Genomic DNA, 57671 nt, shown 5'->3' with positions numbered 1-57671 from the left:
AAAACGGCAAGCGGTATTGTTCTTCCTGATACTGCAAAAGAAAAGCCACAAGAAGGTAAGGTCGTAGCAGTTGGTACAGGCCGTGTTCTTGAAAATGGCGAACGTGTTGCTTTAGAGGTTGCCCAAGGCGATCTAATTATCTTCTCAAAATATGCTGGTACTGAAGTGAAATACGAAGATACTGAATACTTAATTTTACGTGAAAGCGACATTTTAGCTATTATTGGCTAATTATACATCAAACTTAACTGAACGAAAATTTTCTTAAAATTTTAGGGAGGTACTTATAAATGGCTAAAGAAATTAAATTTAGTGAAGAAGCACGCCGCTCAATGCTTCGTGGTGTGGACGCACTTGCAGATGCAGTTAAAGTAACGCTTGGACCAAAAGGTCGTAACGTGGTTCTTGAGAAAAAATTCGGTTCACCGCTTATCACAAATGACGGTGTAACAATCGCAAAAGAAATCGAATTAGAAGATGCATTCGAAAACATGGGTGCGAAATTGGTTGCTGAAGTAGCGAGCAAAACAAACGACGTAGCTGGTGACGGTACAACTACTGCAACGGTTCTAGCGCAAGCGATGATTCGTGAAGGTCTTAAAAATGTAACAGCTGGTGCTAATCCAATGGGTATCCGTAAAGGAATCGAAAAAGCGGTTAATACTGCAATTGCAGAATTAAAAGCTATTTCTCAACCTGTTGAAAACAAAGAATCGATTGCACAAGTTGCTGCTATCTCTTCAGATGATGAAGAAGTAGGTCAACTGATTGCTGAAGCTATGGAACGTGTTGGTAACGACGGCGTCATCACAATCGAAGAGTCTAAAGGTTTCACAACTGAATTGGACGTTGTAGAAGGTATGCAGTTCGACCGTGGATATGCTTCTCCTTATATGGTTACAGATTCAGATAAAATGGAAGCTGTTTTAGACAATCCATATATCTTAATCACGGATAAAAAAGTAACGAATATCCAAGAAATCCTTCCTGTACTTGAGCAAGTTGTTCAACAAGGGAAACCACTATTATTGATTGCTGAAGATGTAGAAGGCGAAGCGCTTGCAACTCTTGTTGTGAACAAACTTCGTGGAACATTCAATGCAGTTGCGGTTAAAGCTCCTGGATTCGGTGACCGTCGTAAAGCAATGCTTGAAGACATCGCAGCTCTTACAGGCGGCGAAGTAATCACTGAAGAAATCGGACTTGATCTTAAATCTGCAACAATCGAATCTTTAGGACGTGCGTCTAAAGTGGTTGTTACAAAAGAGAACACAACAATCGTTGAAGGTTCTGGAGATACAGCTCAAATTCAAGCTCGTGTAAACCAAATCCGTGTTCAATTAGAAGAAACAACTTCTGAATTCGACCGTGAAAAATTACAAGAGCGCCTTGCTAAATTAGCTGGTGGTGTTGCAGTAATCAAAGTCGGTGCAGCTACTGAAACAGAATTAAAAGAACGTAAACTTCGTATTGAAGATGCATTGAACTCTACTCGTGCTGCTGTTGAAGAAGGTATCGTAGCCGGTGGTGGTACAGCTCTTCTTAACGTATACAATAAAGTAGCAGAAATTCAAGCGGAAGGCGACGTAGCAACAGGCGTGAAAATCGTTCTTCGTGCTATCGAAGAGCCTGTACGCCAAATCGCTCACAATGCTGGACTTGAAGGCTCTGTAATCGTAGAACGCCTTAAAGGTGAAGCAGTTGGAACGGGCTTCAATGCAGCTACTGGCGAATGGGTTAACATGATCGCATCTGGTATCGTGGATCCTACTAAAGTAACTCGTTCAGCTCTACAAAACGCTGGTTCTGTTGCAGCAATGTTCTTAACAACAGAAGCAGTTGTTGCTGACAAACCAGAACCTGCTGGTGCAGGTGGCATGGGCATGCCTGATATGGGTGGCATGGGCGGAATGGGCGGCATGATGTAAGGCTTTTAAGCCTAGCATTTGAGAAATAGTTAAACCTATTTTTCGCTCATTTTGAGAACTGGTCACGTAAATGATTTATTTCTAAAGTATAGACTACTTCCTAAAAACTAGGAGGTAGTCTTTTTATGTTGTTGAAATTTGGGTATCAAGACTTTTTAGATGACAGACGTTTTAAGAACACAACAAAGGTAAACATAAGAAATTATGAAACTTCTCTTGGAGGATTTGTGAATACTGCATCGAGAAAGAGGTTGTAAGTGTCGAGGATATTACTTACAGTCATGTACGTCAATTTCTTATAGAGTGCCAAGAAAGGGGGAATAAGGCTGGCACAATAAATACCAAACTCCTAAGGATACGAGCGTTTTTAAATTATATGGTTGAATGTGAAGTCATTAAAAACAACCCTGCAAAACGAGTTAAAAGGCAAAAAGAAGATGTTAAAATTGCTGTTTTCAGCGATGACCAAATTCGGTAAATGTTGAACTACTACAGACGTATCAAGCTGAGAGAAGAGAGTTATTTTGCTTATCGTGATTACATGATAATCGTTACAATACTTGGTACAGGTATTAGGCGAGGAGAAATCATTAATCTTCAATGGTCTGATATTGATTTCATTAATCAAAATAATTTCTGTTTTCGGCAAGAATAGAAGAAAAGAAACAATTCCACTTACAGAAAAATTATCAAAAGAACTTTCTGGGTATCAAACTTTTTGCAAGCAACATTGGGTATAGGATAGGATAAGAAACATTAAGTAGTCTAGCGTCAATCCTCCATTCTTAGCGGTTTTTAAGAACAGTGCAAGTTCTTCCTTTTCCAAATACTTAGGGGCTTCTTCTTCCTCTAGCTGTTCAATGGTATTTTTAACTTTTTTAAGATAGGCAAACTCGGTAGGGTCCTTCTTGATAAGCTCTAATTCTAATGCTTTTCGAAAAATCATCCTCCCAGTTCGATGTATTCCTTCCCTTGTACTATCTTTAAAAAGTTTAGAGTATCTTGATATTACTTTCTGGAAATTTATTCAAGTTTTAGTTGTGCAAAATAGGGCATCAACTTCGAAATTTCATGAAGTCTGACTCGTATGGTTCCTGGCTTTACGTCTTTGGCTTCACTGTAGATGGTGAGCCATTCTTTTGCAAATGTACTGAATGTAATTGTTAATCGTGCTGTAGCCGATTGTTCAGACTTTAAAGATGTTAGGACAATTGAAGATGTCATTTTTCAAATACAAGGTGGCAATTATTCTTTTGAAGCTGTTCAAAAGGGGAATATGTTTTATCAAAGAGCGAGACCTTCTGAAAAAAATTAGCAGAACAGACTTTGAATTATTGGAGAGAACATCCAGCGAAATATGCCATTCGGTATTTTAATCCATATACTCCTTGTCCTCCAACATGGTATGGCCAACCTTTACAGGTCAATTTAAAAATCATTGTTTTTATGAACCATCAGCTGGAACATATGAAAGCGTTCATATGGGGTAGGTTGTCTAGGAGCTATTATTCATTTTTTAAGGCTATAAATAAATGAGATTGTTCTCATACTATAAGAAATGTAGTAAATTCTAAACTTTTGTTTTATCAAGGGTAAGAGCATATTTCGTCAAACCGTGGTCATTTTATTGGACATAAGCTCCAAAAACCACTCTAAATATCAAGGCCTTTCATCAATCTATGAAATTGATGAAAGGTCTTTTTTCTAATAAGGAATGCTTATTTCCCACTAAAAGCACTATGCGAATAGTTCTTTTTAGTGTTCAGATTACCCTTTAGAAGGAAGTAAAATAGTATTCAAAAATTATGCCTAGACTAATAATCTAGAATGACAACAGACAGTTGCTGGTTAGATATTGTCAGTTGACTGTGATATTAGGTGTTGTTATTGGATGATACCTCTACGCAAAGCTTCGGCTACTCCTTGCACTCGATTGAACACCTCGAGTTTTCGAATGGCGGATTGTACATAATCCTGGACAGTAAATTCGCTAATGCCAAGGGATACAGCCATTATCTTCGTGCTCTCACCCCAAGACATTCTCTGCAATACGTCGATTTCCCGCTTGCTAATACTTTTGGTGCTTCCAGGGTAGTCATCTTCTCCAAATATTTGCCCTAAATGTTGCCCATACATACCTAAAGAGTGAAGAAGGCTATCATCAACGGTAAAGGAATCTGTACTCCCCATGCAGGCATAGCCAACAACGTGTGAGCTATAGCTAATGGGAACTACTATAAGTTCAGTAGTCACGCCATTGGTAAACTTTATTGGAAGTTGGAGAATTGATTGTGAATCGATATGCTTAGGCTTTCTTTCCTTGATGGCTGAATAGATGGGAGGCATGTTCCGAACATCTTCTCTCCACTCCTGCAAGGAAGATACCACTTGTTGATCTATACATAATATACCTTCACCGATTTTACTTAGTGTCGAATAGAAATAGAGGCTTACACGGGAAAAGTTAAAAAGATCCATAAATCCACGAACGGCAAGGATTTGTTTTTCGTAATGAGAAGGAACTGATGAAATAGATTGAATTTGTTTTTTTATAGCTGCATCAAGCATAAATATCCTCCTTTTCAATGAGATTGAATATTCACATTATATCAAAAAAATATGTCATTACAAATTATGCTAATAATTGGATGGAAACCTTAAGATAACAAGTTTATCGATTATTTCGAGAGGAAAAGTGAATTTTTCATAGGAATCCCCTTAATTTTAGGGGATATATAAAACGGGAAATTAAAATTATTATTAAACTTGTAAGCGATTACAATTGAAAGAATAACTGTAAGGATAAAAGTCATTTTTAATTAAATGACTCTTAATATTAGAAAGCAGGTGACGGAAATGAGTAATACTTTTGCTGAATTTCATTTAAGAACATCCATATCTAGTGGGGCTGGGGCTAGAAGTTTGCTACCACAAATGATTCAGGGGTTAGGCGGTAAGCGGGCCATCTTGATTACGGATAAAGGAATCGTACAAGCGGGCGTTGCTGCCCAAATTATCGATTTATTTGGAAATTCTCAGGAAACTGTAGAACTAGTAGGTGTCTTTGATGAAATTGAACAAGATGCCAAGGCAGAGAATATTACCAAAGCCGTTCGGGTTGCTAAAGAACTTCGAGCGGACGCGCTGATTGCCCTAGGGGGTGGAAGTGTGCTGGATGCTGTAAAAGGTATCAAGTGGATGCTGCATAAAGGATATGACAATACGGAGGAAGTACTTCATACGAGCATTAGGGAATTCCCTCCAGAAGCCCAACCGATGGAAATTCCACATGTGGCAATTCCTACGACAGCAGGAACGGGTGCAGAAGTGTCGCCAATGGCTGTTATTTATAATGAAAAACTAGGTGTAAAAGTAGTGGTAAGGACTCCGTATCTCAATGCTGACATGGCGATTCTGGATCCTGAATTGACGGTGGGACTGCCTCCGAAGATTACAGCATTTACGGGAATGGATGCCTTGACGCATGCAATAGAAGGTTATTTTTCGACAACAGCTACTCCATTTACTGATTCTTATGCTTTGTATTCTGCCCAGTTGATTTCAGAGAATTTACCAAATGTAGTTAAGGAAGGATCTAACGTAGAAGCTAGAGGCAATATGTTAATGGCGAGTGCAATGGCAATAACGGCTTTTGGATTTGGAAACAATGGAGTGCCGGTGCATAATATGGCGCATGTATTTGGTGCTAAGTTTAGAATTCCACATGGTTTGGCCAACGCGGTACTTCTACCAAATGTAATGGATGCACTGCCTGCTTTATATTTACCGAAAATTAAACGGTTTGCCGAGGCGTTGGGAATTGAAAATCTGTCGGCCGATCCTCAAGAATGTTTGACGAAGGTTATCGAATTCATCCGTGATTTGCGACAGCAAGTTGGGTTATCTGATACATTTGCTGAATTTAATCTAGATTCTGATATTCTCCAATACATTGTGGAGGAAGTACAAAGTGATTCGGCATCAGGCAAATTCCTGATTCCAGCGGATATTATTATCAAAGTGACTGAAGAAGTTGCCGGATTTATCCCAGCAAAGTGAACCCATAACCTATTCGAAGGAGGTATGAATCCAATCATGTTAGATACTCAAGCAAAGGACTTCCTGCAGATGTTAGGAGAAAGAAAACCAACTTCTGCTATGACACCTGAAGAAAACCGTGCCAATGGGGTGGCGCTACAAAAATTGGCGGGGCCAGCAGAGTCAGTAGCGAAGATAGAAGAGCACTGGATACCTGTGAAAGATGGCGAAATCAAGGTGAGGATTTATACCCCTGAAGGTGAAGGGGTTTTCCCGATATTTATTTATCTTCATGGAGGGGGATGGGTTTTAGGGGATCTTGATACAGTCGATGTACCATGTCGTAGCATTGCGAATCAGGCAGAGTGCATAGTGGTTTCTGTTGATTATCGCAGAGCTCCTGAATATAAGTTCCCTATTCCTCTTGCAGATTGTTATGAAGCAGCATTATGGGTAGCTAATCATGCAGGTGAATGGAAGGGAGATTCGACGAAAATCTCTATAGGTGGGGACAGTGCCGGTGGAAATCTGGCTACATGTGTCGCAATGAAGGCAAGAGATGAGCAAGGACCAACTTTCGTGTCCCAAATTTTGATCTATCCGGTAACAGATCTCTCTTTCAGTACGACATCGTACAAGGAAAATGGAGAAGGATATTTCCTCACTCAGGATAGCATGGAATGGTTTGCTCGACACTATATCAAAACTGAAGAAGACAAATTGAACCCATATGTTGCACCGCTACTATCTGAAGATCTTAGCAATCTTCCACCAGCACTAGTCATTACAGCAGGGTATGATCCACTTCGAGACGAGGGATTAGCCTATGCGAATCGATTGCAGGAAGCGGGTATTCAGGTGGAATCCAATTGCTTCGAAGGGATGATTCACGGATTCTTCTGGATGGCGGGAATTATGGACAAAGGCAAGCAGGCGATTGGTCAAGTAGCCCGCCACTTGCGTTCATCCTTTGACGAATAAATAAGCCTACGAATTTTACCGGATGTATTTAATTATCTGGTGTGACAATCGATACATTCTTAAATACAACGAAATTGTGAATATAGGGAGGAATAAAAATGGCAAATACAAATCAAATCATTAATTTAGATGCAGTCGTTATCGGAGCAGGTTTCTCGGGAATGTATATGCTATATCGCTTACGTGAAGCTGGATTTTCTGTCCGTACTTTCGAAGCGGCGGCAGATGTTGGGGGTGTATGGTACGCGAATCGTTATCCGGGAGCGCGATGCGACTCAGAAAGTATCATTTATAATTATACGTTTTCTGATGAGCTCCTTCAGGAATGGACATGGACTACTAGATTCCCGGCTCAGGAAGAAATATTAAGGTACCTTAATTTCGCGGCAGATAAGCTCGACCTACGCCGTGATATTCAGTTCAATACACGTGTTACATCTGCTCATTACAACGAAATTAATAAAAATTGGGATATAAAACTAGCCGATGGTACTAACTTAACTGCCACATATTTCATCACTGGGGTAGGCTGCCTATCTGCATCAAATATACCTAACTTTAAGGGATTGAATAGTTTTGAAGGAGAGGCATACCACACTGGACGTTGGCCACATGAAAAGGTAGATTTCAGTAATAAACGCGTCGGTTTGATTGGTACAGGTTCAAGTGGAATCCAATCTATCCCTGTCATTGCGGAAGAAGCAGGCCATCTCAATGTTTTCCAGAGAACGCCGGCGTATAGTACTCCTGCAAGAAACTATCCATATGACGCAGAATTTATTCGTCAAACAAAAGAAAATTATGAAGAGATTAGACAACAAATTCGTTGGTCTTCAATGGGATATCTTCATGCGACAGTTAATAATAGATCGGCATTGGATGATACACCAGAAGAACGTGAGCAGCAATACCAAAAGATTTGGGAAAGAGGCGGATTAGGGTTTAGTCAAACGTACAATGACCTAATGGTAAACGAAGAAGCCAATAAAACGGCTAGTGAATTTATTCGTTGTAAGATCGATGACGTTGTTAAAAATCCTGAGGTAGCCAAGAAATTAAAACCAAGCTACTTCTACTCTGCAAAACGACCTGTTATTGACACTAATTATTATGAGACGTTTAACCGTGATAACGTTACTTTGGTAGATGTAAAGACGACGCCAATTGTTGAGATTACGCCTAAAGGGATAAAAACTTCAGAAACAGAATATGAATTGGATGTTATTGTTTTTGCTACAGGTTACGATGCGATGACAGGACCATTGTTTAAGATTGATATTCGTGGAAAAGAAGGTGTGTCACTTAAAGATAAATGGGCTGATGGAACACAAACGAGAACTTACCTTGGTATCGCCAATGCTGGTTTCCCTAACATGTTTATGATTACTGGTCCTGAGAGTCCCTCAGTGCTATCAAATGTGCCTGTGTCAATTGAGCAGCATGTTGAATGGATCGGTGATTGTATCGAATATCTACGTGAGAATAAATTAGAAACAATTGAGGCAAATGTAGAAGCGGAAGAAACATGGAGTAAGAATTGTTTAGAACTAGCTCAATCTACACTTTTTACAAAGGTGGCGTCTTGGTATACGGGTGCAAATATTGAAGATAAGCCACGTGGATTCCCAATTTATACTGGTGGAGTTGGGAACTACCGTAAGATATGTGATGAAGTAACAGCTAAAGGTTACGAAGGATTTACGTTAACACCTTCGCGCTCTAAAGAGACGATTTCTTAAAAGACTGTATTGAGTCCTAATAATTTTTATTATTCCGGAAAATCCAACGATATTTAGTTCGGATTTTCCGGTAGACAAAAATCGCAAAGGGAGCGTTGAATGATGTATATCAATGGAGAATGGTTAGAAACAGATAAGGTATTTGAAGTAAATAATCCAGCTACAGGGGAAACGGTAGATACTGTTTATTTTGTCGGCGAAGAAGAGACGAATGCTGCTATTCAAGCCGCAAAGAATGCATTTCCTCAATGGTCAGCACTGACAGCAGAACAGCGTAGTTCGTATTTATGGCGGATTGTAGAGAAGCTGGGAGAGAACAAGGAAGAAATCGCTCAAATAATCACAAAAGAAATGGGAAAAACCATTCATCACGCTAGGCAAGAAGTAGGTTCAACGATTGCCTTTCTCCAATGGTATGCCGAAGAAGCGCGCAGAGTTTACGGAGATGTCATTCCTCCATCGATTGCTAACAAACGTATCCAAGCGATTCGACAACCTATTGGTGTTGTGGCAGCTATTACTCCTTGGAATTTCCCACTATCTATGGCAGCTAGGAAATTGGGACCGGCTCTAGCGACAGGGTGTACAGTGATTCTAAGACCTTCAAGGGAAGCTCCGTTGTCATCCGTTGCATTGTTTAAAATTATTGATGAAGTAGGTTTGCCGAAAGGCGTGGCTAATCTCCTCATTGGGCAATCAGGCCCTATTGTCAACACGATTATGAACAGCAGTATCGTAAAAAAAGTTTCCTTTACGGGTTCAACGGAAGTTGGGAAAATCCTCATTGAACAATCTGCAAAAACTGTAAAACGCGTGTCAATGGAATTAGGTGGACATGCTCCATTTATTGTATTTGATGATGCTGATATCGATTTGGCAGTTAACGGCTTGGTAATAAGTAAATTTGGCTCTAATGGACAACAATGTATCTGTCCAAACCGAATCTATGTGCAAGAAAATGTATATGAGGAATTTGCAGAGAAATTGAAAGAAAAAGTTCAAACAATCAAAGTGGGTAATGGATTGGATGAACAAAATGGAATGGGCCCATTAATCTATGAAGATGCAATCGACAAAGTTCAAGAGCAAGTGGATGATGCCGTTCTCTTAGGGGCGTGTGTACTTAACGGTGGAAAAAGGTTGACAAGGGAAGACTACTCCAATGGTTATTTTTATCCTCCTACTGTTTTAGCGGATGTTACGGATGAAATGTTAATTACTCGGGAGGAAACTTTTGGTCCTGTCATTCCACTGATTAAGTTCAAGAGCGAAGAAGAAGTGATTGAAAGAGCAAATGCCATTGAATATGGACTTGCATCTTACTTCTATACAAAAGATCTTTCCCGCAAGTACCGTGTTTCTGAACAATTGGAATACGGTATGGTCGGAGTGAATGATGCGATTCCATTTGCAGTTCAAGTGCCATTTGGTGGCGTGAAAGAGAGCGGTATGGGGCGTGAAGGTGGAAAGTATGGAATGGATGACTATTTAGATATAAAAATGATTTCTGTACAGATTTAATAGATGATTGATACAGAGCTAAACAATCCGTTTTGAAATAGTATTAGGTACTATTAAACTTGTTTATTTTCCTTCACCTCATCAAGTAGGTGAGATGAAGGCGAGGTACTTAACTATTCAGCGGGTGTCTTGTCTAGTAAGGAAGGATGCAGTTTAATCCTTCCTTCTTTGTAGCTTCAATATTTTAAAAAAGAAATAAATACCCATAAATGAGGGGGAATGTTTATGCGTTGGATTGTTCTAGTCATTCTATTTTTTGGCTTTTTGATTAACTTTGCAGACAAGAGTGTTGTCGGGCTTGCTGTTGGTCCTTTAATGGAAGAATTGAATTTAAGTTATGCGCAGTGGGGACTTGTTGGTAGTAGTTTTTTCTGGATATTTCCTGTAGCTGCGGTTTTAATGGGATTTATTACTGATAAAGTCTCACCTAAGAAAATTATTGCCTTTATGCTTTTGGCGTGGTCACTACTCCAGTTTGGAGGTTATTTAATCGGCGGTTTTGCAACGCTTCTTTTGTATCGTATTTTTCTTGGATTTGCTGAAGGTGGCTATGCTCCGGCATCCCTTAGACAATTATTTGCTTATTTCCCCCCCTCTATGCGGGCAAGGGTGACTACTATTTTTACACTAGGTTCAACGGTTGGAGCGTATGCGGTTGCTCCTTTGGTTGTACTCCTACTCCAGGTAGTAGGTTGGAGACACTCGTTTGCTATTATGGGATTATTCAGTTTAGTTCTGGTAGTCGTGTGGGTTATGGTAATTCCTAAAAAAACGCCAGAACTTGAAGAACTTGAAGTGATGGACGACTCCACTCCAAAAAGGAAAGTTCCTTGGTCGGAATTATACCCAGTTTTGTTGTCAAGAACTAGCATATTTACGTTGTTTATGACGTTCGGGTTCTTTTGTTTATCGAGTTGGATGCAGATTTGGATGCCCTTATACTTTTTAGAAGTAACTCAAATATCGCAAATGGGAATGGCGTATGCCACATTGACAGTCGGGTTGACATCGATGATTGTGTCGCTGTCGATGGCAACTATCTCTGACCGCGTATTTAAAAAAACGCAAAGCTTGCGTGAGGGACGGGTGAAAGTAACAGGGATTGGTATGCTTATTGCTGGCTTAATTTTTGGATCACTCTATTTTACGAACTCGGTTGTGTGGACAACCTTGGGAATTACATTGGCATATGGATTTAGTTTCCTAATTCTTTCAACATCTCATATCATTATTGGCAATCAACTTCCTGAACGTACATCAACTCTCTCTGGAGTGATTGTCGCTTTTTCGAATATTGCAGCAGCTTTATGCGCAATGGCCGTTGGATTTATAATCCAAAACGTTGGAGTCGATAATTCGATTCAAGGGTTTAAATATTCGTTTCTAATGATTGCTGCCATTATGGTGATCGTTGCAATACTATTTATAGCCTATGTTCATCCGGAAGGAAAAAAGAAAAAAAACAAATTGGTTAATATAGAAAAGGCAGCGTCAAGTTCTTAAGAAGTATGGATTTGGTACATGCACAATTCAGTAAGGGGGAAGAACAATGGATTTTGAAGAAAAAGTTGTATTAATCACAGGGGCAGCAGGAGGAATTGGTAAAGAAACGGCTCGTTTATTTGCCAAACAAGGAGCAAAACTGTCGTTAGTCGATATGGATGCCCAAGCATTAGAGTCGCTTGTAATGGAACTAGAGCTAGAGGATTATTTGCTACAAACTGCTGATGTGACAAGTGAAGAACAGGTGAAGAATTTTGTTCAGCAAACGAAGGAGAAGTACGGAAAAATTGATGTCTTCTTTAATAATGCGGGAATAGAAGGAAAGGTTGCTTCCATTATAGAAACCAATGCTGAGGATTTAGATAAGGTATTGAATGTCAATATCAAAGGTGTCTTTTTTGGTTTAAAGCATGTGATGGCTCCCATGATGGAGCAAAAATTTGGAAGTATCATTAATACGTCATCCATTACGGGGTTAAAAGGCTCCCCTGGTTTAGCTCCTTACTCGGCTTCTAAACATGCCGTTCTTGGTTTGACTAAAACAGCAGCCATAGAATCAGCAGGAATGGGGATTCGCGTAAATGCGATTTGCCCTGGGTATGTCGAAACTAGAATGATGCAGGCCATTGAGCAAGGTAGAGGATCAGAGCATGCGAATCAAATGAGAGAAAGAGCATTATCGAAAGTACCTTTGAATCGATATGCGCAAACGAATGAAATTGCGGAACTTGTTTTGTTTTTAGCCTCAGATAAAGCTACTTATATTACAGGAAGTCATTATCTCATTGACGGAGGGAATCTGGCATAAGATTGTGTGAAAAAATTTGATATAGCGATTTAAGGGGCTCTTTCAAAAGAAAGAGCCCCTTGTTATGGGGATCGTAGAATTACCCGCGTCCTTGCTGTTGAAGCAATTGTTACTCCCTCCACTTCCTTCACTCCATTTCGATTATTTTCTAATAACCTCCCATAGTCAACTTACTAAAATAGGGCTGCGGGCTTAGTAAATAATTAGGCTTAAGTTAGTTCACCTAATAAATACCATTTTGTATGATTACTTTGTACTCTCAATAATCATTCAGGTCAAGTCTACTAAGAAATCAGCATGTATAGTTTTTCAAAGGTTTTTGATTAAGATTTGCAACATCCATGCTTAGTGCTTGTTCTGGAAATGAAAAAGTTATAGAAATTAAAAAAGATTCATTAAGAGCATTATTAATTCAAAAGTTGAAGAAATTATTCCCTTGAAGAAATGTGCAAGGTTGATAGAGACAAGAATAAAATAGAAAAAAATTATCTATGTAGAAGGAGGAAAAATTTTGTTTTTAAAGATGGTAAAGAATGATTTTGTCAGGCAGAAAATTGTAACAATTTCAGTATTTGTATTTATCGCTATGGCAGTTCTTTTGGGAGCTAGTGCGATAAATAACATTGCCAATCTGATTCAGTCGATGTCGGACCTGCAGGAACGTGCAGTACCAGCTGACATTACGCAGATGCATTCCGGAGAATTTGATCAGGCAGAAATCGATAAATTTACAGAAGAACAGCGTGAGAATATAGCGATGCAGGAGACGATGGTTCTTCTGACTTTGGATGGAAGTAATATTCATTTCGGCAATAATCAAACGATGGCTGGAACTGTACAGGATATTTCATATGTTGTACAGAATAAAAAATTCGATTTTATATTGGATCTGGATAATGAAAAGCTGGATGTAACGGAAGGGGAAGTGGCGGTTCCCATCTATTTCATGCAACAATATGACTTAAAAATAGGTGATACGATTACGGTGAAAAGCGGAGAGTATGAGAATGAGTTTGTCATTTCAGATTATGCAAGAGATTATGAGATGAATTCTTCCCTTACTTCTTCGAAACGGTTTGTTATTAATCAGGCAGACTATAATGAAATGCTTTTAAAGCAGGCCGGGGAACTGGAATATCTAATCGAATTCAAACTGCATGAAAACGGGGATTCTCAAGGAATTCAGACTGCATATATCGAAGGAGGTCTTCCAGCAAACGGTCCTACAGTCGGAGGAAAGATATTTCTGATGTTTAATGCCATGTCAGATGCGGCAGTTGCAATGGTCATTATACTTATCAGTATTCTGCTGATTATTATAGCTTCGCTCTGTATCAGACTTACGTTTCTTGCAACCATTGATGAAGATTTAAGAGAAATCGGTGTGATGAAAGCAATAGGAATATCAAAAAAAGATATAAAGAAGGTATATCTTAACAAATACAGAGTCATGTCAGTAGTAGCCGGTATAATAGGCTATCTGCTTTCCTTTGCCGTGGTACATCTGTTTAACGGTAATATGAGACTTTACATATCTTCGGATTTATCAGGAAACTTAAAATATGTACTATCTCTTATGGCTCCATTATTGGTATATTTCATCATTGTGATGTATTGCAAGAAAGTACTGAAAAGAATCGATAAGATTTCTGCGGTAGAAGCCTTACGGAAAGATTCTATGGAGCGTGGAAAGAACCAAAAATACAGTTTTCCACTGCTTAAGAACAAATTCTTCAGCACCAATATTTATATGGGACTTAGGGATGCATGGAAACGATTCAAATTATACAGGCTACTGTTCTTTATTTTTATCGCATGTACGTTTATTGTAATACTCCCTATAAATATTTATAACACCATGAATTCACCAGAATTTTCCACATACATGGGAATAGGAAAGTCCGATATGAGAATCGATCTTCGAAGGAACGATAGTATTACAGAAGATTTTAAAAAGCTGCAGGAAGAGCTGAAAAATGATTCGGATATTGAAAAGTATGCGGCCTACATCACAAGTTCCTACCAGGTCAAAAATGCGGAAGGTTCCTGGGACTATATGAATATTGAAACCGGAGATTTTTCCGTATTTCCTTTAAATTATCTGGAAGGAAGAGCACCGAAGGGTGAAGGAGAAATCTCACTTTCCTTTGCCAATGCGTCAAAAGACGGATTAAACAAGAACGTAGGAGATGAAGTAGCAGTAAAGGTTGGCGGGGAAGAAAAGAATTTGAAAGTAACTGGTATTTATCAAGATATTACAAATGGCGGGAAAACAGCAAAGGCGCATACCAGTCTTGGAGTAAATGATGAGGCCGTTCTTTGGTATATTGTGTACATGGATGTGGCACAAGGCGTTGATATTCGTGAGAAAATGGACTACTACCAGAATGCCTATGATTCTGCGCAGGTCAATGATATCAAAGAATATACACGGCAGACTCTTGGAAATATCATTGATCAGATGAGCACAGTTGTGATAGGCGCATTCGCCATTGCAGTAATCATAGCTGTATTGATAACGGCACTATTCCTTCGGATGCTATTATCAAAGGATATGTCTCAGGTTGCAATCATGCGAAGTATGGGATTAACTTCTAAAAATATTAAACATCAATATATGGCAGGAACTATGATGGTACTGATATTGGGAATCATAGTTGGAGTGCTGGCTTCTAATTATTTAGGGGAGTTACTTGTAAGTATGGCAATGTCCTCTATGGGAGCTGCAAAAATTGAATTTGTTCATGTTGTATGGCAGACTTGGCTGCTATGTCCGTTAACGCTGATTGTAGTAGTCGGCTTTACGATATTTGTGTCCTGTAAGGTAGCCGTAAAAGATGATTTATCTGTCGTTTTAAGAAGTTAGAAGTACTGAAAAAAAGGTTCGGGCAGGAAGTGTATCTGCTAAGGCAGAAGAAGTCTCCTGTGTGAAGGCCCCTATGCAGATAAGAATGCAGATTCCTGAAAAAAAGCATTCCGGGGCGCCCCTGTGGAAATAGACTTTGATTTTAATATTTGGCATTGGAGGAATATAGATGAGCAATATATTAGAAGCAATAAGTATGAACAAAAAAGTAGAATTAGGAAAAGATAATGAGCTTCATATCTTAAAGGATGTAAACCTGGATATAGAAGAAGGTGAATTCGTATCGGTCATGGGTCCATCCGGAAGCGGGAAATCAACACTTCTGTATAATGTAAGCGGTATGGATAGAATTAATTCCGGCAGTGTGAAATTTAAAGACTTTGAAATCGGCACACTAAAAGAAGAAGAACTGGCGAAGATTCGACTGAATCACATGGGATTTATCTTTCAGGATATTAATCTATTAAAAAATCTGTCATTGATTGACAATGTTATGTTTCCTGCTCTTGTATCAAAAGATGCGGATAAAAATGCGGTGTATCAAAAAGCAAAAAAACTGATGGAAATGACAGGAATTGAAAAGCTTGCAGATAATACGATCACTCAAGGCTCTGGCGGCCAGCTGCAGAGAGTCGCCATCTGCAGAGCATTGATAAATGATCCGGATATCATTTTTGGAGACGAACCGACCGGAGCATTAGATTCCAAATCGTCAGCAGACATTATGTCTATTCTGGCAGAGATTAATAATGAAGGGACAACCATCATGCTCGTGACGCATGATGCAAAGGTGGCAGCAAAAACCGAAAGAGTATTGTTTATGGTAGATGGAAACCTTGTTGCACAGAAGAAAATGAGTAAATACGATAACCAGCATGACGATCTTAAGAAAAGAGAAGAAAGCATTATGAAATGGTTAGTAGAAAATGGATTCTAATTTTTCATTGGCATTCGCATAAAGTTCGAAAGGAAAAATGAAGAATGTTTGTAAGGAAAGACACGCTAACAATTTGTTAACACAATCAAGCGGAAAACGATAAAATCTCGTTAAAGATGTTACACCATTGATTAGCAAAAACCTTGATATAACACACTTTTCAGCACATATCGTTAAAGATATCACAGGCTCTCACCTTACGGGCGGCATGATGTAATCATTGCTTAAATCCCTTGAAATATAGGGATTTAACGAGGATTTAGAAATGGATGCTCACCTAACATGTAAATATTTTTATAGTGAAGGACTTCCATCAGTTTATTGAACTGCTGGGAGGCCTTTTCTTATTTGTTGTCAGTAAAGACAAGATTCCATGTTGGGATTGAAATCGTTTCGAACAGCCACCTATATTTTGAGTGGTATCGAAGCTATGCAGATGGTTAAAAAAAATCAACCTCATCAACAGGCAAAGTCTGCCCAAAATGAGGTTGATTTCATTCATAAGTTGTTCGGAGTAGCTGCTTAATCCACGAAAGTTAACAGGATATTACCATTCTATGTTTCTATTTCATTATTTTTGCACTAGAACCTTCTAAACTCCAAACAAACTTTGTCTTATATTAACGAGAATCTAGTTAAATTCAAAAAGCTTGCATTATTCATTATTTTTATTATAATACTTGTATACAAGTGTACTTGAACTCTATTAGAAGGTGAATTTATGGCTGAATCAAAGGAATTTCTTTATCCTGTAAAATGGCTTTCAAAAGCTTCAGCTGGTGATCGTGTAACATCCGAGCTTAGAATGCGCATTATTTCGGGGATGATTGAAAGCGGTGCCATCCTATCTGAAAATAAATTAGCTGCTGATTTCGGTGTAAGCCGCTCACCCATTCGTGAAGCGTTAAAAATACTGGCCTCTGAAAATATCATCCGATTAGAAAGAATGGGTGCGGTTGTCATTGGTTTAACAGAAAAAAAATATGCAGAAATTTATGATGTACGTATACTCATCGAGACGTTTGTATTTGAACGTCTAGTAAGGATGGACACGAATGAATTGGTAATGGAACTTAGTAAAATACTAGAAATGATGAAAATTTCTATAAAATATCGAGATGCTGATGAGTTTTCCTATCAGGATGTCCTATTCCACGAAACAATTATTCGGTCCATCAATCATTCCTACATCCTGATGATCTGGGATAATTTAAAACCTGTGATGGAAAGTTTGATTCTTCTATCCATGCGCAGTCGTTTCAAAGAAAAGTATGAAGACTTTACACGGATCACAAATAATCATCAACTTTATATTGATGCGATCAGAACAAAAGATCGAGACCTCATGATTAAGTCGTTACATGAAAACTTTGATGATGTTCAAGAGAAAGTTGAAGACTTATGGATGGCCCAACAGATGCTTTCAAAAGGAGTCGAACAAGAAAATGACTAGCTATATGTTAGGTGTAGACATCGGTACAACAAGTACAAAAGCTGTATTATTTACGAAAAAAGGCGATGTCATTCAGCAAGAGAATATTGGTTATCCTCTTTACACACCGGATATGACAACAGCGGAACAAGACCCTGAAGAGATTTTTCAGGCCGTTTTGAAAGCCTTTTCAAATATAACGAAACAGCATTCAGATAAAAAGATATCATTTATTTCATTTAGCAGTGCGATGCATAGTGTTATAGCTATGGATGAAAATGACCAGCCGCTAACCCCTTGTATCACTTGGGCAGATAATCGCAGTGAAACTTGGGCCCACAAAATAAAAGATGAATTAGAGGGTCATGAAGTTTACAAGCGAACCGGAACACCGATTCACCCGATGTCACCATTATCCAAAATCACCTGGATTGTGAATGATTGCCCAGAGATCGCAACCAATGTTAAAAAGTATATCGGGATTAAAGAATATATCTTTAAAAAGTTCTTTGATCAATATGTTGTCGATCATTCCCTTGCTTCATCCATGGGCATGATGAACCTCAAAAACTTGGATTGGGATGAGGAAGCCCTAAGAATTGCTGGAATAACGCGTGATCAATTATCTGAACTCGTACCAACAACAAAGATCTTTAACAACTGTGACCCGGATTTAGCCAAACAGATCGGGATTGATCCACAAACCTCTTTTGTCATTGGGGCAAGTGATGGTGTCCTTTCAAATCTAGGTGTAAACGCTATCCGGAAAGGTGAAATCGCTGTCACGATTGGGACAAGCGGTGCGATTCGAACGATTATTGACGAGCCGAAAACAGACGAAAAAGGAAGAATCTTTTGCTATGCCTTAACGGAAAAGCATTGGGTGATTGGAGGGCCGGTAAATAATGGCGGGATGGTCCTTCGCTGGATTCGCGATGAATTTGCTTCTTCCGAGGTAGAAACAGCTAAAAGACTTGGAATCGACGCTTATGAAGTCTTAACCAAGATTGCCGAGCGTGTAAGACCAGGCGCTGATGGATTGTTATTCCATCCATATCTTGCAGGTGAACGTGCACCATTATGGAATCCAGACGTACGGGGTTCATTTTTCGGATTAGCACTCTCGCATAAGAAAGAACATATGATTCGAGCGGCTCTAGAAGGAGTCATTTACAATTTATATACAGTATTTTTAGCCTTAACCGAATGTATGGACGGTTCCGTGACCCGAATTCAAGCTACGGGAGGCTTCGCAAGGTCGTCTGTTTGGCGGCAAATGATGTCCGATATCTTCGAATCGGAAGTCGTGGTTCCAGAAAGCTACGAAAGTTCGTGCCTGGGTGCTTGTATATTAGGATTATATTCCACTAGGGAGATTGATTCCTTCGAAGTAGTTTCTGAAATGATAGGCAATACCCACAAGCACATACCCAAAAATGATTCTGTAAAAGAATATAGGCAACTACTGCCGATTTTTATAAACCTATCAAGGGTATTGGAAAACGAATATACACAGATTGCGAATTATCAAAGAAACTTAATAAATGCTACAAAGTAAAGACATGGAGGAATTACAATGCCATTAGTTATTGTCGCTTTAGGAATTGTCGCTTTATTAATTTTAATAATGGGCTTAAAATTAAACACCTTTATTTCCTTAATCATTGTATCGTTTGGAGTCGCTTTAGCACTTGGGATGCCACTTGAGGGAATTGTCAAAACCATTGAAGCTGGATTAGGCGGAACACTTGGTCACTTAGCGTTAATCTTTGGACTTGGAGCGATGTTGGGTAAGTTAATCGCAGATTCAGGCGGCGCCCAACGCATTGCCATGACCCTCGTTAAAAAATTCGGTGAAAAGAATATTCAATGGGCAGTCGTAGCAGCATCATTTATTATCGGTGTCGCGTTATTTTTTGAAGTGGGATTAGTATTATTAATTCCAATCGTATTTGCAATTTCAAGAGAATTAAAAGTTTCGATATTGTATCTGGGTATTCCAATGGTAGCGGCATTATCCGTAACACACGGTTTCTTACCGCCGCACCCAGGACCAACCGTTATCGCTGGTGAATATGGTGCAGACCTTGGTCAGGTTTTACTTTACGGCTTCATTATTGCGGTTCCAACGGTTATTTTAGCTGGACCAGTATTTACGAAGCTAGCTAAAAAGCTCGTACCTGCATCATTTACGAAAACAGGCAGCATTGCCTCTTTAGGAGAACAAAAATCATTTAAACTTGAAGACACACCTGGATTTGGGATCAGTGTATTTACCGCTTTACTTCCCGTTATTTTAATGTCAATTGCTACGATTATCACTTTGATGCAAAAAACAATAGGCTTTGAAGACAATGGTTTACTAGCAGCTATCCGTTTTATTGGCGAAGCTGGTACTTCCATGTTGCTTTCCTTATTATTTGCGGTCTATTCAATGGGATTAGCAAGAAAGATTCCAATGAAAGATATTATGGAATCTTGTACATCAGCAATCTTACATATCGGAATGATGCTCTTAATCATAGGGGGCGGCGGAGCCTTCAAGCAAGTATTGATCGACGGCGGTGTAGGTGACTATGTAGCTGAATTATTCAAAGGAACATCATTATCACCAATCTTGCTTGCCTGGATCATCGCGGCAATCCTGCGTATTTCCTTAGGATCTGCAACCGTTGCTGCTTTAACGACAGCTGGTTTAGTTATTCCGATGTTAGGTCAGACGGATGTTAACCTTGCTCTAGTTGTACTTGCTACAGGAGCGGGAAGTTTAATCGCTTCACACGTAAACGATGCAGGTTTCTGGATGTTTAAAGAGTATTTTGGTTTAAGCATGAAAGAAACATTTGCAACATGGACCTTGCTTGAGACGATTATTTCAGTAGCTGGATTAGGATTTATTCTATTACTAAGCTTATTTGTATAGGCCTTTCCCGGCAGTAAATCCCCCACTTATGAGAGGGATTTACTGCCTATTATTCTTACATAAAAGGAGCAGAAATAAATGTTTAATACAATTGGTGTCATTGGTTTAGGGGTAATGGGCAGTAATTTAGCTTTAAATATGGCTAGTAAAGGGGAACAAGTAGCTGTCTATAACTACACAAGGGATCTAACGGAGCAGCTTGTTGCTAAATTGGACAGTCAGTCGCTCCATCCGTATTACGAAATCCAGGACTTTGTTCAGTCACTAGAAACTCCAAGAAAGATTTTTCTAATGGTGACGGCGGGTAAGCCGATCGACTCGGTGATCAATTCATTACTTTCTCATCTTGAATCAGGCGATATTATCATGGACGGCGGTAACTCCCATTACGAAGATACTGAACGCAGATATGATGAATTGAAATCTAAAGGAATCAGTTATTTAGGAATTGGTATTTCTGGTGGAGAAGTCGGTGCGTTAAAAGGACCTTCAATCATGCCAGGTGGAGATAAAGAAGCCTATGAAAAAGTAGCTCCGATTCTGACAAAAATCGCAGCCCAAGTAAATGATGACCCTTGCTGTACCTATATCGGTCCAAAAGGAGCAGGTCATTTTGTAAAAATGGTACATAACGGGATTGAGTATGCAGATATGCAACTAATCGCCGAAGCCTATACGTTTTTAAGAGAAAAGTTGCATTTAGAAGTTAATGAAATTGCTGAAATCTTTGAAACATGGAATCAAGGCGAACTGAAAAGTTATTTAATCGAAATCACAGCCGAAATATTAAGGAAAAAAGATGAAGTAACGGGTTTACCCTTGATCGATGTGATTCTTGATAAAGCAGGACAAAAAGGCACAGGTAAATGGACCAGCATGCAAGCTATTGATAACGGAATACCAGCATCAATTATTACAGAGTCTTTGTTTGCACGATACATTTCCGCTCTAAAAGAGGAACGGGTTAATGCAGAAAATATTCTAACAGGCCCTGAGAACGTTCAGCAAAAATTAGATGAAAATGAGTGGATTGACTATATTAGACAAGCATTATATATGGGAAAAGTTTGTGCGTACGCGCAAGGTTTTACTCAATATAAAATGACTTCTGAACTTTACGGTTGGGATTTGCCTTTAAAGGATATTGCGCTGATTTTCCGCGGAGGTTGTATCATTCGTGCAGAATTTTTAAACGTCATTAGCGAAGCCTATCAAGAGCAGCCGAATCTGGCTAATTTATTAATCTCACCATATTTTGCTGAAAAGGTTACAGATTACCAGGTAGGATTACGAAAGGTTGTCTGTGAAGGAATAAATTCTGGTATTTCGTTTCCATGTTTAAGTGCTTCACTTACTTATTACGATAGTTATCGAACAGGCATCTCAAATGCTAACCTTTTGCAAGCACAACGTGATTATTTTGGTGCACATACCTATGAACGACGTGATTTAGCAGGAGTCTTTCACACAAACTGGCAGTGATAGAAAGTGACAAAAGAAACAGTCATTTTTCAATAACCGTTCATGAATTTGAGATGAAGAAATTGAATAAACTCTTAAAAAATCAGTAAAAAAGTATAATGATTTCTAAATTAATTTAAGCAGAAATATACATAGCCAATTCAATGACTTTGTATATTTCAGCTTTTCTTTACAACATTATAACCTAATTTACTTATGATACGGTTCACCGAGCTTAATATTATACTTATCAATAAAACACAATCCAATCTTTTTTCAACAATCTGGCCCTGGCCTTTAACATAATGGGGTTCTGCAACAAAACGCGGATAATATACGTTAAGACAATTTAAAAGCCTGTTTTTTTATCGGCTATAAATGACTTTACTTCCTTCAAATCAAGATCAGTAACTTCTCCATTCCCTATAACATGATCGAACCCACAAGCTGAAACATTCACCCCAAGTAATAAAACAAGACACCCATTAAGAACCCTTTGAAAGTTCATTTATAAATCTCCTCTCAGTTTTATTATAATAATATTGCACCTTTCACAGTTTTGCTGGGAGATTCAAATTCATAGACATAAAAAATTAAATCTTCTGTTCCTTCTAAAATGAAAGCTTCAGTTAAAATGCCATCTTTTTCTTTAAACTCATTTATGTTTTTCTTTAATAATGCAGCTTGAATTCGATTTAAGGACTTTTTCATTTTCATGATAATCTCTCCTTCCGGTATAATAAATTAGGTTTATTTAAAAAATATGTACTCTCTTGTAATAGGGGGGGGCTTTTTTCAAATTTTTCATATAGTAATTTATAAAAAATTAATTTAAAATGCTCACCTGACATTGAAATATCATGACATTAAGTGAAGTTGTTTTAGGTGGCTATGGCCAAAAATGTTGGTATCATTACCTTGTTACTTCCTATTAAATTATTAATTGAATGGGCGGCATAATGTAATCATTGCTTAAATCCCTTGAAATATAGGGATTTAACGAGGATTTAGAAATGGATGCTCACCTAACATGTAAATATTTTTATAGTGAAGGTCTTCCATCAGTTTATTGAACTGCTGGGAGGCCTTTTTTTTCATGTAGTCAGTCGTATGAGCATAGTAGTTCATCGTTGTTTGAATATCTGTATGTCCTAATCGCTGTTGAATTCCTATCAACCCCACCCATGCTTGGCAAGGGCCTGGCGCCAAGACCGACCAGATGTAACACTAACAATGGATAAGGATAGATAGGAGATAGAGGCTATGCAAGAGAAGGAAGGTAAGCGAATAGATGATCTAAACGAATATGGAAGCAGAAGATAGGGAAAGGAAATCTTTTCGGTATCCCTAACAATTTCTGGATAGTCTACACTTATCTAGACAGAAAATTTAAGGTCAGGTAGACTACAGATACAACTATTTATAGAAAAGAGGCCCGATATGCGACGTGATATACAACTGAATGAACGAGCTTTCTCTTCCAAGGAAGTAGCAGAAGAAGTGGGTATTGCAACTCCCACTGTTCGAAAGTATGGTCAAATCTTAGAGCGGAATGGATATGAGTTTTTGAAAGATGGAGATCGACGTATCTTTGTTCAATCTGACATCGGAGCGCTTATAGCGCTACGCGATACGGACAAGCCCCTAGACGATACAGCTAAAGACCTTGTATATCAACAAAAAGAAAGATTAGAAGGATCCTATGAAACAGAGGTAGCGATACCCGATACATATGAAGAAAATTTACCCCAGGACCCCAATCAATTAAAAGAGGTCTTAATGTTTTTAGTCAATGAACTCGCAGCCACACGTGAAATGAATGTCCAACTGACAAACGATATGTCAGAGCTTAAAACAAAGGTTTCCCGGCTCCAGCAAGATCATCATGTTATAAGTTCTAGTATTGGAAATTCAGCGCAAAGAACTAATGCTAAAATTGAACAATTAACTGAACAACAAAATAACCATTACGAAACATTGCTACAACAAGAAAAACAAAAAAGTGAACTCTTACAAAAAGAAATACAAAATATGCGGGTCGAACAGAAAAAAGAATGGACTTCCCAAAATGAGTTTAATAAACGTTTAGAAGAAGCGATACAAAAACGTTCAGAAAAATGGTGGGGGCTTTTCTCCATATTCAGAAAATAAGGTGACCGTTAAGCTTTTTTTTGCCCAACTGTGTAATGATTCTTGGAAGCAAATTATTGATGTAGAAATAAAAGTATTGAGATGCCAATCCACAAAACTTTAATAAAATCATAGAGCTACATGATTCGCGTAGCTGAAACACAGAATTAAGAAAGAGTATTTCAACTTTACAGGATTTGGTACCTGCTATGTAAGAGCTCGGCGATACCAATGTATTGACGTTCTAAAGGCAAACGAAGGCTCAATTGAAATTCATTGGAGATTTGTTTAAGCGATATGCATCTAAAACAAAATACACAAGTAAGCAAAAAAGGCATGCTTGATAAAAAGAGAGTTGAGGAGGTTGAAAACTTGCATTCAAAAACAAGAGTCCTCCTTAATAGAGTTGCTCCAGACAGGGGTTGACCGTCTCCTTTTTGTATGTTTCGTATCGTTGGGCGATATAACATGCAAATAAATTCAAAACCTTTAGGTTTAATAGAAAAGCTGGGTTCGATATACAAGCATGATATACATCCGAATGAACGAGTATTCTCTTCTAAGGCAGTACCAGAAGAAGTGGGGATGCAACACCCACTGTTCAAAAGTATGGTCAAAACTTAGAACGAAACGGATATGAGTTTATAAGATGGTGATTCCTATCTTTATTCACTCCGACATCGAAGCGCTCATAGCGTTACATGATACGGACAAGCCCCTAGACGATACAGCTAAAGACCTTGTGTATCAACAAAAAGATAGATTAGAAGAAACTAATGAAACAGTGATAGCGATACCTGATACATTTGACAATTCAATCCATAATCCCAAACAATTAAATGAGATTTTAATTGTTTTAATCAATGAACTCGTAGCTACGCGTGAAATGAACGTCCACTGACAAACGATATGCCTCAGCTTAAAACAACAGTTTCCCAGCTCCAGCAAGATCCATGTCCTTAATAGTGTTCCTCAAGAAAGGGGCTGACCGGTTCTTTTTTGTGTTTCGTATCGCCGGGCGATATAACATGCAAATAAATCTACAGAACCTTCATCTTTAATAGAAAGAGGGAGCCGATATGCGACAGAATATACATCCGAATGAATGAGCATCCTCTTCCAAGGAAGTGGCAGAAGAAGTGGAGATACAAAATCCACTGTTTGAAAGTATGTTTAAAACTTAGAGCGATATGGATAGGAGCTGTTAAAAGATAGCGATTGGCATATCTTCGTTCAATCCGATATCGAAATGCTTATAGTGTTACGCGATACGGGCAATCCCCTAGACGATAGAGCTAAAGATTCTTGTATCAAGAAAAAGAAAGATTAGAAGGAACCAATGATACAGAGATAGCGATACCCGATACATATGACAATTTATTTAACCCAGGTTCCCATTCAATTAAAAGAGATCTTAATGTTAATAACCAATGAACTCGCGCTACGCGTGAAATGAACATCTAACTGACAAACGATATGTCATAGCTTAAAACTGAGCAACAAAGAACCCATTACGAAACATTACTGCAATAAGAAAAAGGTTTCATTACCTTTTCTTTAGTCTCCTTTACGATATTAAGGTGTTAATTTACGTTATGACTATTTAAACCTAAGGCACCCAAATCAAAAGTAGAAATTCCTTTGTTCCAACTATTCGGAATCACCATTTTCAAATTTCAACAATTTCCCGAGAAATATCTACAAATTCTGAGTAGATATCGACAAAATTAGAAGTTTTTAAAAGAGATAGCGATACCCGATATATATGTCAATTTATTTAACCCATGTTCGCATTTAATTAAAAGAGATCTTAATTTTTAACCAATGAACTCGCAGCTCCGCGTGAAATGAACATCTAACTGACAAACGATATGTCATAGTTTAAAACTGAACAACAAAGAACCCATTACGAAACATTACTGCAATAAGAAAAAGGTTTCATTACCTTTTTTTTAGTCTCCTTTACGATATTCAGGTGTTAATTTGCGTTATAACTATTTAAACCTAAGGCAATCAAATTTAAAGTAGAAATTCCTTTGTTCCAACTATTCGGAATCACCATTATCAAATTTCAACAATTTCCCGAGAAATATCTACAAATTCTGAGTAGATATCGACAAAATTAGAAGCTTCTAAATAGCGATTTGTTTTTGCTGATAAGAAAGTAGACATACTATAGAATTCAAACCCTATCGATTGTTTTTTAATTAAAAGAAATAAACTCTTCTAAGGAAAGAGCTTTTATAAAGATGCTAAAGGTGAAAAAAAACATGTGTAGTCTTCCTTCCCTGTAATAATAAATGAACTTTTATTATTACAGATATGAGGGCAAAGGGTCCTCACATATTTAAAACAGATGCAAAAAAGTTTATAACCGCATTTTCACCACGAAATATATGGAACTATATATTATTGTTTTTTCTTTTTGATACTAAACGTATCGAAAGTTTGCTATCAAAAAATGGTCAAAAACTCAAAAACAAACGTAAACCCCAATCAAAAGATTGTAATAGTGGGGGTCGCAGGGAGCTCCCCGCTGGATAAGGCAGACCGTGAGTAGCAACCCGAATAGTGAGTTTGCCAAAAGTTTGCCGTTATTTTATCAAGATACAGAGCTTTCCTTATGAGGAAGGAAGTCCTGATCCTGACTGACTTCGTAATGTTTTCGTTTTTTTGTAATAGAGTCTATGCCTAGGTTGACCGTATACATGGTATGCAGGGCAAAAAAGACCTGCTCTAAGGTCTAGTTGAATAAGCTATTAAAAATTATACTATAAAAATATTTCAAATTATTCAAAATAGAGTTGACATTAGTAAAATTTGAATATATAGTGAGGAACATAATTAAATAAATACGTTATTTCTTATCAAGAGATGTGGAGGGACTTGGCCCTATGATACCTCGGCAGCGGGTTTTTACTTTTGTAAAAATACTGTGCTAATTCCAACGGACGAAAGTTTGAAAGATAAGAAGGAGCTTTTCTTAGATAATTAAATTAAGAGTTTACTCTTTTTTATTTCTAAAAGAGGCCTCTTCTGTCTGATGACGGAAGAGGCCTCTTTTGTTTATTCAGAATGTATATGGTTATTTGGAGAATTGGTGTAATTATTCGTAAGTTTTGCGCACTAATCGTGAATTATAAACAATTACTCGTGAGTTTCACGCATTTACTCGTGAGTTTCACATATTTACTCGTGAATTGTGAGGAATTCTCGTGAGTTTCGAAAATTTAACCCTATCATTATGAAACTTTGCAAAGCTCTTCTCTGGATAATGAATTCGTACAAATAAACAGCATGGGGGGAGACAGAATGATTGAATTTCAAAATGTTAAAAAGGTATATAAAACAAAGAAACAGACTGTTGAAGCTTTGAAAGGAATTAATTTGACAGTTGAAAAAGGCGATATTTTTGGTGTTGTCGGCTATAGTGGAGCCGGAAAAAGTACGTTGATTCGGTTAGTCAATCTACTCGAACACCCTTCAGATGGACAGGTTATTGTTGGGGGGAAGGATTTAACCAAATTGAACCCGAAGGAATTACGGGCAGAAAAGAAAAAAATCGGCATGATTTTTCAACATTTTAACTTACTTAACTCAAAGACAGTTTTTGATAATATTGCCATGCCGCTAGTTTTATCGGGAACTCCCAGTAAAGAAATCAAAGAGCGGGTAGGCGAGTTGTTAGAGTTCGTTGGCTTATCAAGTAAAGCAAAGAGTTATCCGGAACAATTGTCTGGCGGTCAAAAGCAACGAATAGGGATTGCTAGAGCGTTGGCTACCAACCCATCGATTCTTTTGTGTGATGAAGCGACGTCAGCATTGGATCCACAAACAACGAGTGCTGTACTGCAACTCTTAAAAAAAATTAATAAAGAATACAATATTACCATTTTGCTAATCACTCATGAAATGTCTGTAATTAGGGAAATTTGCAATAAGGTTGCGGTCATGGAAGGCGGACGCGTGGTTGAACAAGGTTCGGTTTTCGAAGTTTTTGCGAAGCCCCAAACAGATATCGCAAAAAACTTTGTACGAACTGTTATTCACGACGAGATCCCACAAAGTTTCCTGAAAAATATCGGATCATATATTCCGATTATTTGGAAAATTAACTTTATTGGTACTACATCAGGCAATCCTTTACTTTCAACCATCTCGAAGAAATTTGATGTTCATTTAAGTGTTTTATCAGCTAATATTTCTGAAATTCAGGAAACACCTTTTGGAAATTTAATTATTGAAGTGACAGGGAACAAACAAGAAGTGGACAAGGCTTATCAATATATTAAAGATGAGGGGATTCTCGTCCAGGAGGTGCAGATAAATGGGTAATACACTTTGGGGAATGGAAATAACGGCAGACCAGCTGTCGACAGCTTTCGGTGACACACTTTATATGGTAGCCATCTCATTGATATTTTCCGGGCTGATTGGACTTCCGCTAGGAATCTTACTTGTCATTACAAGAAAGGGTCACATCCTGGAGAATAAATGGATCTTTAATGTATTGAACCCGGTCATTAATATATTGCGGTCGGTTCCTTTCATCATCTTGCTTGTAGCACTTATTCCGTTTACCAGAATGATTGTCGGCAGTGCGATCGGAACGAATGCGGCCATTGTTCCGCTAATCTTCTACGCGGCTCCTTATATTGCTCGGCTTGTGGAGAACTCCCTGTTGGAAGTGGACAAAGGGATCATCGAGGCAGCTCAGGCGATGGGGGCGACGACATGGCAAATCATTTATCGCTTTTTGATTCCCGAGGGACTTAGTTCGCTGATCCTTACATTTACAACAGCGACAATTGGCCTTGTTGGATCTACTGCTATGGCAGGTGCTGTCGGTGCAGGTGGGGTAGGAGATTTAGCCTTAGCTTACGGTTATCAAAGATTTGATACGATGACGATGGTCGTCACCGTAGCGGCGCTCGTGATCATCGTTCAATTATTGCAATCCACCGGGAATTTTGTTTCAAAAAAAATCAGAAGAAGATAACAATTATTAGGAGGTAGGAAAAATGAAGAAAATCTTATTAACAATCATGGTATTAGCATTTGCCGTCGTTGGTGCAGCATGTGGAAACAAAGCGGAGTCAACAGGTAATTCAGATGATGTGAAAACAGTGAAAGTCGGTGTCAGCAGCGGGGATACGAGAACATGGGAATACATTGTTGACTTAGCGAAAAAGGATGGGCTGAATATCGAACTTGTTACTTTTAATGATTATATCCAACCGAACCTTGCGTTAAGTGAAGGAGAAATTGATGCGAATTCATTCCAAACAGTTGCCTATTTCGATGAATTCGTTCAAGATCAAAATCTGAAATTAGAGGCCATCGGATCGACTGTCATTGCACCTATGGGCCTTTATTCGAAAAAACACAAAGATCTCAAGGATCTTCCAAATGGTGCTACTGTAGCTGTTCCGAATGAAGCAACAAACTTTGGACGTGCATTACTGCTTCTTCAAGAAGCTGGTTTGATTACATTGAAAGAGGAATTTAATGGATCGGGATCATTAGATATTATTAAAGAAAATCCGAAAAATTTGAAAATCAAACCTGTAGCTGCTGGCAATACGCCGCGTCTATTGGATGATGCCGATGCTTCAGCCATTAATAATAACTTTGCCGTTGAAGCAGGCCTTACTTTAAAAGATGCATTATTCCATGAAAGTAAAACAGCGAAACCATATATTAATATCATTGCGGTTAAAAAGGGAAATGCCGATCGTCCTGAACTACAAAAGTTAGTTGAACTTTATCAATCGAAAGAAGTGGAAGCGTTCATTGAAAAAACGTTTAAAGGAAACACCATTCCTGCATATGTTTCTGTAGATGAATTATTGAATTACCAAGATGCTTGGACAAAACCAGCCAATGAAAAATGATGAATAGAACAAAGTGAAGGAATGCCGGATGGATTCAAGATACCTATCCGGCTGCTTTTTTTATACAAATAAATAAAAAGGGGAGATAAGAATATGGGAATTGAATTAGCGAAGTCGCATCAGCAAATCATTGAAAATCACATCGACCTTCATTCCGAATTATATATCGAAACGAGTCAAGCCATTCATGCAAACCCCGAAATTGGGAATCAAGAGTTCTTTGCTTCGGATACGTTGACCAAATTACTTCAAGATGCAGGATTTGAAGTAAACCGTAATATAGCTGGGCATGAAACAGGATTCATCGCCAAAAAAGCCTCTGCAAAGAAAGGCCCCAAAATTGCTTTTTTAGCTGAGTATGATGCATTGCCAGGTTTAGGACATGCTTGCGGCCATAATATCATTGGCACTACGAGTGTCGCAGCAGGAATTTCACTATCTCAAGTACTAGAGGTAACAGGTGGAGAGGTGATTGTTTTCGGAACACCTGCTGAAGAGGGAGGGCCAAATGGAAGTGCAAAAGGCAGCTTTGCGAAGCACGGTTTGTTTGATGAGGTAGATGCAGCCATCATTATCCATCCAGCTGGTCAAACTGGTGTAACAAGTCCATTTTTGGCTGTAGATCCACTTGATTTTCATTTTTACGGAAAATCAGCACATGCAGCTGCTGCTCCTGAACAAGGTGTGAATGCTCTTGACGGGGTTATTCAGCTATTTAATGGCATTAGTGCTTTACGTCAGCAACTCCCATCTGAGGTCAAAATCCACGGAATAATAACCAATGGTGGAGAAGCACCTAACATCATTCCTGAATATGCTTCTGCCCGATTTTACATTAGAGCAACAACATGGAAGCTATGCCAAGATGTATCACGTAAAATACGTGATGTTGCTGAAGGGGCTGCACTTGCCACAGGAAGCACAGTTAAAGTCGAACGTTTCCAAAATGAAGTGCTTGATTTTGTCATAAATCCAGTTCTTGATGAACTGTTAAAGGAAGAACTGACTCAATTAGGAGAAACGGTAGCTCCTAGAAAAGATAGTGGTTTTGGTTCGACTGATGCGGGGAACGTAAGCCATATAGTTCCGACAGCCCATCCATATATAAAAATTGGACCAGATGATTTGATTGCCCATACGAATGAATTCCGCGACTGTGCTAAATCTCAAGAAGGAGACAAAGCCATCCTCACTGGTGCAAAAGCTCTTGCGCTTACAGGCTACCGGTTGATTTCGGATAAAGATCTGTTGGATAAGGTTAAAACAGCTTTTCATGAAGCTAAGCAAAAGGAAATATAAATAAATCGGATTGCAATGGTAGTTGGTCTTCTCCAAATCTATAAAATAAGAAGTGCATTAGCTTAGACAAAGCGATATATATAGGTCAGATAAAGAAAAACAGAAGCCCCTTGGCTTCTGTTTTTCTTATTTCTTTTCTTTTTCTAGCATTCTTTTCAGCTTTTTGAGAAGCTTCCAGTAATCGTAGCTACCAATGCCTCAAATCACCTTCTGACCTTCTTTCACTTTTATTCCTCTCCCTAAAATGTATCAGCGTAGTTTATATGCGAAATGTCGGTGATACCCTAATTCAATGGTATACAAAAAATCCCTATCTATTTAAATGGGATTCTTTTTTTATTTAAATAGAGCATCCCACTAAAAGGGTCAGAACCCTTATAAAGTTATTTAAGGAAAGTAAAAGAAGGTTTTTATCCGAAATGTTTCCATGATTATTAAAGGGGAATTACTGTTTTATTTCAATTTCAATAAAACATCTCTAAACATTCAGATTTATTTTATTATGACTATATAGGATTTACTATCATTAAAGGAGAGGTATATGAAAAAGTTTTTCTTTATCTTCATTTTGGCTTTAATCCCCTTCGCCTCTACGACTGTAAGTGCAGAATCAGACTTACCTCTCATTAGTGAAGCTGGGATCATTATTGATGCGAAAAGTGGGAAAGTGTTATACGAAAAAAACACAAATAAAAAAATGTATCCAGCCAGTCTAACGAAAGTTGCTACTGCTATATATGCTATTGAGCACGGGGATAAGAATGAACTAGTGACTGTTAGCAAAAAAGCGGCTGAGGCAGACGGCTCTTCGGTATTTATTGAACCTGGGGAGAAAATAGAGCTTTCCAAATTAATTGCAGGAATGCTCATCAACTCCGGAAATGATGCAGCTATCGCAATTGCTGAGCATATGTCTGGTAGTGAAAAACTGTTCATGGAGGATTTGAATGAGTTTTTAAGGAAGGAAGTAAACGTCACCGATACTCATTTTACGAACCCACATGGATTGTTTGACAAAGACCATGTAACTACAGCCAGTGACCTTGCGAAAATTACCCAATATGCAATGAAAAATGAAACTTTCCGTGAGTATTTTGGGAAGAAGAATTTACCATGGGAAGTGGAAACATGGGACACAACTCTAATTACCCATCATAAAATTTTAAAAGGCGAGCTCCCCTATAAGGGAATAACCGGCGGGAAAACCGGTTTCGTCAGTCAATCCGGCTACACCCTGATTTCTACTGCTACTAGAGGAGAACAGGACTTGATTGCCGTCACTCTAAAAGCTCCTTCAGACAAAGTTGCCTACTCTGATACCAAGCTTTTATTCAACTATGGCTTTGAAAACTTTAAATCAGGCAAAATTGATAAAAAAAGCAAACTTTATTCAGCGGACTACTCTAATTCCTACACGCTGAACGAAGACTTATACTATACTCATTTAATTAGTGATCAACCTAGTCTAAAAACGAGTAATGATGGAATTCTCTCAATCATGAACCAAGAAGGGGAAGCAATAGAATCCTTTGACCTTAAAACGGTCGCTGATGTCAGGAACACAGTATTGCCTGCCTCGATTAAAAAAGAAACAATCGATGATGAGCTACTAAATTTTATGTTCCATCTCAAGGATGGGGAGGCTGTGTCATTCTTATCATTCTGATAACGGTTTTTCTAAAAAAAAGAAAAAAACGAAGTGATTTTAGAACTCGTTACTAAAGAAACTCACCGACTGGCAATCAGAGGCGTTGTTGCCTTATACATTTCCCTAAAATCAGCCACTAAAGGGTGGCTTTAATTTAATAAATAGAACGAAGGAGCACACATATTATACAACTAATATGTGTACTCCTTTATTTTTAAGGCTTTTTATGATTTAGGTATTGATAATCCTAGGACAGGGATTTTCTTTTAGGGGTATATAGTTATGTTGATACTAGAGGAAGACATCTTTAGGATATCGCCCTCTACATATACCACGATTTATATTATTTCCACCCATTAACGGAAAAAAATACTTCCTTCTTTTATTAATAATCAGTTGTCACTTACTTTAAAGCTAATGAATTTCTGCTCCATCATTTCTTCCATCGCATATTTGACGCCTTCTCTGCCAACACCGCTGTCCTTCCAGCCACCATAAGGCATATTATCAATCCGATAGGTCGGGATATCATTAATGACGACTCCACCCGTTTCCAAGCGTTCCGCCGCATAAAAAGCACGTTCTATGCTCGGTGTCATTACTCCTGAATTCAATCCGTAACGTGAATCATTTGCATCCTTGATGGCATCATCCAGCGTATCGAATGGGAAAATACAGACAATCGGACCGAATATTTCGAAACGAAATACCTTTGAGTCACGATTTACATCTGTTAAGACGGTAGGTAAGAGAACATTGCCTTCCACTGTACCGCCACACTCAATTTTTGCTCCTTCCTGTACTGCCTCGTCGATCCAACTTTGTAACCGCTCCAACGATTTTTTCGAAATGACCGCAGTAATATTAGTGCTTTCCTCGAGAGGGGATCCGATGACAAGCCGTTTTGTCCTACTGACGAATCGCTCCAAAAATTGTTGGTACAGTGAACTGTGGACATAAATTCTTTGAATCGAGATACACACCTGCCCATTATTTGTAAAAGAGCCCATCACACTTCGTTCTATGACTTTATCGATGTCGACTCCTTCATCAATAATGAACGGCGAGTTGGATCCGAGTTCAAGGGTTAGCTTACGAAAGCCTGCTTGCTGCTGGATAAGGTGTCCGACTTCCACACTGCCAGTAAAAGTCACTTTTTTTACATGTGGGTGGGTTGTCAAAGCTTCACTTAAGACATCCCCTTTGCCCGGAATGATGTTCAATACACCTTCTGGAAGGCCTGCTTCTTTAAAAATTTCTGCAAGCACGAGCGAACTAAGAGGCGTTTGTTCGGCAGGTTTTAATACAATTGAATTTCCAGCCGCAATAGCTGGACCAACTTTATGGGCGACAAGATTAAATGGAAAGTTAAATGGGGTAATTGCCGTTACAACGCCAATCGGGGTACGAATCGTGAAGCCAAAACGGTTTACTCCACCCTGTGCCGCATCCATCGGAATTTGTTCTCCATAATTGTTCTTTGCCGCTTCTGCAGAAAAACGGTAGGTCTGAACCGTACGATTGATTTCCTCACGAGCATTTCGAATCGTTTTCGCCGCCTCTAGAGAAACGATTTTCGCAAGTTCTTCAGTGCGTTCTTCCATGATTGCGGCAACTTTTACTAAAATTTCGGCTCGTGCATGCGCCGGGTAGGATCGGTATTTCTGAAAAGCGGCATTTGCCTCTACGATCGCTTCAATGGCATCCGCTGGTTCAGCCTGTCCGATTTGTGCAATTTCTTCATTTGAATGTGGATTAAATAACGGCTCATACAATTTAGCCTCACGCCATTTGCCACCGATCCACAATTGCCACTTTTGCTTCATCTGACATTCCTCCAATAATACATGCTTTTATAATTTGCAAATATAATCACCTAGTGTTTTCGAAAGCTCTACATTTTCCGAGTAATCGACATCCACATCAATCAAGACAATCTCCTTACTCGCAACGGCTTCCTCTAATGTGTGAAGCAATTCATCGGAATGGGTTACTTTGACCCCTTTAACACCAAAACTTTTAGCGAATTCTAAAAAGTCTGGGTCTGTAAATTCAATCGCATTCGTACGATCAAACTTATTCAATTGCTTCCACTCGATTAAGCCAAATTTTGAATCATGGAAAATGACAATCACGAAGGCAAGACCCAGACGTTTAGCGGTTGCCAATTCAACACCATTCATCAGAAATCCACCATCACCTGTGACCGCAATGACAGGTTTATCAGGTTTTGCCAGTTTGGCCGCAATAGCACCGGGAACCGCAACACCCATCGATGCAAAGCCATTAGAAATGATAGTGTGATTAGGCTTTTCGGGCTGATACAACCGGGCAATCCATAATTTATGAGCGCCTACATCCGAAATGACAATGGCATTCCCTTTTTCCGCCTTTTTCAAATCGGCAATAATTCGCTGAGGGATGATAGGGCTTCCTGATACTTCATCCGAAGAATGAAGCTTTTCAACAATCTGAGACCTTAACCTTTTCACTTCTGGCCATAGTTCTTTTTCTTCAACTTCAGTAGTCAAGGCTTCAAGTGTCTCTGTGACGTTACCGACCAATTCAGCTTGAACCGGGTAATAAGCATCAATCTCAGCTGTTCTGGCATCAATATGAATAATCGGATTCATCGCCTCATCGTTCCAATATTTTGGCAAGTACTCGACGAAATCATAGCCGACGGTGATAATGAGATCGGCCAAATCAAACCCGCATAGAACATAATCCCTTGCTTGCATCCCTACTGTATAAAGGGTCAATGGATGGTCGGAAGGTAAAACCCCTTTGGCCATGAACGAATTCACAACTGGAATTTGCTTCGCTTCTGCAAATTTCCGCAAGGCCTCTGTAGCTCCATCACGGATCACGCCATTGCCAGCTAGAATAATCGGCTTTTTAGCGCGATTGATTAATTCTACGGCTTTTTTGATTACGGCTTCGGCAGGGCGGGATCTTGGCATTGGTGTAACTGGTAGTGGTTCACCTTCTGTATCCATCATTGCCACATCTTCAGGGAGCTCGATATGAACAGCTCCTGGCTTTTCAATGACAGCTGTCTTAAATGCTTTTCGGATAATTTCCGGAATCGTATGTGGCACCTTAATTTGTTGATTCCATTTCGTTACTTCCTCAAAAACTCCAATAATGTCGACATATTGATGGGACTCCTTATGAATGCGATCAAGGCCCGCCTGACCTGTGATGGCGACAACAGGTGAATAATCCAGATAAGCATTGCCTATCCCGGTTAATAAATTGGTTGCACCCGGTCCCAATGTGCCCAAACAAACACCTGGCTTTCCAGTTAGCCGACCATAGATGTCTGCCATAAAAGCAGCTGCTTGTTCATGATGAACTAAGATAAATTTAATATCAGAGCCTATTAGAGAATCAACTAAATCCGTATTTTCCTCACCAGGTATTCCAAAAATATACTTAACTCCTTCATTCTCTAAACATCGTACAAACAAATCTGATGCCTTCAAACTATTCCCTCCTCAACCAATTCAATTTCTTTCCTTATATGTTGGCACTGCTTATGAAATATTATGTACCTGAGTGTTTTAAAAACCATTTCGTCTATTTATGAATGTTTTGAGCAAATTCAGAAGCATCACGCCATACTACTGAATTACTCAGTACTAGGAAGATTAGCTTTTTTTAGCAAAAATCGGTCCAGAAATGCGGCACTATTCTTTTAATGGTGATAATGAAGGGAAGTGTTTTAAAGGAATGACTACAAAAATATCGTAAAAAGCTCAAAGTTTATTTGAGAAGTAGTTACGCGTGGTTTTTAAATAGGTCGCCAAAATTTGCCGAAGAAGAAAAATACGATAGATAAACAAAGCTGATAACCAAAAGATATATCTTATTGAAGGATCCGCTTTTTTCGCAGTGAGAGGAAAATGGGGGGGAGGAATCGTCTGCTTCCATATTGCATGTAGAAGTGTGCTAAAAATATCGCTTCTGTTAAGCTGTTCATCCCTGGCAGGTTTGTGATTGCTTTTAGATGGGAGCTTATCTCGTAAATATTGCGCGTGGATTCATGAAATCCGTTAGAAAATAGGTGTAAGTTCGTAAACAGTGAAATTAAATCATAATTTTTTTTCGCTGGAGAAAACTAAACGAGCAAGAATAGAAAGGGGAGAATAAGTATGAGTCGTGGTAAAAATTTTAATCACAAAGAAAAAGGACATCCTGGAAACTTACCTAATAATAGAATAAGCGAAGAGAAGGAACACAGTCGACAGTATGAACAGATTGAAGATATTGTTACACATGAAGCTTTTAAAAATCGGGAAAAAGAGGACGAGATGCCTTAATTTACTCAGCAAATTAATCGGGTGGAATACAATGGTTAGATATTTGTGGAATAATCGCTAATTAGATTGATAAAACAAGGCTTGTGTCCCATCAAAATATTTAGACATTTAAATTTTTCCCGTTCGTAAAAGTACAACTTTTTTGAACGGGTATTTTTGTTTAAAATAGGTAGATTTTACGTTCGTTAAAGTTGAAATACACTTTTGTATGCCTGTAGTTTTGTAAACATAGAGGCATCGCTCAGAACCTGCTTTTCTCCTGAAAAATCTTGATCTATCCTTATTCAAACGTTCCTTTTATTAGCGGAACCTGCTTTTCTACCATCACTTGTCCTCTTGCCATTACTGTATCGATCGTCAATGTTTCCTTTTGCAAAAATACGATATCGGCATCCTTGCCGGTTTGGATGCTGCCCTTGCTCGAAAGCTTTAGCACTTGTGCGGGGTTCGTGGTGATGACCCTCAGAGCTGTTTCCAGCGGGATGCCTTCCTCTAAAACAGAATCACGCACTTCGTGATATAGCGACGATACTTTTCCTACTTGTAGGCCTGCATACTCCCCGTGGCTGTTAAAGAATGGAAGGCTTGCTTGCCCGTCTGAAGAGAAGGTGATGTGTCCAACTGGAACCCCTTCTTCAAGCATCATGCGCAAGCCCATGCTGCACTTCACTTCGCCTTCCTCCAAAAATAAAGGAATGCTACTTGTGGTGAAGTCTACGTATCCTCCTCGCTTCGCGTAATCAATTCCCGCCCTGAATAATTCTTCATTTCGATTGATATGTGTCGGATGGAGCTGCCGAATCGGAATGTTGGTTTTATCTGCAATTTCATGCAGCAAGGAAAGCTTTCCATCTCCGTCCCCTACATGAACTTCTAATATCCCAGCTTTTCCTGACAGGATACCGCCATTGCGTGCCGCAGTAGCGACTTTAGTCAATTCCTCAAATGTGGGTTCTGATGATCTATGGTCGGAGATTGCGATCTCTCCAACACCGATAATTTTATCGATTAAAATAATATCGTCTTCGATTTTTCCCGTCAATGTCTTTACTGGCACTTGATAGGAGCCTGTATGAATGAAACAGGAAATACCCTCTTCTTCAAGCGCCCGCGCCTTGGCAAGAAGGCTTTCCATTCTACGTGTAGTGCCGTCCGTACCAAGTAAGCCAACCAGAGTTGTAATACCTGAAGTTGTAATATCAGTGAGCATCAGCTCGGGGGTGCGGGTTTTGAATCCTCCCTCGCCGCCCCCACCAATAATATGAACATGTGAATCTATAAAACCCGGAACAACCAAAAGGTTAGTCGCATCAATGATTTGAATAGGGGCAAAGTTGTCAGGAATCTCGATTCTGTCATCTATAAATGCGATTTTATCGTTTGTAATCAATATGTCTTTCCGTCCTAAGTAATTGGGTGAGTATATCTCGCCATTTTTAATTAAAGTAAGCAATTTGTTTCTCCTCCTGTAAATACTGTTTCTTTCTTGTAAATACTGCTATCAGAATGGACCATACCCGATGAAGTGGGCTATGATAACAGCTACTAATCCGATGAGATATTGAATGAGCACCAGCGGCAAAATCCACTTCGCCCACTTTGTCCAAGAAATGCCTGCGATTGCTAAGCCCGCCATTAAGGTGGTAGCGGTCGGGAAAATCATATTTCCGATTCCGTCCGCGAAAGAGAAAGACAACACTGCAGTTTGGCGTGTAATATCCAATAAGTCTGCGAGCGGCACCATAATTGGCATTGTCAGCATCGCATGACCGGTGCCGGACGCTAGAATAAAATGGATAAGAGTTTGGAAGCTGTACATGCCGGCAACACTTAAAAAGGCCGGGATATGCTGGATAGATTCAGCTACTTGATGCAGCATAGGGTCGACGATATGGCCCTCATTCAATACGACAAGAATGGCACGTGATACGCCGATTATCAAAGCGCCGCCGAGCAAGGCTGCAGATCCATTAGTAAAGGAGTTGACAATGTGATCTGCAGACAGTTTTCCGATGATTCCAATTACGATTGTCAATACAATGAATAAGGCAGCGATTTCTGTCATGTACCATTGGAACTTGATGACTCCAAACGCCAAGACGATATAGTTAATTAAAAAAGCTACTAAGATGAACTTGTGTCTCGCTGTTAACTTCGCACCTGATTGCAGCAGGTTTTTTGCTTCTTCTTTTGTATATTTTCCGTAGATTCCTATAGAAGGATTTTTCTTTACCTTCATTGCGTAACGATAGATATAAAGAACGGAAACCAGATAGACAATAACAAATAAAATAAGGCGGAACCCTATGCCTGAGAACATCGGCAATTCTGCGATTCCTTGGGCAAGTCCTACTGTGAATGGATTCATGACGGCAGTCGTAAACCCTGACATTACCCCTACTATGACAATGGCGGTTCCTGTAATTGTATCGAATCCCAGAGCCAACGCCAGGGGAATGATAAGAGGAAGATAAGCCAGTGTTTCTTCTGCCATCCCCATTAAGGAGCCACCTACAGCGAAAAACAGCATCACGACAGGAATCAATAGCTTTTCACGCGTCGCCAACTTCCGAGCCATTGTCCCGATAAGCACATCAACCGTACCTGTTGCTCTTAAAACACCGAAAAACCCTCCGATAATCAATAAGAAAAAGATAATATTTCCGGCTTCTACCATTCCTGTGTGAATAGCTTTTATCATATCGAACAATCCGACCGGTGCAGATTCTATCCATTTAAAAGAATTGGCGTCTACAGTTGCCCGTCCATCCGCTTCAATCCTTGCATATTCCCCAGCCGGTAAAATGTAAGTGAATAGAGTTGCTATTGCGAGAATGCAGAGCAGTAATACAAAAACATTGATTTTTCTCTCTTTTTTTCCCGCTGTTCCAAGCGATACAATCTTTTCTTGTGGTTGGCTCATACGTGTCTCTCCTTTGTCTTTAAAATAAATGCATGGAACTAAAACGCTTACAAAATACCCCCTCTAGACTCTCTTTATTTTGCTGTTTTCCTCCTTTATACAGGTATCAAGCAAAATCTGTGCCAATATGAAAAGATTGATTTTTATGAAAACTTCATGGTTGGATTAGAGTTTAAGGTCATTATTGGTTCTTTTTGGTGATATAATAGAACCAATTTAAAGACAAGTAGGTGTTTTTATGTCAAAATCCTCACTTACTCTTATAGCGGGAAGTGCAAAAACAAAGCAAGCCTTGCAGGAACAGCTGGAACAATTGCTTGGAGACTATGCTCATGTTAAAAGCCATGCTACCGATGAGGGAACACCACAGTCACTGGAAGATAGAATTATCTTGTATTCATCAGATACCGCTTATGATAATTCAAATGCTATGTATAGTGTAAATGCAGAGAAAATAATTGTGGGAAAGAGAACAGTTAATCATGAATACATTGACAAACTTTTAAGAATACCTGATGGTTCAGCAGTTTTGGTGGTGAATGATGATGATGATGCCACTATAAGTCTTATTGAATCCTTATATCAGCTTGGTGTTGATCATGTTCAATTTATCCCATTTCGAAAGGGGGTATTGTTTTATGAGGATGTCCAAATTGCCATTTCACCAGGGGAAACACATCTGTGCCCCTCTTACATAAAAGAAGTAATCGATATAGGCGTGCGTCTTTTTGACATGACAACAATTCTGGAAGTTGTAGAATGCTGCGGTTTGAACAAGGATATATCCTCGAGGATTTCAGAAAGGTATATTAGGAATATCATTGAATTACAACATAGGCTGCTATATGCAGAGCGGGATGCCAAGCAGATGAGCGAGCACATCCAAAATGTGTTGGGAACTGTCGATGATGGAATATTGGTCATTAACGAGGAAGGGCGGATTACAGTATTCAATAATCGGCTTGCGGCATTGTTTCATGTTGATGCACAAGATGTAGTTAATAAGTATATGAAGGATGTAATGAATCGCCGGGATATTACTGATTTCATCATGAACGGTAAGGATGAAAGCAAGTTCTTCGATATAGATGGCGTGGATGTCGTTATTTTTCGATTGCAAATGGTGAAAGAAAATACAATTGTCGCAACCTTCAAAAGTGTACATCAAGCCTTTGAAATAGAAAAGACAGCACAAAGAGAAATGCGAAATAAAGGATTTTATACGAAATACTGCTTTGATGATATTATCGGTGAGGATGATGTAATGAAAGATCGTAAGCAGATTGCTAAGAAGCTTGCCTTGTCAGAGCATCCTATTTTGATTCAGGGAGAGACAGGAACAGGAAAAGAACTGTTTGCGCATGCTATTCATGAGTATTCATTGCGAAAAAACGGGCCGTTTCTGGCTGTAAACTGCAGCGCATTAACAGAAACTTTGCTTGAAAGTGAATTATTCGGCTACGAAGAAGGGACATTTACAGGAGCGCAAAGGGGAGGCAAGAAAGGTTTATTTGAATTAGCGGATAACGGGACTATCTTTTTGGATGAAATTGGCGACATAAGTCTCACAGTTCAATCACATCTGCTGCGAGTTCTGCAGGAGGCGGAAATTCGCAGGATTGGAGGCAGAAGAATCATACCTATTAATGTTCGAGTGATTACAGCAACAAATAAAGATCTTCAAGGAAAGATGCGCGACGGTTCGTTCAGAACAGACTTGTTTTACCGGCTGAATGTACTTAATCTCTGCATTCCGCCACTCAATGAGAGAAGAGCGGATATTCCGCTTTTGATTAAGCATCTCATCACAAAGAGTGGGAAGTGGGTAAAGGTAGAGCAAGACGTACTGGAGTATTTCATGCAATATAATTGGCCTGGCAACATACGTGAACTGAAAAGCACAATTGATTACATGCTGACGGTTTGTGAGGGAAATGTAGTGACGAAAAGAGACCTTCCGTCCATGCTAGGACAATCGGGAGATAGTATGACATCTGAATATTCCGAATGTGAAAGTAGTATGCTGGAAATGCAAGAGCGTGTTTTTATCTTGGAAGTAATCAAGCAATGCAACGATAAAGGAAAAGCGGCAAGCAGAGAGCTGATTTCAAGTCAAAGCAAAGAATCGGACTTTGTCTTGTCCCCTCAGCAGATCCGGCGCCGTTTGGATATTTTAGAAGGAGAAGGATTTGTTGTTAAAGGCAGAGGAAGGGCCGGCACGAAGATAACTGCTGCCGGAATAGAGTATTTATACTTTCTTAAGTCAAAGTGTGCAGTGTAATGCTAAAGAAATCATTCTTGCAGGTTGCTTTTGGACAAAATGATATAATCAACCACATTTATTTGACTGAGTTGGTTATGACATAGGCAGTGCAAGATGACATAGACATGAATTAACATTTAATTTTAAAGAGACTTAGGAGCTTTGCTAAGAGAATGCTGGTGTCAGCTGTCCCTATACGATTTATTGTTGTGGCTGATGAGTCTAGGTCATTACAAGTATTAGGGGAATTCTGGTTGCAGGCTGAGGTCAGCCCTTTTGCTGAGAGGGAGTATAAACATGTCAGGATGCTGCTGGGTTTCCTCTCCATAGTCAGGATGGAATTCTAAGACCTTGTAAACTCAATTTTTTATTCCCTAAGTCTTATTTTGATATATTCAATATCTAAACAATGTTGTAGAACATGATTATCTCTTCATACAAAAACGATTCATGTTAGGATTTAAGTCCTTTCGAACTGCTAAACGAATTCATGCTGGAGTTGGAAGCCGTGCATATAAAAAAAGGACAAACTTTTCATGGGGAGAAGTCTGTCCGAAATAAAGTGAACCTCATTCATCAACTTTTCGGTCTTTTAGCATAAAAATGGATTCCATTAGAAAACTTTTCGCTCTTTATACTTTCTCAAAGTGTTTGCACCATAATCTAAGTTTTAATTAGATGTGGATATGTTATTCAACTTTTCTCTTGGATAAAGTAAACTCTGTATCTCTTTTAAATTCTTCTTCCCAGTAATCAGCATTCTTAATACCCAAAGCTTTGGGGTTGAATACTGGATCCAGACCTTGTTTTTTCTGTTTTTCATAATCCTTTAATGATACTAATGCTGGTTTAGCTAGTATTGAAATAGCAATAATATTCAGCCAAACCGTAACTCCTAATCCAATATCTCCTAAGGCCCAGGCCAACGATGCTTCATTCATAGTTCCATAAAATGTGGTAGCCAGAATACCAAGTTTTAATGCTAACATTGGCCAGTTACTGTTTTTACCACGAGTTAAGTATGCGATATTTGTCTCGGCAATGTAGTAATAGGCCATAAGCGTTGTAAAAGCAAAGAAGAATAAAGCAATTGCCACAAAACCAGCACCAAAGCCAGGTAAAACACTATTAATAGCTGCTTGAGTAAATCCAGGGCCTGCTTCGATTCCTTTTAAATTATTTACAATGAAAGAACCGTCTCCGGCTTGCGTATTATACATTCCTGTGAATAGGATCATAAACGCCGTAGCAGAACATACAAATAATGTGTCAATATAAACGGAAAACGCTTGTACTAATCCTTGTTTCGCTGGATGCGATACTTCAGCGGCAGCAGCCGGGTGGGCTCCTGTTCCCTGACCTGCTTCATTTGAATACATTCCGCGTTTTACTCCCCAAGAAATAGCCATCCCAATGATTCCTCCAAATGCTGAATCCAGTCCAAATGCACTTCGGAAAATAAGGGAAATAACCGCTGGCAGCTCTGAAATATGCATTGCTATAATAATTAAAGATATAAGAATATAACCTAGAGCCATAAAGGGGACAATAATTTGAGCAGCATTTGCAATTCTTTTTATGCCACCAAAAATAATAAAACCTAATAAAATTACAATGGTTATTCCTGTAATGACCGGATTAATTCCAAATGCATTATCTACACCGATTGCAATAGAATTTGATTGTACACCAGGCATAAGAATTGCTAGTGCAATAATTGCTGTCAAAGCATAAAGAACAGCAAACCATTTCCAACCTATTCCTTTCTCAATATAGTAGGCAGGGCCCCCTCTATATTGATTGTCTTGTTTTACTTTGTAAATCTGGGCTAGTGTGGATTCTATAAATGCACTTGATGCACCGATGAAAGAGATTGTCCACATCCAAAAAACAGCACCTGGTCCACCAAAGGCAATGGCTGTAGCTACTCCGGCAATATTTCCTGTCCCAACACGCCCAGAAAGTGCAATTGAAAGGGCCTGAAATGATGATACCCCAGCCTCCGAACTCTTTCCCTGAAATAGGAGGGTAACCATTTCCTTAAGATGTCTGACCTGCAGAAAGCGGGTCAAGATTGTAAATAAAAGCCCTATACCCAGCAAAATATAAATAACAATATCACTCCACAAAATTCCGTTTAAAAAAGAAACATACTTCTCCAAATAAACCCCTCCTTGTTGGTAATATAAAAACAAAATCATAAGAAAACGCTTACAATTCGATGTGGTTTTTATTTAAGTTTACTAATATAACATTACATTACGAGGCTACGACTCTTTGAAGTTCATTGAGGGCTTTTGATAATCAATTAAACATGTATACCCCACTTTCTAATTGTGTAATTTAGTTATTTTCATATTATGCTGAAACTCCTCCTGCAAAAATAATGAGCAATAAGTTAAAATTAATATAAAACACTATTTACACAACTTTGATAACTTAATTTCCCACAATAAAAACTTTAAATTATTTTCGTTTTAATGACTTCCAATAAAACCACTTTTTCAAACTTCTTGATTTCCTTTCCCAATTAAAATAGATATTTCACAAAAACAAAAAAACTTCGCAAAAAAGAAATATAAATATTTCTTCATGCCAAGTTCCATACTATACACTAATAACTAAATTGGATTCTTGTTTTATTTAATTAGTATTCTAAAGTAACTTAAATATCTAGTAATTGAAATTTCAAAATTATAATTCAAACATCTTTAGATGAATTATAATTTTACTTTGACACGTATTTGTTCTACTCTTTCGGAAACAATTCTGAACATAAGATGCCGTGTTACTCTTTTTTCTAATTCCAATTTAGGCAGTTATAAATGTAAATCAGTCACTAAAGGCTATGTTGTCTGAAACTTCAGAATCGACTAAAGTATATCTACTGAATAAATAGTTGTCAACATTGTTATGTATGCGTTCCCATGAGTAATGTCATATACAGATTGACAACTAATGTATCCTAAAGTATATACTTATTGAGTCGAAGGGTAAATAAAGGGGGAGGAACATCTATGAATAATCAGGTTAGCCAGATCAATAATTTTTCTATGGGGAAATTAACTTCTTTATTGGTTCTCTTGCATAATACTGAAATGGTAAAAGAAATTGAACAAGAACTTAACTCAAGAGGGTGTCAGTATACAGTTGGAAAAGTTGGTGCCATGGATTTATCTAAAGTAGTTTCCGCGATTGAGACGAGTGCTAAAACAAATAATGTAATAAATTCCAACTCGTATAGAGAGGTTCATGCTTTGTATCATGCAATATTAGAGGCGATGCAAGGAGTAAGCAGGGGTACCCTACAATTAGGAGATATTTTACGTACTGTTGGTTTAACTTTTTCAATTGTTAGAGGAAATATGGACTTTTCTGGATACAATGGAGAATGGATTAGTGTATTTGTATATGGAACTATAGGTGCTCCCAAAAAAGGATTCGAACATGATGCACTAGGATTTGGATTTAATCATATATAAAAAAATCTCCCTAAAGTATTTAAGTTTCAAATAATTCTTAAAATTTTTTAGAAAAACAATTGACAAAACATTCAGATAAGGTGATACTGTTGTTAGGTGCCATTCATAGTTATACTTTAAGTCGTACACTTTAAAGTATATAGTCATTTAGGTTTCATAGTTATTTAGGATTGATAGTTAATTAGTTGATTTCAATGTTTAAACTTATATTTAAAGCCCATAGTTAATAGTTTATAGGGGGCTATATCAAAAGAGGGATACATTTCTCTTTTGATATAGCCCCCTTTTTATTTTCAAAAAGTAAGTTGATTTTACATAAATATAAAGGAGTGATGATAATGTTTGTTCAAATAGACGGAAATTCATTAACGTATGATCAAATTCATCAAGTTATTCATGAGGGTTATTCCGTTAAAATTAGTAGTGATGCCCTAGAAAATATAAAGAAAAGCAGAAATATAGTTGAAGAGAGTATTAGCAACAACAAAGTAATTTATGGTGTTAACACAGGATTTGGAAAATTTAGTGATACGGTAATTTCAAAGGACGATTTAGCTGACTTACAAATCAATTTAATTCGAAGCCATGCTTGTGCACTCGGGGAGCCATTTTCTTTGGAGGTAAGCAAAGTTATGTTACTTCTCAGAGCGAATGCATTAGCAAAGGGATATTCAGGCATTCGTCTAGAAACGCTGCAGTTACTAATTGATTGTTTAAATCACAACATTGCTCCAATTATTCCAAGTCAAGGATCATTAGGAGCAAGTGGTGATTTGGCACCATTATCACATTTAGCATTACTATTAGTTGGTGAAGGCGAAGCTATTTACAATGGTGAAAAAATGTCAGGGGGAGAAGCACTAAAGCAAGCAGGTCTTGAACCGATAAAATTACAAGCAAAAGAAGGTCTAGCTTTAATAAATGGAACTCAAGCTATGACAGCTGTAGGTGTAGTTGCATATATGGAAGCTCAAGAGCTTGCAGATCTTGCAGATGGAATAGCTTCATTAACATTAGAAGGACTTCAAGGAATTGTTGATGCTTTCACTCCAGAATCTCATTTAGTAAGACCTTATCCAGAACAGCAAAAAGTAGCTGGAAGAATTCTTTCTTATCTTGATGGTAGTCAATTAACTACCACTCAGGGACAAATCCGAGTTCAAGATGCTTATTCATTACGCTGCATACCACAAGTACATGGTGCTGTTCAGCAAGTTTTAAATTATGTAAAAGAGAAAATAACGATTGAAATAAACTCAGCAACGGATAACCCGTTAATATTCTCAGATAGCGGAAAGGTTATCTCTGGAGGAAACTTTCATGGCCAACCGATTGCTTTTGCTATGGACTTTCTTGGTATTGCAATGTCAGAAATCGCAAGTATTTCTGAAAGACGTATTGAACGATTGGTAAACCCTCAACTAAATGATCTACCAGCATTCTTAAGTCCAGATCCTGGTCTCCAATCAGGTTTAATGATTACTCAATATGCTGCTGCATCATTAGTTTCAGAGAATAAAACATTAGCTCATCCTTCTAGTGTAGATTCTATTCCATCCTCAGCTAACCAAGAGGACCATGTGAGTATGGGGACAACGGCTGCACGTCATGCTTACCAAATTATTCAGAATAGTCGCAAAGTCCTTGCTATAGAAGCCATTTGTGCTGCTCAGGCTGCTGATTTTAGAGGATCAAATAAGTTAGCACCAGAGACAAAAAGAGTTTATTCAAAAATAAGGGAAGTTGTTCCAACTATTACTCAAGATCGTATTTTCTCACTTGATATTGAAAGATTAGCTACGGTATTAAAAGAGGACGTACGGGAAGTTAATTATCAAATGATGCATTCATAAAATTACATGGATATTTTTTAAAATAAAAAGGTATCCCAAAGGTGTATTACTACAACCAAACATTAAAATTAAGAACAGCTAATGACGTTTACGTTTTTTATGAAATTGTGTCTCAGTAGAATTTTAAAAAAAGTAGATTTTTTCTAAGAAATTATTAGTATCTATAAATTAAAAAATCTAGTTTCAAATATTTTCATGTTAATAGGGGAGGAAATATAAATGAAAACTGAACAAAGAGTAATTAGAGCACCTCGGGGAAAAGAACTAAACACTAAAGGATGGGTGCAAGAAGCTGTTCTTCGTATGTTAATGAACAATTTAGATCCAGAAGTAGCAGAACATCCAGAAAAGCTAGTTGTTTACGGAGGAATCGGAAAGGCTGCACGTAACTGGGAAGCATTTGATCGTATCGTGTCATCTTTAAAAGATTTAGAAGAAAATGAAACATTATTAGTGCAATCAGGAAAACCTGTAGCTGTTTTCAAAACCCATAAAGATGCACCGCGTGTTCTGTTAGCTAATTCAAATATTGTGCCTGCATTTGCTAATTGGGATAAATTCCATGAACTTGATAAAAAAGGTTTGATGATGTACGGCCAAATGACAGCAGGAAGTTGGATCTACATTGGAAGTCAAGGAATTGTACAAGGTACGTATGAAACGTTTGCTGAATGTGCGAATCAACATTTTAATGGCGATCTAGCAGGTACTATTACTGTAACAGCTGGGTTGGGAGGCATGGGAGGAGCTCAGACTCTAGCAGTTACGATGGCAGGCGGCGTAGTGATTGGCATTGATGTCGATCGATCACGCATCGAAAAAAGGATTGAAACTCGTTATTGTGACGTCGTGTTAGAAAACTTAGGTGAAGCGATTGTGTTAGCTGAAGAAGCAAGAGACGCGGGTAAACCTCTTTCGATTGGTTTAGTAGGGAATGCAGCTGAAGTTCTGCCAGAAATGCTTAAACGCAACTTTATCCCAGACATTGTGACAGATCAAACATCTGCTCATGATCCACTAAACGGTTATTTACCAGTAGGGTTTACTTTAGAGCAAGGGGAAACTTTACGTAACAATAATCCAGAAGAGTATGTAAAAAAATCAAAAGCAAGTATGGCTCAACATGTGCAAGCCATTTTAGACATGCAAAAAAGAGGTTCAATCGCTTTCGATTACGGTAATAATATTCGTCAAGTAGCACTTGATGAAGGAGTGAAGGATGCGTTCGATTTTCCAGGATTTGTGCCAGCTTATATCCGTCCTCAATTTTGTGAAGGAAAAGGACCTTTCCGTTGGGTTGCCTTATCAGGAGATCCAGAAGATATTTACAAAACAGATGAAGTGATTCTACGCGAATTCTCATATAATACACATCTTTGTAACTGGATCAAAATGGCGAGAGAAAAAATTGAGTTTCAAGGATTACCAGCACGTATTTGTTGGTTAGGTTATGGTGAACGTGCAAGATTCGGGAAAATTATTAATGACATGGTTGCATCTGGAGAGCTTTCAGCACCTATCGTCATTGGAAGAGATCATTTAGATGCCGGTTCTGTGGCTTCACCAAATCGTGAAACAGAAGCAATGAAAGACGGAAGTGATGCTGTATCAGACTGGCCTATTTTAAATGCATTAGTGAATACAGCAGCAGGAGCAAGTTGGGTATCTGTTCACCATGGTGGTGGTGTAGGTATGGGTTACTCTCTTCACGCTGGTATGGTAGTCGTAGCAGATGGAACGGAAGATGCTGCACAACGTCTGGAACGTGTCTTAACAACAGACCCTGGTATGGGTGTTGTTCGTCATGTGGACGCAGGCTATGATTTAGCGATTCAAACAGCAAAAGAAAAGGGTATGAACATTCCATCATTAGATTAAGAGGAGTGAAAAGATCGTGAAATCAATTACGTATATTAAACGTGCATCACAAGTGGTGACGGTTAAGGGTGGCAGTACGGAACCAAAGCGTGGCCACGCCATGTCAGACATCGGTATCATTGAAAATGGAAGTGTTATTATAGAAGGTGGAACGATTACTTTTGTTGGGTCAGATGTCGAAGCTGAACAATATATTTCTACTATAGATGGAAAAGTATCAACGATTGACGCCTCGGGGAAAGTCGTAACCCCGGGGTTGGTTGATCCCCATACACATCTTGTATTTGCTGGAAGCCGTGAAAAAGAACTAGAAATGCGGTTAAACGGAGCGAAGTATATTGATATTTTAAAAGCCGGTGGAGGTATCCTTCAAACCACAACAAGTACAAGAAAAGCTTCCGAAGAACAATTAATTGAAGAATCGTTGAAACGGTTGAATCGTTTTTTACAATATGGTGTTACGACTGTTGAATCTAAAAGTGGGTATGGATTGACACTTGAAGATGAATTGAAACAGCTTCGAGCAACGAAAAGGTTGAATGAGCAGCATCCAATTGACCTTGTTTCCACTTTTATGGGAGCTCATGCTGTTCCGGTTGAATATAAGGAAAATCCAGATGAGTTTGTTCGTCTTGTGATCGAAGAAATGATTCCAAAGGTTGCCGAAGAAAATTTAGCTGAGTTTTGTGATGTTTTTTGTGAAGAAGGAGTCTTTACGATAGAGCAGTCTGAGCGAATTCTTGAGGCAGGTAAGAACTACGGATTAAAGCCCAAAATACACGCAGATGAAATTGTCCAATTTGGTGGTGCGGAACTTGCTGCAAAAGTAGGAGCTGTTTCAGCAGATCATTTATTACAAGCTTCTACTGAAGGAATTAAGCAAATGGCTGAAAGCGGAGTGATTGCTGTCCTATTACCAGGAACTGCTTTCTTCCTTATGGAAAAGCCTGCAGATGCAAGAAAGATGATCGAAGCTGGTGTACCTGTTGCTCTTTCGACAGATCGTAATCCAGGATCATCTCCTACTGAGTCATTACCATTTGTCATGAACTTAGCATGTTTGACGATGAAAATGACACCAGCAGAAGTTTTAACGGCATGTACGATTAATGCAGCTCATGCAATTGGAAAAGCTGATCAAATCGGAAGTATCGAAGTAGGAAAGAAGGCAGATCTTGTTTTATTTGATGCACCAAATTATCAAACGTTACAGTATAACTATGCAGTAAATCTTGTTGATACTGTTCTTAAAGGTGGAAAGGTGATCGTGGAGGGTGGAATTTTACATAAAGTACCCGTATCCACAACTTAATCGCCCTTCTTTTCATTGGAAAAGGCAGAACACACTTGAACCAAAACTTAGTGACTAGATTGAGACAGTTTGAAGAGGGATAAGAAATCGATCTTCAGGCTGTAGACTTTACAATTCTAAGAGTCGCTCTTTCCCGAACTACGATAAGTGCCGTAGGAGTAAGTAAGACTGCTCTTGCCATGAGACAAATTTGTAAATAGTTAGAACCGTATCATATTGAAAATGATACGGTTCTTCAGATTATATACCGTTATCTAGTTTATAAGGTATAGGAGTATCTGTTTCTTCATAAAAAGCAAAAACGGAATTCTAAAAGATAAGTTCGTTTTTTCATTTCGACCTTGAGTCTAGCCAGCTGCTACTTTATGACTAGACTGAACGAAGGATTGCATGGAAGTAGGTGCCAAGAGACACATAGGCGAATGAGATCCATGGTGCACCACTAAAGCCCATATCAATACCCACTAGATTTATCCAGCAGTGACCGCAAAGCGTTCCCATCGATTGTGAAACAATTTCATTTTTTAAAAAAAGTTTGCTGGAAAATAATTTTGACATTTCGGAAACGGCTTGAACCGTTGATAAATAAGGGTTTACAGAGGGTTGGTGGTCCTTTTATATGGGGCCCCGTTGTAACATATATACACAAGTTTTCCGCCCCACTTCATTTGAACTTCTATTCATTCTTTGTTAAGGTAATGAAGTACTTCAGGGGTTAACTGTTTAGTCAAGTGCTAAGATAAAGAAAACTCTAAGTGAAAAACCATTTATATTTCAGTTGGTATATGCTGTGTCTGCTAGTTTCCTCAGTTATAAATGTACCTCTTTTCCCTACTTGAAATGCTCAATTAATTAGACACTTTTGAATTACTTATGGGAATATTATATTTTTTCCTTATGCGCTTTGGGTCTAATGAAAGCGTCAATTTCTCCCTTTATTAAGGTAATGAAGTACTTCAGGGGTTAGATGTTTAGTCCATTGTTTGGACCAAAGAAAACTCTAAGTGATAATCATTTATATTTCAGGTGGTATATACTGTGCCTGCTAATTTCCTCAGATGTGATTACACCTCTTTTCCCTACTTAAAATGCTCAATTAATCACATATATATGTTTCAAGCAATATACTTATGGGAATGATAAATTATCTTTTGCACTTTGTGTCTAGTGTAGCAGGCGATCATTAAGCTGCGTCAAGTCCGCTTTTTTTTAAAAAAATGATACGGGACAGAAAAAAATATAGGACGTAGCGTTTTTAGCCATTTTCATTTATTTCAAGGTACTTATGTTTTTATATTGATTATTCGCATAAAACGGGGGAATTCAGCAAAACTGAATATCATATGGGCAACTATTAGAATGAGGTGACTTGATGAAGCCGAATGTAGAAGTCAGAAATGTCTCGAAAATTTTTGGCAAATCTCCAAAAGCAGCAACAGAATTATTGAAGCAAGGCAAAACGAAAAAAGAAATCTTGAAAGAAACGGGACAAACGGTCGGAGTGAATAATGTTAATTTTGAGATTTATCCCGGCGAGATTTTTGTCATCATGGGCCTATCAGGAAGCGGGAAATCCACTTTGATCCGCATGTTCAATCGTTTGATCGATCCGACATTGGGTGAAATCTTAATTGATGAAGAAGATATCGTGAAGATGAACGCTGCCCGGTTAAGGGAAGTCAGGCAAAAGAAAATAAGCATGGTCTTTCAGAACTTTGCTTTATTCCCGCATAAAACGATATTGGAAAACGCTGAATTTGGGCTCGAAATTCAAAAAGTGGATCCAGCAAAACGTCAAGAAAAAGCGATGAAGGCTCTTGAGGCCGTTGGATTGAAAGGATACGAAAATCAGCTGCCATCACAGCTTAGCGGCGGTATGCAGCAAAGGGTTGGGTTAGCCCGGGCACTCGCAAGTGATACGGATATCCTATTGATGGATGAAGCCTTCAGTGCCCTTGATCCATTGATTCGTAAGGATATGCAGGATGAACTGATTCAAATCCAAGATCAGTACAAAAAAACGATCATTTTCATTACCCATGATCTTGATGAAGCATTAAGAATCGGGGATAGAATTGCCCTTATGAAAGATGGAAGTGTAATTCAATTGGGAACCCCTGAACAAATCATGATGAATCCAGCCAATGAATTTGTCGAGAAGTTTGTGGAAGATGTTGATCTATCAAAAGTATTGACAGCGTCTCATGTGATGATACGCCCAGAGAAGATCGCGGTGGACAGAGGTCCGAGGGTTGCCTTGGAAATCATGCGCAAACAAGGGTATTCCAGCATTTTTGTTGTGGATAGAAAGCAGAAGCTATTGGGGGCCGTGACTGCTGAACAGGCTCGTCAGGCAATGAGCAATAACCAATCGATTTCTGAAGTAATGACAACTGATATCCCAACTGTTAAAGAGGATGAATTGCTTGGAAACCTTATGGATGTGATGGCAACTTCAAGTCTGCCAATATCAGTCATTGATGATGAGAATAGAATTAAAGGAATTCTTCTTCGCGGTGCCGTGATTGGTGCTTTGGCAGGAAATAAAGATTCCTTGAATGAAATGGAGAGTGAATAATTCAATGAATATGCCGAAAATCCCACTAGGAGCATGGGTCGATTCTTTAGTGGATTGGATAACTATTGTATTTGCTGGATTATTTACACTTATTACGAATATGATCGAGGGACTACTGGATATCTTGGTCGATGTAATGAGTGCTGGACCTTCCATCGTGTTAATTATCGTCCTAACCCTTCTGGTTACCTATACAAGCAGATGGCCCTTAGGGATATTTGCATTCATTAGCTTACTATTGATCGATAATCTTGGTTATTGGGAATCAAGCATCCAAACACTGGCAATCGTTATATTGTCAGGAGTCTTAACGATAGTGATCGGGATACCGATCGGAATATGGTGTGCCCAAAATAACACGGTGCGTAAGATCGTTACCCCGATCTTGGACTTCATGCAAACAATGCCTGCATTCGTTTATTTGATTCCTTCAATCTTATTCTTTGGAATAGGGGTAGTACCGGGGATTATTGCGTCATTCATTTTCGCAATCGCACCGACAATCCGTATGACTAATCTTGGGATTCAAGAAGTTCCTAATGATTTGATCGAAGCATCGGATGCTTTTGGTTCAACCAGCAGCCAAAAGTTATTCAAGGTACAAATACCATTGGCTACTCCAACGATTATGGCAGGAGTCAACCAAAGCATCATGCTGGCACTGTCAATGGTTGTTACAGCCTCATTGGTTGGAGCACCCGGACTTGGGGCTGATGTCTACAGGGCTGTCAGCCAAATTAATGTGGGGCAAGGATTTGAAGCAGGATTATCCATCGTAATCATTGCAATCATTCTTGATCGTATCACGCAAAACCTTCGTAAACCAGCTTACGAACATATCGTTAGCAGGAAAATCATTTTTACAATATTGGCCTTACTAGTTGTGGGTACTGCACTATTCAGTGCTTTTACAAAAGATACGGCTGTAAACGGGGATAAAAATAGTTTTGCTGCCAAAACCAATTATGAAATCATCGGAATTGAACCTGGAGCAGGATTGATGAAGTTGACTAAAACGGCTATAGATGATTATAAGCTGGATGATTGGAAGTTGGTTGAAGGGTCTTCGGCGGCAATGGTTGCTGAATTGAAAAAAGCGATTGATAAAAAAGAACCAATCGTCGTTACAGGATGGTCACCGCATTGGATGTTCTCGAAATATGACTTGAAATATCTCGAAGATCCGAATGAATCCTTTGGCGGGGCTGAAAACATCAATTCGATTGCCAGAAAAGGCCTCGAGCAAGATGCCCCCGGCGCTTATAAAATTCTTGATCAATTCTTCTGGGAAACTGAAGATATGGAAGATGTAATGGTCAAAGTTACTGAAGGAATGTCTCCTTCAGAAGCAGCAGAAAAATGGATAAGCGAAAATCAGGACAAAGTATCCGAATGGACCAAAGGTGCTAAATCAGGAAATGGCGAGAAAATCAAACTGGTCTATGTTGCATGGGACACGGAAATTGCCAGTACAAATGTGATTGGCAAGGTTCTAGAGCAGAATGGTTATGATGTAACATTAAGTCAAGTTGAAGTGGGACCAATGTTTGCTGGCGTTGCAAACGGAAGTGCGGATGCAATGGTAGCTGCATGGCTCCCTGGTACACATCTTGAATACTATAATAAGTATAAAGATGACATGGTTGACCTTGGACCAAATCTAAAAGGAACAAAAAATGGTCTGGTCGTACCAGATTATGTCGATATTGATTCAATTGAAGATTTAAAATAAGAAAAAACGAGGGATTTTCTACATGAAAATTCCTCGTTTTTTCTGTGAATTACAATAACTTATATGAGCCAAAATGTTGAATTAAAAAAGTTTAACTTTAAATAATTACATGCATTAATGATTGCCTGGCTAAAGGGAAGTGTATAAAGAGAAAAAGAATAAACAAATCCTAATTAATAGAAACAAATATATTTTTCAATTCCTCTTCAGATACCACAATTTTGCCTTGCAAATCTTCGGAAAGTAATACATAGCTTTTCACTCCTATGAACTCTGAATCGGAAATAATAAAGAACTTTGTTCCCTTTTTGTACGTAGAAGGAAAATCTTCAATTAACTTTAACATCTTCATCTTTTTTCCACCTTGAATATCCATTTACTAAAGTAGAATCTAACAACTTACTTTATGCTGGTAACCTCATATTATCTACTATTTATACCCTTCAACTATTTGGCCAATTTTAAAAATGAAATCACTGATATTGAATTTTAAATAAATATCTTTGAATTAATAATCTAATATAAGTATTTACTAGTCAAGCATACATTTAAGTAAATATCTTTGTATATTTTAAGGCACAGATGAAAAACGGCAGGATGAGGTTCCCCAACTGAATCACCCAACAAGGTTGTACCATTTTGAATCATTCCTTCCATGTATTTACTGCTAAATTGTGGAGAGTATCTGTTTTTCTTGTTTATTGTCAATTATAAATCTCTTAAACTTTCCGTGGAATAACCTTAAATTGAATGCTAAAATTTAGTTTGAAAACCGGTTTCTTTAATACATAAGAAAAGAAAAAATGGGATGTAACGGATGTAGATGTAGCAAACCACGCGGGTGCTTCCAAAGTAACTGTATCGTTAGTCTGTTCATTAAGATCCAGGGTTTTTAAAAGAAATATGGTCAACAGTACTACCATCGTAATCCGTTTAAAAAAGCTGGAATTAGGAAAGTGGGAAAATATATGAAACCAATAATATTTGATGTTGATACAGGGGTTGATGATGCCTTAGCGATGGCATACGCATTAAACTCTCCAGAATTGGACGTGCTAGGCTTTACGACTTGTTTTGGTAACGTATCCGTAGCTGAATCAACTCGTAATACGCTGGCAGTTTTGGAAAAGGTAGAAAAGAATATTCCTGTTTTTAAAGGGGCCAATCAAACATTGGTGCGTGGAATGAAGAAAAAGTATCCAAAGCATGTTCATGGAGAAGACGGTTTAGGAAATACGCTTAAGAATGAACCAGCTATTCAAGCATCACCTGAAAGTGCAATCGATTTTATAATCAATCAGGTAAAAAGTCGTCCGCATGAAATAACGATTATCGCTGTCGGACCGCTAACTAATATCGCATTGGCCATTAAAAAAGCCCCAGAAATAATCTCGCTGGTTAAAGAGGTAGTGATAATGGGTGGGGCAGTAACAGTACCAGGAAATGTAACCCCGTACGCTGAAGCCAATATCGTATCTGACCCCGAAGCAGCTGATTATCTGTTCTCTTCAGGGATGCCCGTCACCATTGTGGGACTTGATGTAACACATCAAACGTTTTTACTAAGATCGAAGCTTGATGAATGGCGCTCGACAGGAAAAGGGACTGCCCAATTCTTTGCAGAAATGACCGAATTTTATATGAAGTCTTATGAAACTTTCAATCCAGGTATTGGAGGGTGTGCTCTTCATGATCCACTCGCGGTTGGAGTTGTGATTGATCCGAGTTTTGTGACTACAGAATGGATGAACGTCAAGGTTGTGACTGAAGGAGAAGAGACAGGTAGAACAATCGGTTTCAATGAAGGTGAGTCAAAGATTCGCGTCTGTACGAAAGTAGATGCAGATCGATTTGTGAAACATTTTTTGGAACGAGTAATATAAGACAGAAACGCATGATGTGAGGCTCTAGCTTTGGACTATAAAGGATATAGATTACTCTGCATTTTTTAGGGGGATAACTAGTTAAGAGATATGCTCCGTTTGATACATACTAGAGTTCATTTTTTAAAGTTTAAAACGGCTTCTTTAGGTAATAATCAGCATAATATTTGCAGAAAAAGGACATCCTTTGGTTTGGATGTCCTTTCAGTTTGTAGACAAAAGGGGTTAGGAATGTTTTAATTCCGAACCCCTTTTGATATTGTCATTGAATGAATGTCAGTTTAACTAAAATAACTGGATCAATACTTGGGCGACCGACCTCTGAATACATATC

The 57671-nt window shown here is 38.6% G+C and carries 46 protein-coding genes, 3 pseudogenes and 1 riboswitch (1 of these 50 running past the window's edge); of the genes and pseudogenes, 37 read left to right on the top strand and 12 right to left on the bottom strand.

Annotated features, from left to right (window positions below; genetic code table 11):
• From groES to ACQKMR_RS22045, 5 genes are all read left to right on the top strand, one after another.
• A protein-coding gene (gene groES / locus ACQKMR_RS22065) for a co-chaperone GroES (protein WP_427699234.1) crosses the window boundary here: on the top strand, positions 1-231 show its 3' portion. 54 nt of this gene lie to the left of the window's left edge; only the last 231 of its 285 coding nucleotides appear in the window; the start codon falls outside the window, past its left edge; the stop codon is at positions 229-231.
• 59 nt (positions 232-290) lie between these two features.
• A complete protein-coding gene (gene groL / locus ACQKMR_RS22060; protein WP_427699233.1) occupies positions 291-1928 on the top strand; it encodes a chaperonin GroEL in 1638 nt (545 codons plus the stop codon).
• A 125-nt stretch (positions 1929-2053) separates the two neighbouring features.
• The gene (locus tag ACQKMR_RS22055) at positions 2054-2185 is read left to right on the top strand and encodes a hypothetical protein (protein WP_427699232.1); all 132 of its coding nucleotides are present in this window, start codon (positions 2054-2056) and stop codon (positions 2183-2185) included.
• Positions 2152-2406, top strand: a complete 255-nt coding sequence (locus ACQKMR_RS22050) for a phage integrase SAM-like domain-containing protein (RefSeq protein ID WP_427699245.1) — start codon at positions 2152-2154, stop codon at positions 2404-2406. The genes ACQKMR_RS22055 and ACQKMR_RS22050 overlap by 34 nt, the downstream gene beginning before the upstream one ends.
• Entirely contained in the window at positions 2407-2583 is a 177-nt protein-coding gene (locus ACQKMR_RS22045; protein ID WP_427699231.1) for a tyrosine-type recombinase/integrase, read from the top strand. It begins immediately after the preceding gene.
• Between the two features lie 54 nt (positions 2584-2637).
• On the opposite strand, the gene ACQKMR_RS22040 is transcribed toward ACQKMR_RS22045, so the two are convergent.
• The gene (locus ACQKMR_RS22040) at positions 2638-2874 is read right to left on the bottom strand and encodes a hypothetical protein (RefSeq protein ID WP_427699230.1); all 237 of its coding nucleotides are present in this window, start codon (positions 2872-2874) and stop codon (positions 2638-2640) included.
• A gap of 77 nt (positions 2875-2951) precedes the next feature.
• A complete protein-coding gene (locus ACQKMR_RS22035; RefSeq protein WP_340453363.1) occupies positions 2952-3152 on the bottom strand; it encodes a hypothetical protein in 201 nt (66 codons plus the stop codon).
• Between ACQKMR_RS22035 and ACQKMR_RS22030 the strand changes: the two are divergent.
• Positions 3082-3418 (top strand): annotated as a pseudogene (locus tag ACQKMR_RS22030) (cell wall hydrolase); the annotation flags it as partial. The gene ACQKMR_RS22035 and the pseudogene ACQKMR_RS22030 sit on opposite strands and share 71 nt — an antisense overlap.
• Before the next feature lie 394 nt (positions 3419-3812).
• Here the strand turns inward: ACQKMR_RS22030 and ACQKMR_RS22025 are convergent.
• Positions 3813-4496 (bottom strand): LuxR C-terminal-related transcriptional regulator, encoded by a 684-nt coding sequence (locus tag ACQKMR_RS22025; RefSeq protein ID WP_427699229.1) that lies wholly within the window; start codon positions 4494-4496, stop codon positions 3813-3815.
• Positions 4497-4784: 288 nt separating this feature from the next.
• Between ACQKMR_RS22025 and ACQKMR_RS22020 the strand changes: the two genes are divergently transcribed.
• From ACQKMR_RS22020 to gnd, 13 genes and pseudogenes are all read left to right on the top strand, one after another.
• Positions 4785-5987 carry an iron-containing alcohol dehydrogenase gene (locus ACQKMR_RS22020; RefSeq protein ID WP_427699228.1) on the top strand — a complete coding sequence of 401 codons (1203 nt, stop codon included), beginning with the start codon at positions 4785-4787 and terminating at the stop codon, positions 5985-5987.
• A gap of 36 nt (positions 5988-6023) precedes the next feature.
• Positions 6024-6947 carry an alpha/beta hydrolase gene (locus tag ACQKMR_RS22015; RefSeq protein WP_427699227.1) on the top strand — a complete coding sequence of 308 codons (924 nt, stop codon included), beginning with the start codon at positions 6024-6026 and terminating at the stop codon, positions 6945-6947.
• Between the two features lie 98 nt (positions 6948-7045).
• Positions 7046-8686, top strand: coding sequence for a flavin-containing monooxygenase (locus ACQKMR_RS22010; protein WP_427699226.1), 1641 nt, complete (start codon positions 7046-7048; stop codon positions 8684-8686).
• Between the two features lie 102 nt (positions 8687-8788).
• A complete protein-coding gene (locus ACQKMR_RS22005; RefSeq protein ID WP_427699244.1) occupies positions 8789-10207 on the top strand; it encodes an NAD-dependent succinate-semialdehyde dehydrogenase in 1419 nt (472 codons plus the stop codon).
• 225 nt (positions 10208-10432) lie between these two features.
• Positions 10433-11710: an MFS transporter gene (locus ACQKMR_RS22000; protein ID WP_427699225.1), complete on the top strand. Its 1278-nt coding sequence runs from the start codon at positions 10433-10435 to the stop codon at positions 11708-11710.
• 46 nt (positions 11711-11756) lie between these two features.
• Positions 11757-12518: an SDR family NAD(P)-dependent oxidoreductase gene (locus ACQKMR_RS21995; protein ID WP_427699224.1), complete on the top strand. Its 762-nt coding sequence runs from the start codon at positions 11757-11759 to the stop codon at positions 12516-12518.
• Positions 12519-13029: 511 nt separating this feature from the next.
• Positions 13030-15384 (top strand): FtsX-like permease family protein, encoded by a 2355-nt coding sequence (locus ACQKMR_RS21990; protein WP_427699223.1) that lies wholly within the window; start codon positions 13030-13032, stop codon positions 15382-15384.
• A 169-nt stretch (positions 15385-15553) separates the two neighbouring features.
• Positions 15554-16321, top strand: coding sequence for an ABC transporter ATP-binding protein (locus ACQKMR_RS21985; RefSeq protein ID WP_427699222.1), 768 nt, complete (start codon positions 15554-15556; stop codon positions 16319-16321).
• A gap of 370 nt (positions 16322-16691) precedes the next feature.
• A pseudogene (locus ACQKMR_RS21980) lies at positions 16692-16847 on the top strand (IS6 family transposase); the annotation flags it as partial.
• Between the two features lie 195 nt (positions 16848-17042).
• Positions 17043-17774, top strand: a complete 732-nt coding sequence (locus tag ACQKMR_RS21975; protein ID WP_379149198.1) for a GntR family transcriptional regulator — start codon at positions 17043-17045, stop codon at positions 17772-17774.
• Positions 17767-19311: a gluconokinase gene (gene gntK, locus ACQKMR_RS21970; protein WP_427699221.1), complete on the top strand. Its 1545-nt coding sequence runs from the start codon at positions 17767-17769 to the stop codon at positions 19309-19311. Before ACQKMR_RS21975 ends, gntK begins: the two co-directional genes overlap by 8 nt.
• Before the next feature lie 18 nt (positions 19312-19329).
• Positions 19330-20676, top strand: coding sequence for a GntP family permease (locus ACQKMR_RS21965; protein ID WP_379149194.1), 1347 nt, complete (start codon positions 19330-19332; stop codon positions 20674-20676).
• Positions 20677-20754: 78 nt separating this feature from the next.
• Positions 20755-22158, top strand: coding sequence for a decarboxylating NADP(+)-dependent phosphogluconate dehydrogenase (gene gnd / locus ACQKMR_RS21960; protein WP_427699220.1), 1404 nt, complete (start codon positions 20755-20757; stop codon positions 22156-22158).
• Positions 22159-22486: 328 nt separating this feature from the next.
• On the opposite strand, the gene ACQKMR_RS21955 is transcribed toward gnd, so the two are convergent.
• The 3 genes from ACQKMR_RS21955 to ACQKMR_RS21945 form a co-directional block, all read right to left on the bottom strand.
• Positions 22487-22645, bottom strand: a complete 159-nt coding sequence (locus ACQKMR_RS21955) for a hypothetical protein (protein WP_427699219.1) — start codon at positions 22643-22645, stop codon at positions 22487-22489.
• Positions 22646-22668: 23 nt separating this feature from the next.
• A complete protein-coding gene (locus tag ACQKMR_RS21950) occupies positions 22669-22854 on the bottom strand; it encodes a hypothetical protein (protein ID WP_427699218.1) in 186 nt (61 codons plus the stop codon).
• Positions 22855-23133: 279 nt separating this feature from the next.
• Entirely contained in the window at positions 23134-23313 is a 180-nt protein-coding gene (locus ACQKMR_RS21945; RefSeq protein WP_427699217.1) for a hypothetical protein, read from the bottom strand.
• Positions 23314-23577: 264 nt separating this feature from the next.
• On the opposite strand from ACQKMR_RS21945, the gene ACQKMR_RS21940 reads away from it, so the two are divergent.
• The 7 genes from ACQKMR_RS21940 (at position 23578) to ACQKMR_RS21910 (ending at position 33126) form a co-directional block, all read left to right on the top strand.
• The gene (locus ACQKMR_RS21940; protein WP_057216560.1) at positions 23578-24288 is read left to right on the top strand and encodes a hypothetical protein; all 711 of its coding nucleotides are present in this window, start codon (positions 23578-23580) and stop codon (positions 24286-24288) included.
• Positions 24289-24916: 628 nt separating this feature from the next.
• On the top strand, positions 24917-25168 hold the full coding sequence (locus ACQKMR_RS21935) for a hypothetical protein (protein ID WP_427699216.1): 252 nt from the start codon (positions 24917-24919) through the stop codon (positions 25166-25168).
• Between the two features lie 1960 nt (positions 25169-27128).
• A riboswitch (SAM riboswitch) is annotated at positions 27129-27240 on the top strand.
• Positions 27241-27579: 339 nt separating this feature from the next.
• Positions 27580-28602, top strand: coding sequence for a methionine ABC transporter ATP-binding protein (locus ACQKMR_RS21930; protein WP_427699215.1), 1023 nt, complete (start codon positions 27580-27582; stop codon positions 28600-28602).
• 13 nt (positions 28603-28615) lie between these two features.
• On the top strand, positions 28616-29266 hold the full coding sequence (locus tag ACQKMR_RS21925; protein WP_053348966.1) for a methionine ABC transporter permease: 651 nt from the start codon (positions 28616-28618) through the stop codon (positions 29264-29266).
• Between the two features lie 22 nt (positions 29267-29288).
• Complete coding sequence (locus ACQKMR_RS21920; protein ID WP_427699214.1) at positions 29289-30161, top strand: MetQ/NlpA family ABC transporter substrate-binding protein; 873 nt, start codon at positions 29289-29291, stop codon at positions 30159-30161.
• Between the two features lie 93 nt (positions 30162-30254).
• Positions 30255-31460 carry a M20 family metallopeptidase gene (locus ACQKMR_RS21915; protein WP_427699213.1) on the top strand — a complete coding sequence of 402 codons (1206 nt, stop codon included), beginning with the start codon at positions 30255-30257 and terminating at the stop codon, positions 31458-31460.
• Between the two features lie 541 nt (positions 31461-32001).
• Entirely contained in the window at positions 32002-33126 is a 1125-nt protein-coding gene (locus ACQKMR_RS21910) for a D-alanyl-D-alanine carboxypeptidase family protein (RefSeq protein WP_427699212.1), read from the top strand.
• Between the two features lie 374 nt (positions 33127-33500).
• On the opposite strand, the gene ACQKMR_RS21905 is transcribed toward ACQKMR_RS21910, so the two are convergent.
• Together ACQKMR_RS21905 and ACQKMR_RS21900 are read right to left on the bottom strand one after the other, a co-directional pair.
• Complete coding sequence (locus ACQKMR_RS21905) at positions 33501-34934, bottom strand: aldehyde dehydrogenase family protein (RefSeq protein WP_427699211.1); 1434 nt, start codon at positions 34932-34934, stop codon at positions 33501-33503.
• 27 nt (positions 34935-34961) lie between these two features.
• On the bottom strand, positions 34962-36596 hold the full coding sequence (locus tag ACQKMR_RS21900; RefSeq protein ID WP_427699210.1) for an acetolactate synthase large subunit: 1635 nt from the start codon (positions 36594-36596) through the stop codon (positions 34962-34964).
• Between the two features lie 669 nt (positions 36597-37265).
• On the opposite strand from ACQKMR_RS21900, the gene ACQKMR_RS21895 reads away from it, so the two are divergent.
• Complete coding sequence (locus tag ACQKMR_RS21895; RefSeq protein ID WP_162878727.1) at positions 37266-37433, top strand: hypothetical protein; 168 nt, start codon at positions 37266-37268, stop codon at positions 37431-37433.
• A gap of 280 nt (positions 37434-37713) precedes the next feature.
• Here ACQKMR_RS21895 and iadA read toward each other — a convergent pair whose 3' ends face one another.
• Both iadA and ACQKMR_RS21885 read right to left on the bottom strand, forming a co-directional pair.
• Positions 37714-38886 carry a beta-aspartyl-peptidase gene (iadA, locus tag ACQKMR_RS21890; protein ID WP_427699209.1) on the bottom strand — a complete coding sequence of 391 codons (1173 nt, stop codon included), beginning with the start codon at positions 38884-38886 and terminating at the stop codon, positions 37714-37716.
• A gap of 48 nt (positions 38887-38934) precedes the next feature.
• Positions 38935-40356: a YfcC family protein gene (locus ACQKMR_RS21885; protein WP_427699208.1), complete on the bottom strand. Its 1422-nt coding sequence runs from the start codon at positions 40354-40356 to the stop codon at positions 38935-38937.
• Positions 40357-40594: 238 nt separating this feature from the next.
• Here ACQKMR_RS21885 and ACQKMR_RS21880 point away from each other — a divergent pair, with 238 nt between their 5' ends.
• The 3 genes and pseudogenes from ACQKMR_RS21880 to ACQKMR_RS21870 form a co-directional block, all read left to right on the top strand.
• Positions 40595-42637, top strand: coding sequence for a sigma 54-interacting transcriptional regulator (locus tag ACQKMR_RS21880; protein ID WP_427699207.1), 2043 nt, complete (start codon positions 40595-40597; stop codon positions 42635-42637).
• Between the two features lie 155 nt (positions 42638-42792).
• Positions 42793-42966 carry a hypothetical protein gene (locus tag ACQKMR_RS21875; RefSeq protein ID WP_427699206.1) on the top strand — a complete coding sequence of 58 codons (174 nt, stop codon included), beginning with the start codon at positions 42793-42795 and terminating at the stop codon, positions 42964-42966.
• Positions 42967-43012: 46 nt separating this feature from the next.
• Positions 43013-43220: pseudogene (locus ACQKMR_RS21870) on the top strand (IS6 family transposase); the annotation flags it as partial.
• A gap of 88 nt (positions 43221-43308) precedes the next feature.
• On the opposite strand, the gene ACQKMR_RS21865 reads toward ACQKMR_RS21870, so the two are convergent.
• Complete coding sequence (locus ACQKMR_RS21865; protein WP_427699205.1) at positions 43309-44781, bottom strand: alanine/glycine:cation symporter family protein; 1473 nt, start codon at positions 44779-44781, stop codon at positions 43309-43311.
• 855 nt (positions 44782-45636) lie between these two features.
• Between ACQKMR_RS21865 and hutP the strand changes: the two genes are divergently transcribed.
• The 6 genes from hutP to ACQKMR_RS21835 all read left to right on the top strand — a co-directional run bounded on the left by hutP (position 45637) and on the right by ACQKMR_RS21835 (position 55454).
• Positions 45637-46101: a hut operon transcriptional regulator HutP gene (hutP, locus tag ACQKMR_RS21860; RefSeq protein ID WP_427699204.1), complete on the top strand. Its 465-nt coding sequence runs from the start codon at positions 45637-45639 to the stop codon at positions 46099-46101.
• 338 nt (positions 46102-46439) lie between these two features.
• A complete protein-coding gene (gene hutH, locus ACQKMR_RS21855; RefSeq protein ID WP_427699203.1) occupies positions 46440-47954 on the top strand; it encodes a histidine ammonia-lyase in 1515 nt (504 codons plus the stop codon).
• Positions 47955-48173: 219 nt separating this feature from the next.
• On the top strand, positions 48174-49832 hold the full coding sequence (gene hutU / locus ACQKMR_RS21850) for a urocanate hydratase (protein WP_427699202.1): 1659 nt from the start codon (positions 48174-48176) through the stop codon (positions 49830-49832).
• Positions 49833-49845: 13 nt separating this feature from the next.
• Entirely contained in the window at positions 49846-51144 is a 1299-nt protein-coding gene (hutI, locus tag ACQKMR_RS21845; RefSeq protein WP_427699243.1) for an imidazolonepropionase, read from the top strand.
• Between the two features lie 1372 nt (positions 51145-52516).
• Complete coding sequence (locus ACQKMR_RS21840; RefSeq protein WP_427699201.1) at positions 52517-53722, top strand: quaternary amine ABC transporter ATP-binding protein; 1206 nt, start codon at positions 52517-52519, stop codon at positions 53720-53722.
• A gap of 4 nt (positions 53723-53726) precedes the next feature.
• A complete protein-coding gene (locus tag ACQKMR_RS21835; RefSeq protein WP_427699200.1) occupies positions 53727-55454 on the top strand; it encodes a glycine betaine ABC transporter substrate-binding protein in 1728 nt (575 codons plus the stop codon).
• Positions 55455-55623: 169 nt separating this feature from the next.
• On the opposite strand, the gene ACQKMR_RS21830 is transcribed toward ACQKMR_RS21835, so the two are convergent.
• A complete protein-coding gene (locus tag ACQKMR_RS21830) occupies positions 55624-55806 on the bottom strand; it encodes a hypothetical protein (RefSeq protein ID WP_427699199.1) in 183 nt (60 codons plus the stop codon).
• Between the two features lie 616 nt (positions 55807-56422).
• Here ACQKMR_RS21830 and ACQKMR_RS21825 point away from each other — a divergent pair.
• Positions 56423-57337 carry a nucleoside hydrolase gene (locus ACQKMR_RS21825; protein WP_427699198.1) on the top strand — a complete coding sequence of 305 codons (915 nt, stop codon included), beginning with the start codon at positions 56423-56425 and terminating at the stop codon, positions 57335-57337.
• Positions 57338-57671: the final 334 nt, after the last annotated feature.

Origin of the sequence: Peribacillus sp. NPDC096540 (assembly GCF_050278525.1) — a bacterium.
Taxonomy (GTDB): Bacteria; Bacillota; Bacilli; order Bacillales; family DSM-1321; genus Peribacillus.
Note: the sequence above shows the minus strand (reverse complement) of the source record. Positions and strands in the feature narration are given on the sequence as shown.

Coding starts and splice junctions, on each gene's coding strand:
- groL (WP_427699233.1), top strand. CDS start 291: ATGGCTAAAGAAATTAAATTTAGTGAAGAAGCACGCCGCTCAATGCTT.
- ACQKMR_RS22055 (WP_427699232.1), top strand. CDS start 2,054: ATGTTGTTGAAATTTGGGTATCAAGACTTTTTAGATGACAGACGTTTT.
- ACQKMR_RS22045 (WP_427699231.1), top strand. CDS start 2,407: ATGTTGAACTACTACAGACGTATCAAGCTGAGAGAAGAGAGTTATTTT.
- ACQKMR_RS22040 (WP_427699230.1), bottom strand. CDS start 2,874: ATGATTTTTCGAAAAGCATTAGAATTAGAGCTTATCAAGAAGGACCCT.
- ACQKMR_RS22035 (WP_340453363.1), bottom strand. CDS start 3,152: ATGACATCTTCAATTGTCCTAACATCTTTAAAGTCTGAACAATCGGCT.
- ACQKMR_RS22025 (WP_427699229.1), bottom strand. CDS start 4,496: ATGCTTGATGCAGCTATAAAAAAACAAATTCAATCTATTTCATCAGTT.
- ACQKMR_RS22020 (WP_427699228.1), top strand. CDS start 4,785: ATGAGTAATACTTTTGCTGAATTTCATTTAAGAACATCCATATCTAGT.
- ACQKMR_RS22015 (WP_427699227.1), top strand. CDS start 6,024: ATGTTAGATACTCAAGCAAAGGACTTCCTGCAGATGTTAGGAGAAAGA.
- ACQKMR_RS22010 (WP_427699226.1), top strand. CDS start 7,046: ATGGCAAATACAAATCAAATCATTAATTTAGATGCAGTCGTTATCGGA.
- ACQKMR_RS22005 (WP_427699244.1), top strand. CDS start 8,789: ATGTATATCAATGGAGAATGGTTAGAAACAGATAAGGTATTTGAAGTA.
- ACQKMR_RS22000 (WP_427699225.1), top strand. CDS start 10,433: ATGCGTTGGATTGTTCTAGTCATTCTATTTTTTGGCTTTTTGATTAAC.
- ACQKMR_RS21995 (WP_427699224.1), top strand. CDS start 11,757: ATGGATTTTGAAGAAAAAGTTGTATTAATCACAGGGGCAGCAGGAGGA.
- ACQKMR_RS21985 (WP_427699222.1), top strand. CDS start 15,554: ATGAGCAATATATTAGAAGCAATAAGTATGAACAAAAAAGTAGAATTA.
- ACQKMR_RS21975 (WP_379149198.1), top strand. CDS start 17,043: ATGGCTGAATCAAAGGAATTTCTTTATCCTGTAAAATGGCTTTCAAAA.
- gntK (WP_427699221.1), top strand. CDS start 17,767: ATGACTAGCTATATGTTAGGTGTAGACATCGGTACAACAAGTACAAAA.
- ACQKMR_RS21965 (WP_379149194.1), top strand. CDS start 19,330: ATGCCATTAGTTATTGTCGCTTTAGGAATTGTCGCTTTATTAATTTTA.
- gnd (WP_427699220.1), top strand. CDS start 20,755: ATGTTTAATACAATTGGTGTCATTGGTTTAGGGGTAATGGGCAGTAAT.
- ACQKMR_RS21955 (WP_427699219.1), bottom strand. CDS start 22,645: ATGAACTTTCAAAGGGTTCTTAATGGGTGTCTTGTTTTATTACTTGGG.
- ACQKMR_RS21950 (WP_427699218.1), bottom strand. CDS start 22,854: ATGAAAATGAAAAAGTCCTTAAATCGAATTCAAGCTGCATTATTAAAG.
- ACQKMR_RS21940 (WP_057216560.1), top strand. CDS start 23,578: ATGCGACGTGATATACAACTGAATGAACGAGCTTTCTCTTCCAAGGAA.
- ACQKMR_RS21935 (WP_427699216.1), top strand. CDS start 24,917: ATGGTGATTCCTATCTTTATTCACTCCGACATCGAAGCGCTCATAGCG.
- ACQKMR_RS21930 (WP_427699215.1), top strand. CDS start 27,580: ATGATTGAATTTCAAAATGTTAAAAAGGTATATAAAACAAAGAAACAG.
- ACQKMR_RS21925 (WP_053348966.1), top strand. CDS start 28,616: ATGGAAATAACGGCAGACCAGCTGTCGACAGCTTTCGGTGACACACTT.
- ACQKMR_RS21920 (WP_427699214.1), top strand. CDS start 29,289: ATGAAGAAAATCTTATTAACAATCATGGTATTAGCATTTGCCGTCGTT.
- ACQKMR_RS21915 (WP_427699213.1), top strand. CDS start 30,255: ATGGGAATTGAATTAGCGAAGTCGCATCAGCAAATCATTGAAAATCAC.
- ACQKMR_RS21910 (WP_427699212.1), top strand. CDS start 32,002: ATGAAAAAGTTTTTCTTTATCTTCATTTTGGCTTTAATCCCCTTCGCC.
- ACQKMR_RS21905 (WP_427699211.1), bottom strand. CDS start 34,934: ATGAAGCAAAAGTGGCAATTGTGGATCGGTGGCAAATGGCGTGAGGCT.
- ACQKMR_RS21895 (WP_162878727.1), top strand. CDS start 37,266: ATGAGTCGTGGTAAAAATTTTAATCACAAAGAAAAAGGACATCCTGGA.
- ACQKMR_RS21885 (WP_427699208.1), bottom strand. CDS start 40,356: ATGAGCCAACCACAAGAAAAGATTGTATCGCTTGGAACAGCGGGAAAA.
- ACQKMR_RS21880 (WP_427699207.1), top strand. CDS start 40,595: ATGTCAAAATCCTCACTTACTCTTATAGCGGGAAGTGCAAAAACAAAG.
- ACQKMR_RS21875 (WP_427699206.1), top strand. CDS start 42,793: ATGCTGGTGTCAGCTGTCCCTATACGATTTATTGTTGTGGCTGATGAG.
- hutP (WP_427699204.1), top strand. CDS start 45,637: ATGAATAATCAGGTTAGCCAGATCAATAATTTTTCTATGGGGAAATTA.
- hutH (WP_427699203.1), top strand. CDS start 46,440: ATGTTTGTTCAAATAGACGGAAATTCATTAACGTATGATCAAATTCAT.
- hutU (WP_427699202.1), top strand. CDS start 48,174: ATGAAAACTGAACAAAGAGTAATTAGAGCACCTCGGGGAAAAGAACTA.
- ACQKMR_RS21840 (WP_427699201.1), top strand. CDS start 52,517: ATGAAGCCGAATGTAGAAGTCAGAAATGTCTCGAAAATTTTTGGCAAA.
- ACQKMR_RS21835 (WP_427699200.1), top strand. CDS start 53,727: ATGAATATGCCGAAAATCCCACTAGGAGCATGGGTCGATTCTTTAGTG.
- ACQKMR_RS21830 (WP_427699199.1), bottom strand. CDS start 55,806: ATGAAGATGTTAAAGTTAATTGAAGATTTTCCTTCTACGTACAAAAAG.
- ACQKMR_RS21825 (WP_427699198.1), top strand. CDS start 56,423: ATGAAACCAATAATATTTGATGTTGATACAGGGGTTGATGATGCCTTA.